Raw genomic sequence first — 57,243 nt, forward strand, 5'->3', positions numbered from 1 at the left:
AGATCGTCGCCGGAGCGGCCGGGCACGGCGGCGCGGCGGTCGGCTACATCGACAACAACGACTGGATCTCGTTCCGCCCGTACAACCTGACCGGCGTCCAGTCGTTCAGCGCCCGCGTCGGCGCACCGGCCGGCGGGGGAGGCACCGTCGAACTGCGCGTCGACTCACCCACCGGGCCGCTCGTCGGCTCGGCCACCGTCGTGCCCACCGGCGGGTACGCCAGTTTCGCCACGGTCACCGGCGGGGTCACCGCACCCACCGGCACCCGGACCCTGTTCCTGGTCTTCAAGGGCGCCGGCCCGTGGTTCGACATCGACGAGTTCACCCTCTCCGGCAGCCCCGGCGGACCCGGCCCGGACCCGGACCCGGACCCGGGTGCCAACCTGGCGCGCGGCAAGCCGGCCCGCGCGTCAAGTTTCGAGGGGGCCTACACCCCGGCGAACGCGTTCGACGGCGCGAGCGGCACCCGCTGGGGCAGCGCGTTCAGCGATCCGCAGTGGATCGACGTGGACCTGGGTGCGTCGTACGCCATCAACCGGGTCAAGCTGACCTGGGAGGCGGCGTACGGCAGCGGCTACCAGATCCAGACCTCACCGGACGGTGTCACCTTCACCACGATCCGGACGGTGACCGGCGGCGACGGCGGCGTGGACGACCTGACCGGGCTGACCGGCACCGGCCGCTACATCCGGCTGCTCGGCACCACCCGGGGCACCGCCTGGGGCTACTCGCTGTTCGAGTTCGAGGTGTACGGCGGCACCGGGAGCCCGACCGGCGGCAACCTGCTGTTGAACAAGCCCACCTCGACGTCGAGCGCCGAGGGCGCGGACGTGTCCGGTGCCCAGGCGGTCGACGGCAGCCTCACCACCCGCTGGTCGAGCACGTTCGCCGACCCGCAGTGGATCCGGGTGGACCTCGGCAACGCCACCGCCATCGGCCGGGTCAAGCTGAGCTGGGAGGCGGCGTACAGCAGCGCGTACCAGATCCAGACCTCGAACGACGGCACCACCTGGACCACCGCCAAGACGGTGACCGGGGCCGACGGCGGCGTGGACGAGCACACCGGGCTCGCCGCCAACGGTCGCTACCTGCGGATCTACGGCACCGCCCGGGGCACCGGATACGGCCATTCGCTCTGGGAGGTGGAGGCGTACACCAGCTGAACCACCACCTGAGTCCGCCCCCACCCTCGATCGGGCGGTGGGGGCGGACTCCCCTCGATCACGTGCTGCCCAGTAGTTCAGATGGCCTCCTGACAACTACTTCTCCACACCGTTGCGTTAGGGCTGTAGCCGGCGGGTCAACCCGGGACAGGAAGTGCCCGATCGGGGAGCGGGTGGGGCCCGGCTTGGCGATCATGGAGTTGTGGTGCCGACTTTGGGGTTTTACGGGCGTTCTGTCACCCACCACAACTCCATGATCGGCGAGGCAGTGCTTGTCGACGAACAGCCGTTCCATCTATCGCAACGGCGTTGAACTACTTCTCATCACCTGATCATGGTGCGGCCCCGCGCGTGGTCGGCCCCGGTAGGCGGCTGGTCTTCAACCGGTCACCGGCCCACCGCAGCTCCGTGCAACCGTCCGGCCGGCCGCGCCGGCACGATCCGTGCGCCTGGTGCTGCGCGACGGTCTGCCGGGCCAGCATCGGTACCCACACTGACCGGGGCAGCTCCCGTTCGATCACCCGCGGTGCGCCTTGAGTGTGTCCCGCGCCCAAGTCGACATCTCGCACCCGTCGTCCCGGCACTGCGCGCGGCGGCTCGGTGACTCGTGATGCTGGGTGATCACCCGTTGCGCAGTCCAGATGACCAGCGCTGACGTTACGGGTCCGTCGTCCATGGCCACGGCTCCACCTCAAGGAACAGGCAGGTCCGGCCACCGATCCATGAAGTGAGACTCGTGGCGCTCTCCGACATCGCGGACATGCTCGGCGGCGTGTCGCGCACCCGTGCCACCGAGATCACGAACCGTGCCACCTTCCCTGCACCCATCGACACGGTGGCCAGCGGCAAGGTGCGGGTCTGGGACCGTGCCGACGTAGAACAATGGATCAAGAAGCACCGGCCACACCAGGCGCGCGACGAAAGCTGAAACGGCCCGCACCCTGGCAGGGGTCCGGCCTTCCGTTGTGCCGCTGACCCCTTCTCCACCATGTCCGTGGGCCGGTCGCAGATGTAGGACAGGCTCAGTGAAGGTGATGCCGTACCGTCGCCGAGGTGGGTCTGCTGTTGGTGCTGCGCCCTCCGCAGCCGCGTCCGAAGAGCCTGCGTCGTGCTACCCGGACGCAGCGGCGTGAACGCCACCGTGCTGACGCCGAAGAGTGGGCCAATGCGGAGGAATGCGGCTTGCTGCTCGACGTGCCCGTGGAGGAGCTACTGCCGTTGATGAACGCGGCCGGGGGGAACCGACTGCCGATTTTGGGCCAGCTGGACCCATGGTCAGATGGCGTACTCAGTCGTGAGGATCTGCCGCAGCTCGACGTCGAAGTCGACCGTCTCGAGGCGACGGCAGATGACGACATGGAACGTGGGCTGGTGGCGGCGCTACGGGCACTGCTGGCGCGGTGGCGCGACGAGCCGGGCCTGATGCTCCACTGGTACGGCGACTGATTCCGTTCGACGGCCCGCCAGCGGTCAACACAAGGGGCGTCGTCGCGCACGCCGGTCCCGATGGCGATGAGGTCTGTCGTGCATCGGGCTGTCCGCACCTGGGTTAAGAGGGCGGCACCGTGCCCGGACCTAGGTCCGGGCCTGCCTTCGGGACTTGCCTCCGGCAGCCCGAAAGGCGTCGAGCAGGGGAGCAGTCCCGGGACAGGTACCTCCAGGGCGGACAACCGGACGCAATCACGGCCTACGCCTCGGTGGTAGGCGTAGAAACCCCTCACGTCGTACACCTGGCTTAGTCGTCGGCGACGGCCACCGGCTCCGAGCCGATGCAGCGCACCTTCAACTCGTACTGGCGGGTCGGCCCCGCGAACGTGACCTCGACGTCGTCGTCCGGGCCCCGGTCCACGTCCCGGACCCGGTAGCCCTGCGCGGGCGCCCAGGAGACGAGGCGTACACCGTCGGGGCCGCACTCGGCCACGGCCGTGCCGCCGTCGGTGGCGAACCCCCGACGGACGCCGGGGCTGGCGCTCGGTACGGTGCCGGTCGTGCCCGGATCGGCCGAGCCGGTGCCCGTCGCGGCGGTCGGCACCGGCTCCGGCGAGGCGAGCGCCCGTTCGATCTCCGCCGCGCTGCGCACCCCGCCCGGAGTGCCGGTGATGCTCTCCCCGACGAGTTGGATCGCGCCCAACCCGATCAGGGTGGCCACGGCGACAGTGGCCACCCACCCGGCGGCGACGAGAATCGAACGACGGCCCATGCGCTGACTATCCCCGATCCGTCCTTGTCGTTGGCACATCCGGACGCTAAGGCATGGTTAACGTGCGCCTGGCCGCCGGCGGTAGCGGTTAACCTGCCAGCTGTGGCCCGCCTTCTGCTCATCGAGGACGACCTGACGATCCGTACGCCGCTGATCCGGGCGTTGCGGGAACGCGGGCACGCGGTGGCTGCCGCCTCGACCGCGATGGCCGGTCTCCGCGACGCCCTGGAGGACCGGCCCGACCTCGTCGTGCTCGACCTGGGCCTGCCCGACCTGGACGGCCGCGAGCTGCTGCGGATGCTGCGCGCGGTCAGCTCGGTGCCGGTCATCGTGGCTACCGCCCGCGACGACGAGGCGGAGATCGTCCGGGTGCTCGACGCGGGCGCCGACGACTACCTGGTCAAGCCGTTCACCGCCGCGCAGCTCGACGCCCGCGCCCGGGCGGTGCTGCGCCGGGGCCCGGCCGGCGCGGACGGGCAGGACCCGTCGCTCGTCGTGGGCGGGCTGCGCGTCGACCCCCGGTCCCGGCAGGTCACCCTGGACGGAACGGTTGTCGAGTTGACGCCGCGCGAGTTCGACCTGCTGCACCACCTGGCCGGCCGTCCCGGCCAGGTGGTGACCAAACGGGAACTGCTCACCGAGGTCTGGCAGATCCCGTACGGCGGCGCCGACAAGACCGTCGACGTGCACCTGTCCTGGCTGCGCCGCAAGCTGGGGGAGAACGCCCAACAGCCGCGCTACCTGCACACGGTGCGCGGGGTCGGTGTGCGTCTCGAGGCACCGGCGGCGCAGCCGTGAGGGTCCGGCTCGCGCTGCTCGTCGCCGCGGTCAGCGTGCTCACCCTCATCGCCTTCCTGGTGCCGCTGGCGTTGCTGGTCCGCACCGTCGCGGAGGACCGGGCCACCGTCGCGGCCACCGCCGACGCGCAGAGCCTGGTGCCGGTGGTCGGCACCGCCGACGGGGCGACGATCCGGCTCACCGTCGAGCAACTCGCGGCGGAATCCGGGCGACCGGTGAGTGTCTTCCTGCCGGACGGGTCGGTGCTCGGCGCGCAGACCCCCCGTACGCCGGCGGTGGCCCTGGCCGCGCGCGGGCAGAGCCTCACCGGGGAGTCGGCGGCCGGCCGGGAGGTGGTGATCGCCGTGCAGGGCCGGGCGGACGGGACCGGGGTGATCCGGATCGTGGTGCCGCGCGACGAGCTGACCGCCGGGGTCACCCGGGCCTGGTTGGTGCTGGCCCTGCTCGGTGTGCTGCTGGTGCTGATCGGGCTTTTGGTGGCCGACCGGCTGGCCCGCACCCTGGTCCGGCCGATCAGCGACCTCTCCGCTGTGTCGCACCGGCTGGCCAACGCGGAGCTGGACGCCCGGGTCACCCCGGCCGGCCCGGCCGAGTTGCGCGAGGTGGCCGGTGCGCTCAACCACCTCGCCACCCGCATCCAGGTGCTCCTGGTGCAGGAACGCGAACAGGTCGCCGACCTGTCGCACCGGTTGCGTACCCCGTTGACGGCGTTGCGGCTGGAGGCGGAGTCGCTGCGCGACCCGGAGGACGCCGCCCGGATCACCGCCGCTGCCGACGGTCTCGAACGCGCGGTCACCGGGCTGATCCGGCAGGCCCGGTGGCGTCACTCACCGACAACGCGCCCGGCCGCCTCGGACGCGGCGGCGATCGTGGCCGACCGGGTCGCGTTCTGGTCGGTGCTGGCCGAGGACACCGGCCGGGCCGTCACCCTCGACCTGGTTCCCGGCCCGCTGCCGGTGGGTGTGCCCGCCGACGACCTGGCGGCGGCCGTGGACGCCCTGCTCGGTAACGTCTTCGCGCACACCCCGGACGGGACTCCGTTCGCCGTCCACCTCGGCCGCGACGCGGGAGAGGTCGTCCTCACCGTCGCCGACGAGGGGCCGGGGATGCCGGTCGGGGCGGTCCGGCGGGGCGCCAGCGCGGCCGGGTCGACGGGCCTCGGCCTGGACATCGCCCGACGCGCCGCGCAGGCCGGCGGCGGTCGCCTGGAGCTGGGCGCCGGGCCGACGGGCGGGGCGCGGGTGCTGCTGCGACTCGGCCCTGCGGCGTCGCGGCGGGAGGCATAGGCGCTGCGGCGTCGCGGCGGGAGGCATAGGCGCTGCGGCGTCGCGGCGGGAGGCATAGGCGCTGCGGCGTCGGGTAGCTGCCAGCTATGGCGCGGTATACGAAACCCGAGCTCAGAGAGCAGATCAAGGAAGAGATCAAGGCCTCCGACAAGGGCGGCCGGCCGGGGCAGTGGTCGGCGCGCAAGTCGCAGCTTGTCACTCAGGAGTACAAGAAGCGCGGCGGGGGATTCCTGGGCGAAAAGGACGAGCGGCAGAAGTCGCTCCAGCGCTGGGGCAACGAGAAGTGGCAGACGAAGGAGGGCGACACCCGCGCCCGCAAGGGCGACACGACGAGTCGTTACCTGCCCAAGAAGGCGTGGGACGAGATGTCGGACAGTCAGAAGCGCGCGACCGACACCAAGAAGCGCGAAGCGTCCCGGTCCGGCAGGCAGTACGTCGCCAACACCGGGCCGGCGAAACGGGCGCGGCGAGACGCCACCACCGCCGGGCGGATGTCGGAGATGTCGGTAGCCGAGGCCGCCAAGCTGGTCCGTGGGCTCGACACGCGGCAACTCCGCACCGCGTTGCGCAACGAGCACGCCGGCAAGGACCGCAAGACGCTCGTCCAGCGGCTCGAAGCCGAACTCAACCGGCGCGGGTGACAGTGCCCGATCGTGGTGGCGATGCCCCGCAGCCACGTCGGCCCGGACTGGCCCGCCGGACACCGTCCACCCCGGCGGTCAGCTGATCCCCAGGTCGGCGTAGACCGCCTCGACGAGGGCGTGCCGGCGGGTGACAGTCGGCACGTCCGCCAGCCGGCCGTTCCAGTACATCGCCATGACGACCTCGGCGGCGGGGTCCACCACCAGACTGGAGGTGTTGCCGCCCGCGTGGCCGTACGCACGGAACGAGCAGGCCCGACCCAGCAGGTGGGGCAGGGTCATGAAACCCAGCCCGTACGCGAAGTCGCTGTCCGACAGGACGCTGCGTACCGTGCCGGGCCAGTGTGTGGCCGTCAACGCCTCGATTGTCGACCGCCGGGCGATCTCGGTGCCGTCGGCGGCGCGACCGGTGAGCAGCGCCTCGCCGACGGACCGCAGGTCGCGCATGGCGCCCCAGATCCCGGTGCCCGGCAGGGGCAGCCGGGCCGCCATGTGCATCTTTTCCAGCCCGACGGTCTCCTCGGGCGGTGCGACCGGCGCGACCGGTGGGGCCGCGTCGCCGTCGAGCCCGAGGGTCGGTGCGATGCCGAGCAGCGAGAACATGGACCGGTAGCTGTCTCCCGCCTCGGTCCCGGCGATGGTGGTGAGCAGTCGGTCCAGGACGAACCAGTTCGTGATCGGGTTGTAGCTCATCGACGTGCCCGGTCGCTGCTGGGGCTCGGCCGCGCAGACGACCATCCAGATCAGTGCCTGCACCTGGTCCCACTCCGGCATCTCCTGGCCGTCAGTGTCCAGGGTGAGCATGGGGTCCGGCACGCCGGTGGTGTGGGTCAGCAGGTCCCGCACGCGCACGGTCTCCTTGCCGCCCTCGCCGTACTCGGGCAGGTGGTCGGCCACCCGGTCGTCGAGGCCGAGGTGGCCGCTCTCCCACGCGCGGGCGAAGGCCAGCGCGCCGATCGGCTTCGACGAACAGGTCCACGGCACCGGGGTCTCGGGAGTGATCGGTGCGCCCAGCCCGTTGTCACCGACGGCGATCTCGTGACGGACGCCGGCATGGGAGATCGACAACTGGACGCCGGTCTCGATGCCGTCGGCGATCTCCTTGTCGACCAGGGTGCGAAGGCGAGGAAACGAATCGAGCGCGTCGTCGGACACGACAATCCCTTCGAGCGGAGGTGACGGTCGACGTGATGACATCCACGTCGCCGGATGTCTCAGTCTAGGCGCAATCACCCGTCCGGCGTTGTCCACAATGAACCGGCAATCGACGGCAATCCGTCTCTCGGCCGTGGGTGTGGCGCGCGCCCACAAGCCGCCGGAGCCGGCTCGTCGTCGTGCCGGTTCACTCCGGCTCGTAGGCGAGGTTCGGCCGCAGCCACTGTTCGACCTCGGCGCGGTCCACGCCCCGCCGGGCTGCGTAGTCGTCGACCTGGTCCCGGTCGATGCGGCCGACGGTGAAGTACCGGGACGAGGGATGGGCGAAGATCAGCCCACTGACGCTGGCGGCCGGCATCATCGCGCAGGATTCGGTCAGTTCGATACCGAGTTCGCCCGCCCCGAGGAGCCGGAAGAGATCCCGCTTCTCGCTGTGGTCCGGGCTGGCCGGGTAACCCAGGGCGGGCCGGATGCCGCGGAACCGCTCGGCGTGCAGGTCCTCGAGAAGCGGCTCCGCGTCCGGTTCGAACCAGTCCCGCCGGGCCGTCAGGTGGATGTGCTCGGCGAACGCCTCGGCGAGCCGGTCGGCGATCGCCTTGACCATGATGGCGCGGTAGTCGTCGTTCTCCTGCTCGTAGCGGGCGGCGAGCTTCTCGGCGCCGTGGATGGCGACGGCGAAGCCACCGAGATGGTCGCCGGCGGGTGCGACGTAGTCGGCGAGGCACCGGTTGGCACGACCGGTCGGCTTCACGGTCTGCTGGCGCAGCATCGGCAGCCGTGCGGCCGGGTCCTCGATGACGATGTCGTCGCCCTCGGCGTGGGCCGGCCAGAGGCCGTACACGCCCCGAGCCCGCAGCAGTCCCTCGGCGATGATCTGGTCGAGCAGGGTGTTGGCGTCGTCGTAGAGCTCCCGCGCCACCGGCTGCTCCAGGATCGCCGGGAACTTGCCCTTGAGCTCCCAGGCGAGGAAGAGGAACTGCCAGTCGATCATCGCCCGCAGCGTGGTCAGATCCGGCTCGACGGTGCGGACGCCGGTGAACGCGGGTACGGGCAGGTCGTCGAAGGACACCCGCTCCCGGTTCTCCCGGGCCCGCGGCAGGGTCAGCAGCGGCTGGCGGCGCGTGGCGTGCTGCTCACGAAGCCGCTCCTGTTCGGATTCGTTGCTCGACGCGAGCTGCCCGGCGCGGACCGGGTCGAGCAGGTCCGACACGACCCCGATGACCCGCGACGCGTCGAGCACGTGCACCGCCGTCGCGTCGTAGGCCGGTGCGATCCGGACGGCGGTGTGCTGCCGGGACGTGGTGGCTCCGCCGATCAGCAGCGGAAGCTTCAAGCCCCGACGCTGCATCTCGCCGGCGACGTTGACCATTTCGTCAAGCGACGGGGTGATCAACCCGGACAGGCCCACCACGTCGGCGCCCTCCGCCTCGGCGGTGTCCAGGATCTTCGCGGCGGGCACCATCACCCCGAGGTCGATCACGTCGTAGTTGTTGCAGCCCAGCACGACGCCCACGATGTTCTTGCCGATGTCGTGCACGTCGCCCTTCACCGTGGCCAGCACGACCCGGCCCCGACTCCGACCGGCCGAGATGCGCCCCTCGCGCTCGGCCTCCTCGCGTTCCCGCTGTAGGTGCGGCTCCAGGAACGCGACGGCCCGCTTCATCACGCGGGCACTCTTGACCACCTGGGGCAGGAACATCCGGCCCGAACCGAACAGGTCGCCGACCGTCCGCATCCCGTCCATCAGTGGACCCTCGATGACGTCGAGCGGGCGGCCCAGCGCCTGTAGCGCCTCCTCGGTGTCGGCCTCGACGAAGTCGACGATGCCGTGCACCAGCGCGTGCTCCAGCCGGGCCGCCACCGGCGCGTCCCGCCAGCCCAGGTCGACCTCGCGCCGGGCGCCGGAACCGCTGACCGTGGCCGCGAAGGAGACCAGCCGGTCGGTGGCGTCCGGACGGCGGTCGAACAGCACGTCCTCGACCAGGGTGAGCAGGTCGCTCGGGATGTTCTCGTAGACCGCGAGTTGACCGGCGTTGACAATGCCCATGTCCAGCCCGGCGCGGACGGCGTGGACGAGGAACGCCGAGTGCATCGCCTCGCGGACCACGTCGTTGCCCCGGAACGCGAACGACAGGTTCGAGATGCCGCCGCTGATCCGCGCGCCCGGACAGCGTTGCTTGATGAGCGGAAGCGCGCCGATGAAGGCCTTCGCGTACCCGTTGTGCTCGGGGATGCCGGTGGCCACCGCCAGGACGTTCGGGTCGAAGATGATGTCCTCCGGCACGAACCCCGCCTCGTTCACCAGCAGGTCGTACGCCCGTCCGCAGATCTCGACCTTCCGCTCGGTGGTTTCGGCCTGCCCCTGCTCGTCGAAGGCCATCACCACCACACCGGCGCCGTGCTCGCGGATGAACCGGGCCTGTTCGAGGAAGACCTCCGGCCCCTCCTTGAGGCTGATGGAGTTGACCACCCCCTTGCCCTGCACGCAGGTCAGGCCGGCCGCCAGCACACTCCACCGGGAGCTGTCGATCATCACCGGGATCCGGGCCACCTCGGGCTCGGTGGCGATCAGGTTGAGGAAGGTGGTCATCGCCCGCTCGCTGTCGAGCAGATCGGCGTCCATGTTGACGTCGAGCAGGTTCGCCCCACCGCGTACCTGCTCCAGCGCCACGTCCACCGCGCCCTGGTAGTCGTCCGCCTCGATCAGCCGGCGGAATCGCGCCGACCCGGTGACGTTGGTCCGCTCGCCGATCATCACGAACCCGGTGTCCGGGCCGATCGCGAACGGCTCCAGGCCGCTGAACCGGGTGGCCGGCGTGCTCGTCGGCGGCTTGCGCGGGTCGAGCCCGTCGACGACCTCGGCGACCGCCGCGATGTGCGCCGGCGAGGTGCCGCAGCAGCCGCCGATGATGTTGACCATGCCGGAGCGGGCGAACTCGCCGAGCAGGTCGGCGGTCTGCTCCGGGGTCTGGTCGTAGCCGCCGAAGGCGTTCGGCAGGCCGGCATTGGGGTGGCAGGCGACGAACGTGTCGGCGAGCCGGGCCAACTCCGCGACGTGCGGCCGCATCTCGGCCGCGCCGAGCGAACAGTTGACGCCGACCACCAGCGGCTGCGCACGTTCGATCGACCGCCAGAACGCCTCCACGGTCTGGCCCGACAGCGTCCGGCCGCTCAGGTCGACGATGGTGACCGAGATCCACAGCGGCAGGTGCGGCGCCGCCTCACGGGCCGCGGCGAGGGCTGCCTTGGCGTTCAGCGTGTCGAAGATGGTCTCGATCAACAACAGGTCCACGCCGCCCTCGGCGAGCGCGGCGATCTGTTCCGCGTACGCGTCCTTGACCTGCTCGAAGGTGACCGCCCGGTAGGCGGGGTCGTCGACCCGCGGCGACAGCGACAGGGTCACGTTCATCGGCCCCACCGAGCCGGCCACGAACCGCCCGCCGACCTCGTCCGCCGCCTGCCGGGCCAACTGCGCGGCGCGCAGGTTCATGTCCCGGACGTAGTTCTCCAGGCCGTAGTCGGCCTGACTGATCCGGGTCGCGGTGAAGGTGTTCGTGCTGGTGATGTCGGCGCCCGCCGCAAGATACCGGCGGTGCCCGTCCAGCACCACGTCCGGACGGGTGAGGCTGAGCAGGTCGGGGTCCCCCGTCACGTCCCGCGGGTGGTCGGCGAGCAGGTCGCCCCGGTAGTCGGCGGGGGTGAGGCCGGCATCCTGGAGCATCGTGCCCCAGGCGCCGTCCAGCACCAGGACCCGCTGCGCCATCAGGTCGCGAAGGGCCGGGGCAACGCTCTCACGGACGGACGACTGACTCATGAGACACCTCAGCTAGTCGGATGACTCCCGCGTACGGAGTCGGGTCTACCGGCGGGTGGCATGGTTGCCGACCCGGCATCGGATGGCCGCAGCCCCGGATGTCGCTTCGTCGCGACCACAGGCGATCTACGGATTTTATCCGGACCGTCGCCTCGTCGGCGGCGAAGGCGCTCCGCGTCCACGGACCGGTAGGTCTCGGGCGCCCGAGGGGTCAGCCTCTGGCGCAGTCTACGCCGCGCACCCGCACCGGAACGCCTCCACGGGGCCACATGGTGGCCACGCCGGTGGGTTGGACCGGCGGCCCGACGAGCGACAAATCGGTGCGACGGGCGAGTTCGGCGATCAGCGCCCGCAACTCCAGCTCGGCGAACGCCCAGCCGATGCACTTGCGGTAGCCGCCCCCGAAGGGGACGAAGCTGAACGGGGTCGGCTCGCGGTGGTCCGGCGCGTCACGATCCCACCTTTCGGGACGGAAGGTCAGTGGGTCCGTCCAGTGCCGGGCGAGCCGGTGGGTCACGTACTGGGAGTAGAGGACCTTGCTGCCGGCCGGGATCAGTTCCCCGGCGAACTCGAAGTCCTCGATGGTGCTGCGTCCGGTCAGCACGCCGGGGGTGTAGAGACGCAGGATCTCCGACACCGTCCAGCCCACGTAGGTCATCTGACCCAGCAGGTCGGCGGTGAGCGGCTCGTCGCCGGCGACCCGGGCCACCTCGGCGCGGACCCGGTCGTACGCCTCCTGGTGGCTGAGGAGGGCGTAGACCGCCCAGCCCGCGGCGGAACTGCTGGAGTCGTACCCGGAGGCGATCAGGCTGATCACCTGGTCGCGGATCTCCAGGTCGGCGAGCTGGTCCCCGTCGGCGGACGCGGCGAGCAGCGCGTCGAGGACATCGCCCCGGTCGTCCGGCTCGGCACGCCGCTTGGCGATCTCCGCCCGGACGAGTTCGTCGACCCGCCCCCGGGCGGCCATTGCCCGGCGGTACGCGGTGCCGGGCAGGTCGTGGTCGAAGCGGAGGAACGGTGAGCGGTTGATGTAGCGCAGCGCTGTCTCGAGCTCCCGGCCGATCTGGTCGGTGTGGGCCTGGAGGCGGTCACCGAAGAGCGACCGGATCGCGATCCGCCGGATGCACGACCGTACGGCGTCGAAGGCGTTCACAGTGCCGCCCACCGGCCAGCTTTCGATCATGCGATGGATCTCGTCGACCATGACCGGGACGTAACCCTCGATCCGTCGGCGGACGAAGGCCGGCCGCACCAGGGCACGCCGCCGCCGGTGATCCTCGCCGTCGCTGACCACCATGGCCCGGGCGCCGACCACCGGGATCAGCAGGCTGAGCACGTCCCGGGAGAGGAAGCGTGGACGGGCCGGATTGTCGGTCAGCAGTAGTTGGTTGGCCTCGGCGCCGAACAGCATCACGTAACGCTGCGACCCGAACCCGAACGCGCACACCGGCCCGTAGCGCTCGTGCAGGTCCAGCAGTGCGTCGTAGGGGCGCCCCAGGAGACCGCGGGTGTAGCGCAGATGACCCGCTCCGGTCGGCCCCGGCAGGCGCCGACGGCGACGATCGGTAGAGACGGACACGTCTCCCTTTCCTCTCCCCGTGCCCGCGCAGGTCGCTACGCGGGCCGGACCATCGAGCTGACGACCGATTCGAGGGCAGCGAAAGTGGCAAATGTCTCACGAACGAGGAGGTCGGCGGGGAATTCCGCGCCGAATGTCTCCTCGATATCGATCACCAAGTCGATCGCCGACAGCGAATCGAGCCCCAGGTCGGGCAGGGGGACCGTGGTCCAGTCCACGTCGTCGGGAGCCTTGCGTAAATGGTTGGAGACCACCGCGCGCAGTCGGTCGTGGATTGCCGCCCCCGTAGCCTGCACGTCGCTCATGAGCTCCCGCATTTTGTCTCGGTCACCGGCCGGAAGAATTGCCGCGCGGCCCGAACTCCGTCGTTCCGGCTTACCAACTCGCGGTTACAGTAACGCACGTGAGCGAGCCTCTGGAAGACCCGCGGCCGTCGATCGACCAATCGTCGGATTCACTTCTGCGACGCCTCGCGGCGGAGCTGTCGACCCCGCTCCTCGTGCACGACCGCGCCGTGCTGCGTCAGCGCGCCGGTGCCCTGCGCCGGGTGCTGCCGCCCGACGCCGTCCTGCTCTACTCGCTCAAGGCCAACCCGCTCCCACCGGTCGTCGCGGCGCTCCAGGCCGCGGGCTGCGGCAGCGAGGTCTCCTCGCCCGGTGAACTCGCCGTGGCGCTGGGCACCGGTGTGCCGCCCGGCCCGGTCCTCTACACCGGCCCCGGCAAGTCCGTCACCGAGCTGCGGGCCGCGGTGGACACCGGGGCCATCCTGTCCTGCGAGTCGGCGGCGGAGGTGGTCCGGCTCCGCGAGGCAGTGCGCCCGCACCGGGCCGATCCGCTGCGGGTCGTGGTCCGCGTGCAGCCGCCGAGCCGTCCCACCGCCGGTCTGTCCATGGCGGACGGCCGACAGTTCGGATTCCTGCTGGACGAGGCCGTCGAGTTCTGCCGGCGGCCCGGAACGGGAGTCGAGGTGCTCGGCTTCCACTGCTACCTCGGCTCCCAGCTCCCCACTCCCGACGACCTGCTCACCGCGTTCGCGCACGTGGTCGACGTGGTCGGCACGATCTCCGCGGCGTCCGGCGTGCGACCCCGCGTCGTCGACGTCGGAGGCGGCTTCCCCTGGCCGTACGCGGCGCCCGGCGCGGGACCCGACCTGAGTCCCCTCGCCACGGGCCTGCCCGCGGTGCTGGCCCCGTTGACCTCCGCCGGCGCCGAGGTCTGGTTCGAGTCCGGCCGCGCTCTGGTCGCGGCGGCCGGTCGGCTGCTCACCACGGTGCGCGACGTCAAGCAGCGATCGGGGACCACGGTCGTGGTGGTGGACGCGGGGGTCAACGTGCTGGGCGGCATGTCCGGACTGGGCCGGGTGCTGCGGCCCAGCACCCGGCTGCGCAACCTGTCCCATCCGGACGGCGAGACGGTCACCGTGGACGTCGTGGGGCCACTGTGCACCCCGCTCGACCGGCTCGCCGTGAACTCGACTGTCGCCACCCCACGGATCGGCGACCTGCTCTGCGTCGACAACGCCGGAGCGTACGCGACGACCGCCGCGCTGCCGGCCTTCCTCTCCCGGCCGGCCGCGGTCGAGGTGGTCGTCGACGGCGATGACGTGGTCGAGGCGTGGAAACTGGCGAGCGGCCACCTGCCGGTCGGGCTCCCCGCGAGGCTCAGCGCGGAGCCGGCCCGGGGGAGCTGACCACCCGGAAGCCGATGTACGGCACCACGCTCAGCTCGTCAGCGGTGAAGATGGTGGCGTTGTCGAAGCTCTCCGGGTTGCGCACGGTGAAGGCGCCGCCCTTGATGACGCGCGAGCCGAGGGTCTCCGGCTCCGGGCCGCCCGGGGTGGCCAGCCGGTCCTGGCACCACTCGAAGACGTTGCCGGTCATGTCGTGCAGGCCGAAACCGTTGGCGGGCGTACGGCCGACCGGCCGTGGGCCCGTCACCGGCGGCGCGTACACCGGCCTGTCGAACTCGTTGCCGAGTGCCCAGCGCAAGCCGTCGGGCCCACCGGCGGCGTGCCGCCACTCGGCCTCCTCGGGCAGCCGGCACGGTACGCCGAGGCGGGTGGTGAGCCACCGGCAGTAGGTGGTCGCCCCGTGCCAGGTGACCCAGGTGACCGGCAGGTCACCGAGGTCCGGATCGAACTCGACGGTGCCGGCCGGGGTCGTCCGCAGACCCGTGCCGGCCGTCGCGGGCAGGCCGTGCAGCAGCGGCGCGGGAGACCTGTCCAGCCCCAGGTCGACGAGGTGGTGCCAGTACTGGCGGACGGTCGTGGGCGTGACGGCCAGCCGGAAGCCGGCCACGGGGGCGGCGCCGTCGGGTCGTACCCCGGTCGGGGGCACGTCGACGAAGGTCGGCGTGACGGCGGCGGCGATGGTGTCGGACTCGTCGACCGTCATCGCGACCGGGCCACCCGGAATCCGTAGACCTCGCACTTCGTGTCCTCGTACGCCGCCATCCGGGTCGCCGGACCGACCTCCGCCGCCTCGTCGACGAACGAGCCACCCCGCACCACGCGGAACGACCCCTTCGCCACGCCCGTCGGATTGTGCCGGGGCTCGGAGGAGTACGGGCCGTAGCGGTCGTGGCACCACTCCCGGACGTTGCCGAGCATCCCGTACAGACCCGCGGCGTCGGCGGGCAGGCCGGCCACCGGCACCGGCGCCGGATGTCCCGGCAGGAAGTTGCCGGCGTACGTCTGCCCCGCCCGCAGCTTCCGGCAGGCCGGGCCGGCGTCGGCGGTGTTGGCGGCGTCGCCCGGTGCGACGACCTCCTCGGGATGCCCGTCCCGGCAGGCGGCCTCCCACTCCGCCTCGGTGGGCAGCCGGTAGCCGTCGGCATCGAGGTCGGCCGCCCGCGCGGACAGGTCGTACACCGCCCGACGGCCCTCGATCCCGGACAGCCAGTTGCAGTAGGCCGCCGCACCCCAGTAGCTGATCTGGATCATGGGAAAGTCGGCGCAGCCCGGTCGAAGCTCGAAGCCACCGGCACGGTGCACGACAAAGCACGGGTCGATGCAGTCGATGTCCAGGTGGCCGACGTCGCCGGGACGGTCGCGCAGGAACGCGTGGAAGTCTCCCGCGCTGACGCACCTGTCGCCCAGCTCGTACGCCTCGAGATGGACCTCGTGCTGTGGCTGCTCCCGCGAGGTCAGGGCGGCCGAGCCCACCACCAGACTCCGGGCGGGAAAGGCCGTCATCGTGAAGTTCCGCAGGTCGGTAAGCATGCTGGCACCTCGGTCGGTGAGCCGCCCGGGTGGACGGTCCGGACGGGATCACGGCGCTACCGGATGGACGGTAGCGCCGATCGGCATCGGTCGGCAACGCGTCGGAGGGTCGTGGGTCGCCACGGACATCCCCCCGGACGCAGGTCGTCCCTGCTCATGCCCGTCGATGCCGGTCCGGCCCGCCGCCGGGCACCGGGAGTGTTTGCCAGATGGCGGACAGAGGCCTTGTCGTGGCTCGCCGGGTCGGGCAAACTCGGCAACGTGGCGCAGAGTGTCGGCGTCATTGCGTCTGGTGGATCGTGGCCCCTTGCCGTTGCTCGTCCGGCGGCGGCCAGCTGCCGTCTCCGCGCCAGGCGGGTGTGTTCCGTGTCCGTCCGCGATGGACGGTCCTCAGCACGGGAAAGGTTGCCGAGTGGCTGACTGGCCGACGTCGCTGAGCTTCATCGTCCCGCCTCACTCCGAGAGCTTCGGCATCGGGCGGAAGCTGACGACCCAGTCCTACCTGGACCGTCTTGTCGCGTACGCGCGCGCCGCCGAACAGGCCGGCGTGGTCGGCGCCTTCGTCTACGACTTCCCGGCGGCGATGGATCCCTGGCTCGTCGCCTTCGACCTCCTGGCCTGCTCACCGACGCTCCAGCCGGTCGTGGCGGTCCGGCCCCACCAGGAGAGCGCGGAGTCGGTGGCACGGCGGGTGGCCGACCTGGAGTACCGCTTCGAGCGGCCGACGCACGTCAACATCGTGGCCGGGGCGACCCGCACGTCGCGGGCCGCCGACACCGACAAGGTCGCGGCCCGGCGCCGGCTCGCGGAGTTCGCCGGCGAGCTCCGCGCCTGCCTGGATCGCGGGCGGTACGCCGTCGGGGAGTGCGCCCCGCTGTTGGTGACGCCCTCGTCGTCGACCCCCGGGGTGGTGCCGGCCGACTGTGTGCTGATGATGGCCCGGCCGCGGGCCACCCTGGCCGAGGACATCGCCCGGGTCCGCGCGGAGCAGGGCGTCGACCGGGTCGCCATGCTCGTCGGTCTCGTGGTGCGCAAGACCGACGAACAGGCCTGGGCGGCCGCCGCGCGGTTGTACGCGCCGGATCGGCGCCAGGAGGTGGCCGGCAAAATGTTCATGTCGCAGGTGGTCTCCAGCGAGCACACCGCGAGCTACGCGCTCGCCGAGGCGCGGGAGATCCACGACGAGCGGCTGTGGTATGGCGCGCCGATGCGCGGGATCGACGCGCCGAAGCTGGTCGGGTCGGTGGCCGGGGTATCCGACTGGTTGCGGTCGTGTCGCGACATCGGCGTCACCGACATCATTATCGACCTACCTCCGGATCCCGCGGAATTCGGGCATGTCGGCGATGTCTTCATCGCGGGATCGTGAGCTGGCGGCGCCCGGGTTGTCGATTCCGTTTCGTCCGACGGGATCCCGACAGGAAATTGCCCGATCCGAACCGATGGGAGTTTGTTTCTGACCGGTGGAGTGGGGGACGACATCGTCCCGCACGTTGCGACCGGGACCGCACCGATGCGCAACTGTCCGTCCCGGCGGCGACTCGCCGCCGTGGATATCTCGCTGCAGGGGAGCGAAAATGACCTTCAAATCTCTGGAAATGAGTCGCGTCGGCAGTGGTGCCCTGCGCGCTATCGAGATCGGTGTGACATCGCGGTGCAACTTCCGCTGCGACTACTGCGGCGCCTACGACCTGCTGGAGCGGAAGATCCTCTCCGTCGAGGACGTGGCGAACGTCATCGACACGCTGCCCGACCTCCAGCGCGTCAAGCTCTCCGGTGGTGAGGTGCTGCTGGAGTTCGACATCTGCGAGGGCATCGTCCAGTACTGCACCAGCAAGGGCATCGAGACGCAGATCAACTCCAACGGCACGGTGCTCAACGAGGAGAAGTTCCAGCGCCTCGAGGCGGCCGGTCTGAGCGTGCTGCACTTCTCGCTCAACCACACCGACGCGGCCAGCCACTCCGCCTTCTACGGCGTCACGGAGAAGATGTTCGGCAAGATCGTCACGGCGATTGGCAGGTCCGTCGCCTCGTCCTCGATCGACACCGTCGTCGAGACCATCCTGTTCGACGAGACCGAGCGCCGGATGTCCGAGGTGCACCGCTTCGCGGCGGAGTTGGGCGTCCGGAAGCACGAGGTCCAGATGGAGATTCCGAGCGTCCACCAGGGGTACGCGAACACCCTCGACGCCGACCGCATCTGCACCGCGATCGCCGACCTCGTCGAGCACCGTGACCCCCGCACCACCCTCTTCTTCAGCTGTCTGTCCGCCTACCTGCGGCCGGGCAGTGACGGGTGGAAGCGGCTGCAACCGCTGCTCCGCGACCCCGGGGTGATCTACGCCAGCTGCATCGAGGGCAAGGCACAGCTCCACCTGCACTCCAACGGCGACGTCATGATCTGCGAGCTGGGCAACCCCGACGTGATCGGCAACGTCTTCCAGACCGACATGCTGACCATGTACGACGAGAGCCCGAAGCTCAAGGCGTTCGTGCAGAAGAAGCACGAGGACGAGACCTTCTCCTGCTTCCGGCACTTCGACAAGCCGGGGCAGAAGGCCGCCAACCCGGGTGGGGTCGCGCTGCTCGGGATGCCGACGCTCGCCGTCAAGCCCGCGTCGGAGTAGTGGACACGTCACCGGGGTCGGCTGCCGGTCCGGACGTCCTGCACGACGCGTCCGGGCCGGGCGTCGTGCTCGGCGTCGTCGGCCACGACATCCACGTCGTGGCCAACCGCATCCTGGCCATCGGGCTGGCCGAGGAGGGCTTCCGCCCGTACAACCTCGGCACCAGCAACGACATCGTCGACTTCTCCGACGCGGCGTGGGAGACCGGGGCCCGCGCCGTGCTGGTCGCCTCGGTCAACGGTGAGGGCGAGGCCGCCTGCGCGGGAATCGGCGCCCACTTCACCGCCGTCGGGCTCGGTGACGTCCTCCTGTACGCCGGCGGCAACCTCGTGGTGGGTGACCGCTCCTCCGCGGAGGTGGAACGGCTCTTCACCGGCTTCGGGTTCCACCGGGTGTTCCACCGGCCGCCGAGCTTCCGTCCGGTGTTCGACGCGTTGAAACGGGATCTGGTCGATGCGCGGAGCTGACCGCACCTGCGACGATGGTGGGATGTCCGGCGCGGACGACTCCTGCCTGGGTGACCTCGACGACGAGCGGGCGCAGGTCATTCGGGCCGCCGGCTCGACCGACCTCGACCTCTCGACCGCCGGTCTGTATCTGGACTCCCTGCCCCGCAGCCGCTTCGCGTCGGTGGCCTACCAGCGGGACCATGGCCGACCGTACATCCAACCCCGGGGTGGCTTTCCGGGCTGGGCCCAGCAGCGCGCGTTGACAGTGGCGCTGCACCGCGCCGGCGCGGACTTCATCCCCCTGACCATCGACAGCCACACCCGTCACAACGACTACGCCACCGCCGGCAAGTTGCTTGAGGCCGGCAACGCCGAGCGCCGCGACCTGTTGAACGGGTACCCGCTGGTCAGTCACGGCTTCGCCCGCACCCGGGAGCTGTACGAGGGCGTCGACGTCCCGGTGAGCCTGCGGCACGGCACCCCCGACGCCCGCCTGCTCACCGAGGTCGCCCTGGCCTCCGGCATCACCGAGATCGAAGGCGGTGGGCTGTGCTACACGCTGCCGTACGCCAAGAGTTATCCGATCGACAGGGCCCTGATGCACTGGCAGTACGTGGACCGTCTCTGCGCCCTGGTCGGGCCGGCGGACGCGCCGATCCACAGGGAGTCCTTCGGCCCACTGACGGCGACCCTGGTGCCGCCGGTGACGACCGTCGTCATCCAGCTCTGTGAGTTGCTCCTCGCCGCCGAACAGGGCGTCCGCTCGTTCGCGGTCAGCTTCGGCCAGACCGGCAGCTTCGAACAGGACGTCGCCATCGCCCGGGTGCTGCGTCGGCAGGCCGCCCGGCTGCTGGCCCACTTCGGTCACCGGGACGTGCGGATCGGCCTCGTGTACCACCAGTGGATGGGTGCCTTTCCCACCGAGCCAACCCTGGCCTGGCAGCTCATCGCCGTCTCGGCCGCGTTGAGTCGGCTCGTCGGGGCCGACAAGGTGGTGGTCAAGACGCCGGAGGAGGCGATCGGCGTCCCCCGGATCGAGAGCAACGCCGATGCGGTCCGCGCCGTCCGCTATGTGCTCGACATGTTCCCGGACGCCGCTCCGCTGTCCAGTGAGGTCATCGACGAGGAGGACGACCTGATCGACGGGGAGGTCACCGAGGTGATGGAGCACGTGCTCCACCAGGCGACCGGTTCCCTGCTCGCGGCGGTTCACCGGTGCGTCGTCTCCGGGGTCGTCGACGTGCCCTTCGCGCCGCACGAGCAGAACGCCGGGCGCCTGCTCACCGACCGCGGCCCGGGGCGGAGGATCCGCATCCTGTCACCCGGCGCCGTGCCACTGTCCCCGGCCCACCTCCGGCGGGAGCGCGAGCTGCTGGGCGCACGCCCCGACGAGCGGAGCATGCTCTGGGAACGCCTGCTCCGCGACGTACGGATCCTGGCGTGACGCCGGCCGGCACCCTGCTCGTCGACGTGGGCAGCACAGTGCTGAAGGTGTGCACCCGGTGGGGGGCCGACCGGTTCTCAGCTGTGGAGCGGGTCCCTCGACTTGCGGGCATCAGCCCGGGCGACCAGGTCTGCGAGCTGGTGGCCCGGCGGCGGTCGAGCGGGGTGACCGCCGTGCGGGTGTGCAGCTCGGCCAAGGGGGGAGTCCCCGTCGGCGTACTCGGACTTTCCGGCCGGCACAGCGTGGCGGCGGCGGCCCGGGCCACTGTGGCGGCGGGCGGCAACGTCCGTTACGAACGCGTGCTGACCGACCCGTCCGGCCCGCCCGCCCCGGCGGTGGACGTCCTTGTCCTGACCGGTGGGGTCGACGGGGCGGATCACCACCGGCTGCGCGGGGCGCTGGCCGGTGCGCGACTCGCTGACCACCCGCACGAGATCCTCGTCTGGGCCGGAGCGGACGCCCCCGAGGTGACCGCCCTGCTTCCACCGCACCGCACGGCCACCAATATCCTCGACCGCCATCTCCGACCGCGCCCGGCCGGCCTCACCGAGCTGATCCGGGACATCTACACGAGTGACCTCGTCGGTCGCAAGGGCCTGGCCGCGCCGGCCGCCATCACCGAGGCCCCGATCTGGCCGACCCCGGCGGTCGTCGGGTTGGCGGCGGAGCGGATGAGCCGACGGCGTCTCCTCCTCCCCGGCACGGCCACACCGTTCGTCCTGCTCGATGTGGGGGGCGCGACCACCGACGCGTTCGTCTGCGCGGAACTGCGGCGCGGGCACCCGGTGCGGGTCACCGGGCCGGACAGCTCCGTCGTCCGGCACGTCTTCACCGACCTGGGTGTCGTCGCCTCCGCGCCCGCCCTACTGGGCCGACTCGCCGCCGACCCTGGCCTGTTCGACCTGGTCCGGGCGGTGGCACCGGAGCGGTCCCGCGGCCTCCACCACGACCTGTGCAGCGGTGACGTCGCCGCGCTCACGCCGCCGGTGGGCTTTCTGTGCTGTGTGTTCCTGGCCCTGCGTCGGCTCGCCGCCGCCGACGGCCCGCACCTCGTCGACCTCGGTCGGGCGGCCAGCGTCGTCGTCACCGGCGGGGCCCGGTCCGGTGCCTCGACGGCCCAGATCCGCCGGGTCGTCGACGCCGTCGCCGGCCGGTCGGACGCCCCGCGAACCGTGGCCGTCGACAACGACTACCTGCTGTGGGCGTACGGCATCCAGGACGTGCCGGCCTGGCACCCGGTGCGGTAGGCGCCCTCAGGCGTCGGCGGCCTCGTCCGCCACCTCGAAGATCTGCGCGGCCAACTGGTCGGCGATGTCCAGGTGGGCGCGGGGTGGCACCGAGTCGGCGGTCGCCTCCGGCCAGAAGCACTCGACGTAGCCCTCTCGGGTCAGGTAGTTCGCCGAGACAGGGGCGGAGATGTGCCCGGGCGTGGCGAAGACCTCGTAACTCGACACCGCCGGATGCACCGTCGTTGGCGCGGCGACCCGGGTCACCCGCCCCGGGGACGCCTTCAGGGTGGCGATGGCCGCGACCCCGGCGGCCGACCCGGGCAGCACCGGCTCGTCGAGCTGGTCCAGATAGGAGCGCACGTGCAGCTCGTAGGGTGAGATCCCGAGCGCGCGTTCGACGAGGTCGAGGATGCCGTCACCGGCGGTGCGGGCGCCCACCTCGATGATCTGCGGATCCCGGCCGTCCTCCAACCGGATCTCGACGTGAGCGAGGCCGCGGTCGAGGCCGATCGCCGCACACGAGGCGAGCGCCAGCTCGCGTACGTCGGCGCGGTCCGAGTGGCGGCTCGGCACCCGATGCCCGATCTCGGCGAAGTAGGGCTCGGCCCCGAGCGACTTGTCGACGACGGCGAGCACCGCTCGGCGGTCGCGGTGATTGAGCACCTCGACCGAGACCTCGTCGGTGAGGGAGCAGAACTCCTCCACCTGGATCGACCGGTTCTTGACGGTGAACGTCGCGGCCGTCTGGTCGATGATCGTCCGGACGTACTCGTACGCCTCGGCCGCGTCGGTGACCGCCCGGATCAGCCGGACCCCGAGGCTGCCGCCGAACGCGGAGGGCTTGATGACGCAGGGGAGGCCGAACCGGGCGATCGCCTCGTGGACGTCTGCCACGTCGTCCACCTGCTGGTAGCGCGGAGTCGGGAGGCCCGCGGCCAGGAGCCGGTCCTTCATCAGGTTCTTGTTGATGGAGGAGGTGACGACCGCGTCCCGGCTGAGGTACGGCACGCCGTAGTGCTCGGCGACCGTGAGGCCGGCGACGAGCACGCCGTCGATGAACGGCACCACGGCGGCCGGGACGGCGCCGGTCTCCTTCTCGAGGCCGCGTACCGCCTCCAGCGCTCCCGCCGGATCGCTGCTGACACCGCGGATCACGTGGTCGAAGAACTTGCCGGCCCGGGTGGCCGCGGTCGGCGCCATCGTGACGAGCGGCCCCGGGAAGCTGCGGACGGCCGCCACGATCGCGCGCTCCCGCAACGCCATTGTGGCGCCGAGCACCAGGAGATAACGAGAATTGGCGCGCAGTGCCGAAGCGTTGCTCACCAGTGCAGGCTAACAGCGGCGTTGGTCGATCGGCGACCCCGACACGCCCGGTACGGGTGCGGTCGCGTCCGGTGCCGCGGCGGGACCGTCTCGGGGCCAACTGTGATAGAAACATTGCCGAAGGCCTATCCGCCCGACTCCTGGGGGAGGATCCTGCGCATGGCCGACGACGGGTCGCCAGAGGCCCCTGGTCCCGACCCGTCCCACGGCACGACCGGTTCGGTGGCGACCGAGACCGCCCCGCCGGCAGGCGACAGGTCGGCGGCCTCCGCCGGGGTACGCGGCGCGTTCGTCCGCCTCGCCCTCGGTTGGCTGCCGGAGGGGACACCGGTGCGGCGCATGCTCGTCGTGTCCTTCATCGACTCCCTGGGCACCGGCATGTTCCTCACCGGGTCGGCGCTCTTCTTCACCCGGGAGATCGGGCTCACCGCCGCACAGGTCGGCCTGGGCCTCTCCCTGGCCGCCGTCACCGGTTTCCTCTGCTCGGTCCCCGTCGGCCGGCTGTCGGACCGGTTCGGCGCCCTGCCGGTCCTGGTGGCCCTCCAGTTCTGGCGGGCCACCTGGTTCTTCGCGTACCCGTTCGTGGACGGCCTGCCCTGGTTCCTCGTGGTGTGCTGCCTCGCCGGCGCCGGCGAGTGGGCGGCCGGGCCGGTCGTGCAGAGCCTGCTGGGCTCACTCGTCGCCCCGGCCGAGCGGGTGCGGACCATGTCGGCCGTGATGCTGGTCCGCAACATCGGCTTCGTGCTCGGCGCGGCCTCCGCCACGCTCGCCATCGCGCTGGGCGGCGGCGACGTCTACCGGGCGCTGGTCCTCCTCGACGCCGTGTCCTTCCTCGTCTCCGGCGTCCTGCTGCTGCGGCTGCGGGGCCTGTCGGCCGCCGGCCGGTCGCGGACGGCCGAGCAGGACCAGGAGCAGACCGAGCTGCGCAGCCGGCCGAGCCTCCGATATCTCCTGCTGGCTCTCCTCAACGGCGTGCTCTACCTTCACGCAGTCGTTCTCAGCGTCGGCCTGCCGCTCTGGATCACGCTGCGGACGGACGCACCTGTGGAGCTGGTGGGCGCTGTCGTCGTGCTCAACACCGTCCTGGCGATCTCGCTACAGATGCGGCTGAGCCGGGGCGTGGACGGCCTGCGTCCCGCCGCGGCCCGTCAGGTGCGCGCCGGGCTCGTCCTGGCGGTGTGCTGCGGGCTGGTGTCGCTGAGCGGGTCGACGGTGCCCGCCGTGGCGGCGGCCCTCATCCTGACGGCGACGGTGGCCCTGACCGTGGGCGAGATCTACCAGTCCGTCGGCGCCTGGGGCGTCTCCTACGAGTACGCGCCCGACGCCAGCCGCGGCTACCACCTCTCCCTCTACAGCCTCGGCTCCACCGGGGCGATGATCGTGGGTCCGGCACTGCTGACCTCGGTCGTCCTGCCCGCCGGGGTGCTCGGCTGGCTGGGCCTCGGGGCGGTGCTCGCGGTTGCGGGGGCACTCGTACCGGTCGTCGTACGGTTTCCTCGCCCACCGGCGCCGCAGGGGTGACCGGGCGGGCCGAAGGGCGTTTCCGACAGGAACTGGGCGCAGGAGGACAGGTGGGGGAACTACTGCTGGTCGGTGTCGGCCTGATGGGCCGGCCCTACCTGGCCGCAGCGCGCCGGCTCGGGCTGCGCGTGCACGTCGTCGAGACGGCCGCCGGCGCGGCCGCGCTGCCGGACCAACCCGATCACCACACGCTGACCAGCGGCGGCAGCGACGAGGCCTGGGCCGAGGCGGCCACCGCCGCGGCCGTTGCGCGCAGGCCCGACGGAGTCGTCGCCTTCACCGAGCCGCAGGTGCTCGCGGCCGCCCTCGTCGCCGACACCTTCTCGCTGCCCGGCCCGTCACTGGGCGCGGCGGTGCTGTCGCGCAACAAGGCGCTGCAACGGGGCCGGTTCGCCGCCGCCGGCATCCGGCAGCCCGAGTACCTGATCGCGACCGACCTCGACGCCGCGGCGGAGTGGGCGGGCGCGCGCTTCCCCGTGGTGGTGAAGGCGTTGTCGTCGGCGGGCAGCGTCGGCGTCGAACTGGTGGCGGACGAGCAGGAATGGGCCGCCGTGGTCCGTCGCCGCGCCGGTGAGACACCGCTGCTCGTGGAACGGGCGGTCGAGGGGCCGGAGTACAGCTGGGAGGCGCTTGTCGACGAGGGCGCCGTCTGGTTCTCCAGCGTCACGGCCAAGGAGACGACCGGCCCTCCGTACTTCGTCGAGACCGGCCACCGTACGGCCGCGCCGGTCGACGGCGCGACGCGCGCTGCCATCGACGACTTCGGCCGGTCCGTCCTGGCCGCGCTCGGCATGGTCAGCGGCATCGCGCATCTGGAGTTCCGGCTGGCCGATGCCGGAGCCACACTGATGGAGGTCGCCGTCCGGATGCCGGGCGACTATCTGATGGACCTGCTCGGCCTGACGTACGGCATCGACTGGTATGAAATGGTCGTCCGGTTGGCGATGTCGATGCCGCTGCCGAAGCAGCCGCCGCAGTGGGTGGCCCACGCCGCAGCGCTCTTCCCCCTGGCGGAGCCCGGTGTCATCACCGCTGTGGAAGGGCTGGACGGGGTGCGGGCCCACCCGGCGGTCGAGCGGGCCGGCGTGTTGGCGCAGGTGGGTGACGTCCTCGACCCGGTGGTGTCGTCACAGCAGCGGCGTGCCTACGTCCTCCTCTCGGCCGCCGACCCGACGGTGTTGGACGACGGGCTCGACCTGGCCCGCCGAAGTTTCGTCATTCGGACGCGCTCGGCCTGACCGGCGCGTCGGAGTTCCGACGTCCGGACCGTCGAGCAGCGAGTCGCGTACCCGCTGCCTGTCGATCTTGCCCTGGTTGCCGGTGGCCGGCAGAGACGGGCGCGGCACCAGCCGGTGCGGCACCATGTGGCTGGGTAGCTGGTCGCCCAGGAAGCGTCGGAACTCCGCCGGGTCGACCGGAGCACTGACGGTGTAGACCAGGGCGATGTCCTCGCCGATCTCGACGTTCGGCACGCCGACCGCCACGCACGCGTCGATGCCGGGAAACCGGGCGGCGATCTCCTCGACCTCGGTCGGGCTGACCCGGAACCCCGAGGTCTTGATCATCGCGTCCCGCCGGCCCTGGAAGTAGAGGTAGCCCTCCTCGTCCCGGGTGACAATGTCGCCGCTGAACACCACAGTCTCGCCCGGGTACTCCGGAAGCGTCCGGAACCGCTTCGCGGTCTCCTCCGGCGCCCCCCAGTAGCCCTTGGCGATGCAGCCGCCCCGGTGGACAAGCTCGCCGGCCTCGTTCGGGCCGACCTCGCGGCCCCGCTCGTCGAGGACGAGGATCTCCACGTCCGGAATCGCCCGACCGATCGACGTGGGTCGGCGGGCCAGTTGCTCCGGCTCCAGGTAGGTCGAGCGGAACGCCTCGGTCAGCCCGTACATGAGGAAGATCTCCGCCGCCGGGAACGCCCGGGTGAGGTTCTCGACCATGCGGCGGGAGACCGCCCCGCCGGACGACGAGACGTAGCGGACGGCGGACAGGTCACCGGTCGGCCATTGGCGGAGCAGCCGTGGGTCGAACATCCGGGTGACGATGACCGGCATGACCGGCAGGACGGTGATGCGTTCGGCGGCCAGGAGACGGAACAGGTTGGCGGGGAACACCAGCTCGTGCAGGTGGAGCTGGGCGCCGGTGTACAGGGCCTGCCAGAGCTGGTTCAGCCCGTAGTCGAAGTTCAGGGACAGCACGCTGCCGATCCGGTCGTCGCGGCGGGTGCCGAGGTACCGGGCGGTGATCCGGGCACCGTCGCAGAGGTTGCGATGGGTCACCATGATGCCCTTGGGTCGGCCGGTCGAGCCGGACGAGTAGATGACCCCGGCCAGGTCGCCGCCGATGGCGCGTTGCGGCACCGCATCACCAGCCGGGGTCGTCGGGTCACCGGGACCGGCGCAGATGTCGCGGGCGAGCAGCAGCGGCAGCGCGGGGACGGAGGTGCGCAGCTCGTCGGCGCGTACGGTGTCGGTTATGGCAGTCCGCATACCGGAGTCGCGGACGATGTGCCGGATGTTGTCGCCCCTGAGGGTGGGGAGGATGGGAACGATCACCGCGTCGGCCGTCAGCACGGCGAGGATCGCCACCGCCTGGTCGACCGACTTCGCCATGCAGACACCCACCCGGTCGCCCCGCCGGACGCCGTGACCCACCAGGACGGCGGCGGTGGCGAGCGCGGCGTCCCGCAACTCGACGAAGGACAGCGACCGCGTGCCGTCACTCACCGCGAGGTCGTCGCCGAACGTCTCGGCCGCGTCGTGCAACAGGGCGTGGATCGTGAACAGGTGCCGGACGGTCATCGCGTTCGATCACACCTTCCTCGTCGTTCGTCACTGTCTCGCGAAATCGGCCGAGGAACCGGCCGTCGGATCAGCAGAAGCGCTCCCACTCCGCGCTGCCGACGGCCGCCGCGACCGCCGGTGACCGCTCGGCCAGGTCGGCCCGCAGGGCCGCGTTGTGGGCTCGGATCTCGTCGCGGTGATCGTCGAGCACGCTGGTCGAGGAGAGGTCCAGCAGCCACAGCGGACGCAGTTCCGCGCCCCGCAACGCCTTTCCGTCGGGGGTCGCGATGCCGGCGTGCAGCCAGCGCACCCCGGGGAGCTGGGCGGGAAGGTGGTAGGCCAGGTTGAAGTACTCGGCTGCCCCGCGCAGCCGCTCGTAGTCGAAGCCCACCGCCCGCAGATAGATCGTGTCGCCGTCGCGGTAGTAGAGGCAGCAGCCGACCGGGGGACCGTCGTCGTAGGCGCAGAGCAGGACCTCGGCCCGGGACCCGGCCAACTCGCCCTGGCTACGGAATCCGTCGTAGTAGATGGATGGGTCGCCGGCCCGGCCGTAGCGCCGCTCGGTGTGGATGGCCAGCCGCGCCACGTCCGCCCAGGCCTCCGCGAGGGTACGCCGGGTCACCCGGTACCCCGCCTGTTCGAACTTTCGGACCTCGCTGCGGACACGGCGGATCCGGTGCCGGGAGCCCAGCGACTCCAGCCACTCGTCCCACCCGCCCGGCGGGATGCCGATCCAGGCGTCGGCGGCCAGCAGGACCGGTTCCGCCGTCACTCCCGCCTCCCGGAAGGCGATCACGTCCGGCGTGGTCAGGTGCACGGCGACCTGCGCGGACTCCGTGGCGGGCGGCACCGGTGGCAGTGCCGAGCGGACCGCCTCCAGGATCCGCCCGGCGGCCGACCCCGCGTCGGTGCCCGGCGAGGTCAACAGGTTGGCCAGGTAGCCGCGGCGCTGTCCGACGTAGATGCCGTGCTCTGGCGGACTCGGCAGGCCGTGAGCCGCGAGGATCGTCGCCCAGCGGCAGTTGGGGTGCGGATCCGCGCCCACCGCGATCACCGGTACGGCCGCGCGCCCGCCGTCGGGCAACGTGACGTGCACGCCGCCGGAGGCGCCGCCGCCCTCCAGCGCGCAGAGCCGCAGCCAGAACGCCGACGAGTAGAAGCGGTTGCCGGCCATCTCGTCCCACTGCTTGTCGGTCAGGCCGCCGAGCGGGTCGCTGAAGTAGTCGGTGCCGTCGTCGTGCTGGCCCATGCTCCGCCTTCCGTCGGGTCCGTGAGAACCGTGCTCCGCCCTGGAGAACGGCCGTCGCGCCATCGATCCCGGTGCGTCCCGACGACCAATCCTATGCATGGATGCCGCTCCGTCTCGACCTGTGGTGGCCGCGCTCGTCAGCGTCGGCGGCTCGTCACCGCGGCTCCCGCGCTGCTGGCCCGGCACGACCGGAGGCCGAACCGCCGCCGGGAGCCGGCCCGCCGCGCTGATCCGACCAGCCCGGGTCGAGGGCTCGGCCGCACCGTCGACACCACCGCCGGCTTAACCCGGCCTTAGCATTCGGACAGCGCGCTGCTATCCCCGTTCAGCGGATCCTCAGAGTCGACACAGGCCCTAGTTGACATCCGAGGAAAGGTGGACACCACGATGAAGCGCACCAACCTGCTTCTGGCGACGGTCGGCGGGTCGGCGGTGCTGGCGGTGGCCGGGGTCGCGCTCGGCGTCGACGCGGCGAACGACAGGCGCATGAGCGGCACGGCACTCGCCGCGGCCACCGTCGCGCCGACGGCCACGGCCGCGCCGGAGGGCAGCGCCGCTCCGGCGACAAGCAGCGGTACGCCGTCGGCCGGCACCGGATCGGGTACGCCGTCGGGCGGTACGCCGTCCACCGGCACCGCTCCGGCGGGCAGCGCTGTCGACGAGAAGCGGGCTGGCGAGATCGCGCTCGCCAAGGCCGGAAGCGGCCAGATCGTCGAGGTCGAGGCCGAGCAGGAGAACGGCCGGCCGGTGTGGAGCGTCGAGATCGTCGCGGGTGACACCGAGCACGAGGTGGACGTCGACCGGGACAACGGCTCGGTGGTCAAGGCCGAACAGGAGCCGGTCGACGGCGACGACAACGACGCCGATGACAACGACGCCGCCGACGACGACGACAAGGACGACAACGACAGCGACTGACCGTCCGCTGCCGCCGCCCGCCCTCGGGGATCCCCCAGGGCGGGCGGCGGTCCGCGTCGTGGATCGGGCGCCCGGCGAGGCGGCCTCAGCTGGCGACGCGTTGCTCCTGGACCGTCGGCTGGTCCTGGGCGAACTGGGTGCGGTACAACTCCTGATACCGGCCACCGGCGGCGAGCAGGTCGCCGTGTCGCCCACGCTCGACGATCCGGCCGTCTTCGACGACGAGGATCTGGTCAGCCGCACGGATGGTGGAGAGCCGGTGCGCGATGACCACACTCGTCCGGCCGGTCAGGGCCTCGGCGAGGGCCTCCTGAACCGCGGCCTCGGAGGTGGAGTCGAGATGCGCGGTGGCCTCGTCGAGGATGACCACGCGCGGACGGGCCAGCAGCAGCCGCGCGATGGTGAGCCGTTGCCGTTCCCCGCCCGACAGCCGGTAGCCGCGTTCACCGACGACCGTGTCGAGCCCATCGGGAAGTGAGCGGATCAGGTCGTCCAGGCGGGCCCGCCGGAGCACCTCCCACATCTGGTCCTCTGTGGCGTCCGGCTGAGCGAACGCCAGGTTGGCGCGGATGCTCTCGTGGAAGAGATGCCCGTCCTGGGTGACCACGCCCAGCGCCGTCCGGATCGACTCGGCCGACAGGTCGCGTACGTCGACGTCGGCGAGCGTCACCGCGCCGTCCTCGACGTCGTACAGGCGGGGGACGAGTTGTGCGATCGTCGACTTGCCCGCCCCGGAGGAGCCGACGAGGGCGACCATCTGCCCCGCCTCGGCGCGGAACGACACCCCGTGCAGCACCTCCTCGCCGCCGCGGGCATCGAGTTTCACCACGTCCTCCAAGGAGGCGAGTGACACCTTGTCCGCCGAGGGATAGCCGAAGCGCACCCTGTCGAACTCCACAGCGACCGGCCCGTCAGGAAGCGAACGCGCGTCGGGCCGGTCACGGATCAGCGGCTTGAGGTCGAGGACCTCGAACACCCGCTCGAAGCTCACCAGCGCGCTCATCACCTCCACCCGGGCGCTGGCCAGCGAGGTCAACGGCGCGTAGAGGCGCGACAGCAGCAGAGCGAGGGCGACCACCGTCCCGGCGTCGAGGCTGCCCCGCAGGGCGTAGAGACCACCCAGCCCGTAGACCAGGGCCAGCGCCAGCGAGCCGACGACGGTGAGCGCGGTGATGAAGACCCACTGGAGCATTGCGGCACGGATGCCGATGTCCCGCACTCGACGCGCCCGTGCCGCGAACTCGGCCGACTCCTCGGCCGGCCGCCCGTACAGCTTGACCAGGGTCGCGCCGGGCGCGGAGAAACGTTCGGTCATCCGGGTGCTCATTGCCGCGTTGTGCTCGGCCGCCTCACGCTGCAACTGGGCGAGTTTCGAACCCATCCGACGCGCCGGGAGGACGAAGATGGGTAGCAGCACGAGCACCAGCACCGTGATCTGCCACGAGAAGCTGAGCATCACCGCCAGCGTCAGCGCCAGGGTGACAGTGTTGCCGACAACCCCGGACAGGGTGTCGCTGAAGGCCCGCTGCGCGCCGATCACGTCGTTGTTCAGGCGGCTGACCAGCGCACCGGTACGCGTCCGGGTGAAGAACGCCACAGGCATGCGTTGGACGTGGTCGAAGACGGCCGTCCGTAGTTGGACGATGAGCCCCTCACCGATGCTGGCGGACAGGAACCGCGTCACCAGCCCCAGGCCGGCTTCGGCCAGGGCGATCACGGCGATCAGCACCGCCAACCGGATCACGAGGCCGCTGTCGGCGCCGTCGACGATCGCCTCCACCACCCGCCCGGCGAGGACCGGTGCCGCCACCGTGAGGACCCCCGTCACCACAGCCAACAGCAGGAACCTGATGATCAGGGCCCGGTGCGGCCGTGCGAACCCCACGATGCGCCTCAGGGTGACACGGGACAGCTGTCGTTTCTCCTGCGCGTTCATCGCGTGGTGCAGAGACGTCCACGCGGTAAATTCCATGCTCATGCCCTACCTCCGATATTGGAGGCTAGGACCTCACCCGAGCTTGAGGTCAAGTCACCGCGCTGGGCGTTACAGCTCGGCGCGGATCTGGCCGAACACACCATGCGGGGCATCCGTCTCGGCAGACCACCAAGGGTCCTCCGTGTACGCGCCGTCGCCGGACGGCTTGGACGACACCGAGCCTTTCTCGACCGTGGCCAAGCCGAACAGTGCGGCTCGGGAGCTGCGCTGACCTTCGGGTGTGCTTCGCACCACGACCGGAGCGGCGGCTCTCGGCTGGTCGTGCCTATGTTCGTCGGTGGTAGTGGTTGCGGCGGGGGATCTGGTTGGGGTCGAGCCAGGCGGGTGGGATGAATTCGGGGTGGCCGTCGCCTGCCAGGCGCACGGTCCAGTCGGTGTGGTGCCGGTGCCGGTGCCGGTGCCGCTGCCGATCGCCCCGCTGCCGGTGGACTGGCCGTCGCCGCATCGGGCAGCGGAATCCGCTACCGTTGGCGGGCAGTGTGTGGACAGTGTTGAGTTGGTGGAGTGGGTGGTGTCTGTGTGGGCGGCAGGTAAGATCATCAGGTTCGACGAGACGCGTGGTTACGGCTTCATCGCGCCGTCGAAGGGCGGGGAGGACATTTTCGTCCACGCCAACGACTTCGGTGAGCTGCGGCATCTCGTGCATCCCGGCATGCGTGTCGAGTACGAGGTGGAGGCCGGCGACCGTGGTCTGAAGGTGGCGTCCCTGCGGGTCGTCGATCCGGTCGGGGTCCTCCGCCCGGAACGGGTTCCGGACGCCGCGCCGACGCGCACCGGCCAGACCGGTGACGACGACGGGATGTGTGACGTCCTGTCGCCGCGCGAGTTCACCTACGAGGTGACCGAGTTGCTGATCGGGCGGGTGCCGACGCTGACCGCGGCCCAGGTCTCCTCGATCCGGCAGGCTCTGGTCGACCACGCCAGATCGCACGGCTGGGTCGAGAGCTGAGGCGCTGGTCCTGACCGTCGCTGGTGCCGTCGTCATCGGCGTTCGGGCGCGAACGGCACCCGCAGCGCCATGCCCCGACGGGTCACGCGGTCGTCGCGCGCCACGGCCCGGAGGCGGTCCGGCTGCGCAATGTGGCCGACGAGGCGGGGCTGGCGGTCGGATCGGTCCGGCACTACTTCACCGACCACGAAGAGTTGATGATCTTCGCTGTGCAGGAGTTGGGCCGCCGCGTCGGCGAGTGGGCCTGGGCGCACGCCGAGCGTCTGCTCGGTGACTGCGGGTCGCCTGGACTCGCTGGCCGCCGCGGAGCGCATCGCGGGGTGGGGATCCGCGCGCGGGGGCCACCAGAACCGGCGGCCCAAGAGCACCGTCAGCGTCGGCACCAGCAGTGACGACACCAGCAGTGCGGAGATCAGGACGCCGGCGGCGACCGCGATGCCCAGCCGGGCGAGCAGGTGGATTTGACCCATCGCACCGCCGAGGTGAGCTCGGTGCCGGGCGAGGGCACCACCTTCACCGTACGCATCCCGCAGGACGAGCAGGGGCCCTGACCCTAGGCGCTCCTGCGCAGGTATGCCTCGGCCAACTGGCGAAGGCGTGTCCGGTCGAAGCTGGGCCCGTGGCCGGGATGCACGACGGACACGTCGAGGTCGGCGAGGAACTCCATGCTTCGTCGGTAGGCGGCCACGTCGGAGTTCGGCAGGTCGTCGATCAGATAGCCTTCGTAGACGACGTCGCCGGAATACAGGGCCCCGCTGACCTCCTCCAACAGGGCGATGCTGCCCGGTGTGTGGCCGGGAAGGTGCAGCACGGTCAGTGCCCGCCCGCCCAGGTCGACACGGTCGCCGTCGTCGAGCACGCGGTGCAGGGTGACGGGTTCGACGCGGTAGGTGGCCGGGTCGTAGTCGGGGCCGGGCAACCTGTCGAGCATCAGCTTCGGGACGGCTTGTCCCGCCGCGTCGATGCCGAGTTTGTCGTAGAGCTCCGCGCCGTACAGGCTCGCCGGTACGCCCGCAGCCAGGAGTTCCGCTTCGGCGGGATGGGCGGCCCGGCCCGTGAACTCGGCGGCGCCACCGACATGGTCCAGGTGCGCGTGGGTGAGCAGGACCATCGGATCACGCTCGAACATGGCCGGGATCGCCTCCCGCAGGGCGACGACACCGAGCCCGGCGTCGACCACGATGTCCCGATCGTCGCCGCGTAACCACCAGAGGTTCGCCGACAGGAGCTCGTTGACGTGCGGTTCCGAGATCCTGCTGACGTCGGTCTCCACTTCGGTCCGTGAGAACCAGTCAGTCATGGCGGCCAGTGTGCCAGCGCGCGACGACGGTGGCGGGCCCGGACAACGATGTGTGCCGGCCACCCGCCACCGTCCCAGCCGTGCTGGCTGGTTAGCCGATGCGGAACTGTTCGCCGTAGACGGCGAACACCAGCGGCGTGTTCAGGGCGAAGTTGCCGTTGTTGAGGAACACCCGCTGGGCGGTGTCGACGCGGGACGTGTCCGAGTGGGCCTCCTCCTTCTTCATCTCGATGACCCGCTCGTCGAGGAACGCGTTGAGCCAGGTCCGCTCGTCGCCGCCCTGCGCCGGCGGCTTCGCGCGGGCGAGGGCGCGGTTGCGGATCTGGCGCATGCCCTCGTACCCGTGCATGACCGCCGCGTCGTAGTAGGCGAACTGACCGAGCGCCCGCACCTGGTCGTTCTTGCCGTCGCGTACCGATGGGTTGAAGTAGACCCGGTCCCGCTCGGCCTCCTGCGCGGCGCGGAACACCGAGTCGGTGGCCGCGGCCCGCCAGTCGCGGGGGAAGTTGGGGTCCAGACCCGCGTGCGAGGAGGTGCCGTTGACGGCGCGCAGCGCCGGCAGGTACCCGGCCAGCACGTTGCCCGGCTTGGTGCGGGTGTACGTCTCGACCAGTTCGAGCATGTCACCTGTGCCGGAGCAGAAACCGATGATGCCGGCGGTGTAGCCGCGACCGTCGCCGATGTCCTCGATGTAGGAGAACTGCGCACGCCAGTCGAGCGAGGAGTTCTCCGCGGCCGAGACGAGCTGCATGGCGACGTCCTTCTTCGCCGCGTCGTCGAGGTTGGTGCCGGCCGGGACGGTGGCGGTCGGCGTCGGGCTGGGTGTGCCCCCGCCGGGCAGCGTCCACCGTTGGTTGGTGGTGCCCCCGCAGGTCCAGATCTGCAACCGGGCGCCGTTGGCGGTGCTCCGGTCGGTCACGTCGAGGCACTTGCCCGAGGCGGTGTTGACCAGGGCGCCGTTGCTGGCCGTCCACTTCTGCGCGCCGGTGTTGTTGCAGTCGTACAGCTGGACCTTGGCGCCGTTGGCCGTCGACGCGGCGGTGACGTCCAGGCACTTGCCGAGCGCGCGGATCGAGTTGTCGGTGTTGCCGACAGTCCACGTCTGGGCCGCGCTGCCGTTGCAGTCGTAGAGCTGCACCGGTGTGCCGTTCGCCGGATCGGCCCCGGCGACGTCGACGCACCTGCCGCCGAGGCCGGTGATCGGGCCGGCGGTCGCGGCGCTGGCCGACGGCAGGCCGTAGCCGACCGCGGCGACGCCGGTCAGCAGTGTGCCCATGACGTAGGCGGCTGTTCTCTTGCGCACCATGGTGTTCCTCGGGGAAGGGGCGGCGTGCCGCCGGCCGGTCGGTGCCCGGCGTGGCGATCGGCCCCGGCGGGCACCGCGAGCATCAGGAAACATTATTAACAAATTGTGGTGCGTCGATCAACGGTCAATCGCGGAAGACGGGGGATCAACCGAGGAAGGCGGTGGTGGCGCTGCGGAGTGCGGCGACGCACGCGACGACCGCGGGGTGGCCGCCCGCGCCCCGGCGGTAGGCGACACGGGTGCGGCGGCGCATGGCCAGCGGCAGGAGCCGGACCTGCGGCGAGGGCTGCGCGACGGCGAGCTGCGGAATGAGGGCGACGCCCTGGCCGGCGGCGACAAGCGCGAGCATGGCGGCGAAGTCGTCGGCGTGGTGCCGCACCGCCGGAGCGAAGCCCGCCATCTGGCAGGCGTGCAGCGCCACCGAGTGGCAGAGCGTGCCGGGGCTGGCGACGATCCACTGCGCGTCGCGTGCCCCGCTGATCGGGTCGGACCTGGTGCGCTCGGCGGCGGTGCGCTCGGCGGCGGTGCGCTCGGCGGCGGTGCGCTCGGCCGCGGTGCGCTCGGCGGCGGTGCGCTCGGCGGCGGTGCGCTCGGCCGCGGTGTGCTCGGGGTTGCGGGGCACGGCGAGGAAGACGGTCTCCTCCAGCAGCGGGATCGAGTCCAGCGCCGGGTCGGGTGGGACCGGCGCGATGTCGTAGTCGTGCAGCAGCGCGACGTCGAGCCGTCGACTCCGCAGGGCGGTCGGCATGCCGACCGGGTCCAGCTCGGTGATCATGAGGTCGAGCGCCGGATGGTCGCGGGCCAGGCTGACCAGGGCCGCGGGGAGCAGGGTGCGTACGGCGCTGGGGAAGGCGCCGATGCGTACGCTTCCCCGCAGACCGGTCCGGGCGGCCGCCAGGCTCGCGTCGGCGGCTTCCAACGCGGCGAGGATGACCTCGGTGTGCCGTACGAGCGCCTCGGCGGTCGACGTGAGACCGACCCGCCGGCCGGTGCGCTCCAGCAACCGGGTGCCCGCCTCCCGCTGGAGGGCGGCCAGTTGCTGCGAGACGGCAGACGGCGTGTAGGAGTGCGCCTGGGCGACCGCGGCGATGGTGCCGAGGCGCGCCAGATCCCGCAGCAGGATCAGCCGACGGACGTCAAGCATCAGATCAGCTTACGGATCGGTTGAGCAATCGGAACTAGACCTTCCTGGTTGCTCGGCCGAGAGTGGGAGGCATGACTCTGACCGGCCTGTACGTTCCGCTGATCACGCCGTTCGATCTGGCGGGGCGCGTCGCCGTCGACGCGCTGACGGCCCTCGCGACAGAAGCACTGGACGCCGGCGCGGCCGGCCTGGTCGCTCTCGGCACGACGGGGGAGCCGGCCGCACTCAGCGAGGAGGAGCGCGGCGCGGTGCTCGACGTCCTGGCCGCGGTCTGCCGTGCGCGCCGCGCGCATCTGCTGGTCGGTGCCAACAGCGTCGAGGCGTTGCGTGCCCTGTCCGACCGACCGGAGGTGACGGCGGCGCTCTGCCTGGTGCCCCCGTTCCTGCGGCCCGGCGCCGCCGGAGTGCTCGCCTACTTCACCCACCTCGCCCAGGCCAGCCCGGTGCCGCTCGTCGTCTATCACGTCCCGTACCGCACCGGGCAGCACCTCCGCGCCAGCGATCTTCGGCAGCTCGCCGGCGTGCCCGGCGTCATCGGCACCAAGTACGCCACCGGAGGGATCGACGGGGACACCGTCGACTTTCTCGCCGACATCCGCCCCGGCTTCGCCGTGCTCGGTGGCGAGGACCCGCTCATCTCCCCGCTGCTCGCCCTCGGCGCGCACGGCGCCATCGCGGCCTCGGCCCAGGTCGCCGCCACGGACTTCGTCCGGTTGGTCGCGCACTGGCACGCGGACGACGTCGTCAGTGGGCGGTCGCTCGGCCATCGGCTCGCGGGACTGTCGGCGGCGCTGTTCGCCGAGCCCAACCCGACGGTGATCAAGTCGGTCCTCCACGCGCGGGGTCGCATCCCGACGGCCGCCGTACGACTGCCGTTGCTGCCCGCCGGTCCGGACGCCGCGCGGCGGGCACTCCGACACCTGGACGAGCTGACGAGCGCGCCGAGGTGACCGGACGGCACCCGCCGGGTGGCGTCCACATGGTCAGTGCTCTCGATAGGTGGCTCGGTCGAAGTCGGCGTACACCCCGTCGCCACCCAGATCCTGCACCCACAGGCCGACGAACGCCCCGGTGAAGCCCCACGCCGCCGGCTCCCCGTCGATGATCAGCGCGGCGTGCTCGTCGGACAGGATCGTCGCGTCCAGGTCGGCCGGCAGCCGCTGCCAACCCGCGCCCAGGTCGTACTCGAAGCGCACCACCGGCCCGTCGAACACCGCCCGCAGACCCACCCGCGCGACCCCGCTGGCATCGACGGTCAGCTCGGGGTACGGGGTGCGCCGCCCGTTGTCGGAACTGAGCAGCTCCAGCACCGTCCGCCCGTCGTCGGCGCGGGTCAGGTAGAGGTGGTGCCAGTTGAGGGTGTTGTAGTACGCGGTGATCCCGGCGAGCTGACGGTGGTCAACCGGGTCGAACTCCACAACGGTCTCCAGGGAGCAGTGCGTCGCCTCGACGCGTCGCGCCACCAGGCTGGGGGCCTGTCGACCGACAGGTGACTGCCCGCCGTGCACGCGTAGGTGCGACGGCCGGGACCGCAGGTCGATCCAGTCGTCGGTGGCCGGCCGGCGCAGCGTCGACCAGCAGAGACCCAGCTCGGGGGCGTCGAAGTGGTCGGTGTCCGGCTCCGCCGGCCACGGGTGCGGTGGCAGGTCCGGTGCGACGACCTCGTCGGCCGGCACCCCTCCGGGGATGCGGGGCCAGCCATTCGACGGCCACTCGACCCGCTGGATCGCGGTCTCCCGGCCCAGCACGCAACTGCCCAGCGGTGAGTAGGGGCGACCCACCAGGTGGGCCAAATACCACTCGCCGCCCTGGGTGCGGACCAGGCTGCCGTGCCCGGCCTTCTGCAACCGCAGGTCGGGCCGGCCGACGGAGCTGAGCAGCGGGCCGTCCGGCTCGACCTCGTACGGCCCGAACAGCTCCCGGGACCGCGCGACGGTGACCTGGTGCTCCCAACTGGTGCCGCCCTCGGCGGTGATCAGCCAGTACCAACCGTCGTGGCGGTACAGGTGCGGACCCTCGGTGACCCCGACCGGGGTGCCGGTGAACAGGATGCGCGGTCGGCCGACCAGACGGCGCGCGGCCCGGTCGTACTGTTGGATCTCGATGCCGCCGAAACGGTCCCGGCCGGGTCGCCAGTCCGCGCTCATGCTCAGCAGCCAGGTGGTGCCGTCGTCGTCGTGGAACAGGGCGGCGTCGAACCCGCGCCCGTGCAGCTTCACCGGATCCGACCAGGGGCCGGCGATGTCCTCGGCGGTGACCAGAAAGTTCTGTGGATCCCAGTAGCCGCTGGCGAAGCTGGCCACGTCGCTGTAGACGAGGTGGAACTGGCCGTCGTGGTACGTCAGGTCGGGCGCCCACACGCCGTTGGAGTCGCCGCAGCCACGCAGGTCGAGCAGGCGGCGGTCGGTGATGATCCCACCCAGCGTGCGCCAGTTCACGAGATCACGCGAATGGTGCACACGCACGCCCGGATACCACTCGAAGGTCGAGGTGGCCAGGTAGTAGTCGTCGTCGACGCGCAGGATCGACGGATCCGGATGGAAGCCGGCGAGGACGGGATTGCGGATCGACCGGGCAGCGGTCACCACATCAGCGATGTCGGTCGACACGAGAGCTCCTCTGGGGGACTGTCTGGAACTTCCGGAAACTTGCGGTCCAGGATCACTGGAAGTCCTGACTACGCTAGCCGGTCTTTTCGCAATAGGACAGAGGTCTTGACCGTCGCGGCAACAGCTCGTAGCGTGCCGGCCATCGACCGGTAATACCGGCGAAGCATTGAAAGTTCCGGAGATCCATGTTCCCCCTGCCGGCTCGACCGGCGTCCGAGCACCCCCGTGAGTCCCCGAAGGGATGGATCATGACAGTGCACCTTTCCCGCCGAACGCTGCTCGGCCTCGCCGGTGCCGGCGCCGGCGCATACTTGTTGAGCGCTTGTAGCGGTGACGACAAGTCCAGCGACCCGAACGCGCCCCAGACCATCAACTGGTGGCACATCCAGAACACCGAACCGATGCTCCCGGTCTGGGCGGCGCTGGCCAACGAGTACAAGACCGCGCACTCGAACGTCACCATCGACATCCAGCCGCTGGAGAACGAGGCGTTCAAGGCCAAGCTCACCACCGCCACCCAGGCCGGCGACCCGCCGGACCTCTTCCAGTCCTGGGGCGGTGGCGTGCTCAAGCAGCAGGTGGACGCCGGTCTGGTCAAGGACCTCACCGACGACGTGAAGGATCTGGTCGGCGGCATCCTGCCCGCCGCCATGCAGCCCTACACGATCGACGGCAAGATCTACGGCATCCCGTTCGACATCGGCATGGTCGGGTTCTGGTACAACAAGGACCTCTTCACTCGCGCGGGCATCACCGAGGCTCCCGCCACCTGGGCCGCCCTGCTCGACGCCGTCCGCAAGCTCAAGGCCGCCGGCATCACTCCGGTCGCCCTGGCTGGCAAGGACAAGTGGCCGGCCCACTTCTACTGGTCCTACCTCGCCATGCGCATCGGCGGCGTGAGCGCGTTGCAGAAGGCCGTCGACGACAAGAACTTCGACACCCCCGATCTCGCCGCCGCCGGCGAGCGGCTCAAGGAGCTCGTCGACCTGCAACCCTTCCAGAAGGGGTTCCTGGGCGCCGAGTTCGGCTCGCCCGACGGGCAGGCCGCCACGATGGGCAACGGCGGCGCGGGCATGGAGCTGATGGGGCAGTGGGCACCGGCCGTGGAGGCGTCCAGCTCCACGAGCAAGAAGGGCCTCGGCGACAAGCTCGGCTTCTTCCCGTTCCCGGCCGTGGACGGCGGCAAGGGTACCGCGACCGAGGTCTTCGGTGGCGGCAACGGCTTCGCCGTCGGCAAGGACGCGCCGGCCGCCACCATCGACTTCCTGAAGTTCCTGCTCAGCGTCGACAACCAGAAGCGGTCCGCGCAGACCGGAGCGGTGCTGCCCACGGTGAAGGACGCCACTTCGGCGATCAGCGACGCCAACAACAAGGTCGTCGCGGAGACCCTGGCCAAGAACACCGGCTTCCAGCTCTACCTCGACCAGGCGTACGCGCCCGCACTCGGGCAGCAGATCAACGACAGCGTCGCCGAGATCATCGCCGGCAAGAAGTCGCCGGCGGCGATCCTCAAGGACATCACGCAGGTGGCGAAGACCGTCTGATCGTGATCCAGCACCCATCCGTAGCCGGCCGTAGAACCCGAGTGGAGCAGGCATGACCAGGCCATCGACCGTGTCGGACACGAGGCGCGGCGACACGGCGACCGATCCGCCGGCACCGGGGCCGGGCACCGCGCGTCAGCGCGGCCGCCAGCCCCGGCCGGGCCGGGGTGGCGTCCTCGCCCTGTTCCTGGCGCCTGCCCTGGCGCTGTTCGTGCTACTCGTCCTCGCCCCCATCGTGGTGGCTGGCTACGCCAGCCTCTACAAGTGGAACGGCTTCGGGCTGCCGGAGAACTTCATCGGGCTGGACAACTACACCCGCGCCTTCGGCGACCCCACCTTCCGCGGCGACCTGTGGCGCGGTCTCGTGCTCGTGGTGCTGTCCCTGGTCGTGCAGTTGCCGGCCGCGCTGGCCCTGGCCATGCTCCTCAACCAGCCGCTTCGCGGCCGGGCCCTCTACCGGCTGATCTTCTTCGCCCCGTACGTGCTGTCCGAGGTCACCACGGCAGTCCTGTTCACCCTGGTCTTCTCACCCAACCGAGGGCTGGGCGAGGGGGTCTCCCGGTGGCTGGGCGCCGACGCGGGTGCGGTCTTCGCCGACCCGGACACCGTGCTGTTCGCCGTCTTCCTGGTGGTGTCCTGGAAGTACTTCGGCCTCTACATGATGCTCTTCCTGGCGGCCCGGCAGGGGATCCCCAAGGAGCTGTCCGAGGCCGCGGTCACCGACGGTGCCACCGCCTGGCAGGCGTTCCGACACGTCACCCTGCCCCTGCTCGGCCCGACGATCCGGATCAGTGTGTTCCTGTCCGTCATCGGCACCATCCAACTGTTCGACATGGTCTGGGTCCTCACCGGCGGCGGTCCGATCCACACCTCGGAGACGCTGGCGGTCACGATGTACCAGTACGGCTTCCGCCGCTTCGAGGTCGGCTACGCGAGCGCCATCAGCATCGTCATGTTCCTGTTGAGCCTCGTCTTCGCCCTGTTCTACCAGCGCGTCGTGCTGCGTCGGGACACCGCGGGCGCGATCACCAACCAGGGAGGCCAGCGATGACCGCCAGGACCAGCAGCGCCCAGCGGACCCGCAGCCTCGTGCTGCACCTGATCTGCGTGGCCGTCGGCGCGCTGATCGTCGTGCCGGTCTGGTTCGGGGTGCTCGGCGGCTTCAAGGACAACGGTCAACTGTCCACCAACCCGCTGGGCTGGCCCGACCCCTGGGTGCCGAACTACCTCGACATCCTGAGCAACGGCGTGTTCTGGCGGCAGCTCGGCAACAGTGTGCTGATCGCCGTCACCAGCACCGTCATCGTCGTCGGCGCGGCGGCGATGGCGGCGTTCGTCTTCGCGCGCTACGCGTTCCGGGGCCGCGAGTTCCTGGTGACCCTCTTCGCGATCGGTCTGATGTTCCCGTTCGCGGTGGCCATCCTGCCGCTGTTCGTCCTGCTGCGCGCCATGGGTCTGCTGGACAACCCGCTCGGCGTCATCCTGCCGCAGGCCGCCTTCGGGCTGCCGATCACCATCATCATCCTGCGCCAGTTCTTCCGTACCATCCCGGCCGAGGTGGAGGAGGCCGCCGTCCTGGACGGTTGCAGTTCCTTCGGGTTCTTCTGGCGGGTGCTGCTGCCGATGGCCCGTCCCGCCCTGGCCACCGTCTCGGTGCTGGCGATCGTGACCAGCTGGAACAACTTCATGCTGCCGCTCGTCGTCTTCAGCGACCAGAGCTGGTGGACGCTCCCCGTCGGGGTCCAGGCCTTCCAGGGCCAGTACGCCGACGACACCGCACGGGTGCTCGCCTACGTCGTGCTGTCCATGATCCCGGCTCTCGGCTTCTACGCCGTGGCCGAACGACAGCTCATCGGCGGCCTGACCGGCAGCGTCAAGGGGTGACACCGCACCACCGCGAGCAGACCTGAAGCTTCCAGGCAGACGAAGGAGCGACCGTGGGCGCGGAGACCGGCCGAAACGTCACCATCGCGATGATCGCGCGACTGGCCGGTGTCTCCGTGCCCACGGTCTCCCGGGTCATCAACGGACGCTCCGACGTAGCTCCGGACACCCGGGAACGCGTCGAGGCGCTGCTCAACCGGCACGGCTACCGCCGCCGGTCACCGGCCCGGCGCACTGACGCCGCGCTCATCGACCTGGTCTTCAACGACCTGGACAGCCCGTGGGCCGTGGAGATCATCCGAGGGGTGGAGGACGTCGGCCAGACCAGCGGCGTCGGCACCGTCGTGTCGGCCATCCACTGGCGCATCTCCTCGGCCAAGCAGTGGCTCGACAACATGCGTACCCGCTCGACCGAGGGCATCATCTTCGTGACCTCGATGGTGAACCCGCCGTTGCAGGCCGAACTGCGCCGCCTGCACCTGCCGGTGGTCATCATCGACCCCGCTGGGGTCGACCCGCAGGAGTCACCCACCATCGGCGCCACCAACTGGGCGGGCAGCCTGAGCGCCAACCAGTACCTGATCAGCCTGGGGCACCGCCGCATCGGCTTCATCGCCGGCCCACCGCACCTGATGTGCAGTCGGGCTCGGATGGACGGCTACCGGGCCGCGCTCGGCGCCGCCGACATCCCCCTCGACGACAGCCTCATCCGCCCCGGCAACTTCTACCACGAGGCCGGATTCAGCGCGGGCACCCAACTCCTGGCCCTGCCCGACCCGCCCACCGCCATCTTCGCCTCCAGCGACCAGATGGCACTTGGTGTCTACGAGGCGGTCCGCAAACGTGGCCTGCGGGTGCCCGACGACGTCAGCGTGGTCGGCTTCGACGACCTGCCGGAGGTCCGGTGGTGCTCCCCGCCGCTGACCACGGTGCGTCAGCCCCTGGCCGAGATGGGCATGCTTGCCGCACGGACCGTGTTGCGTCTCGCCGGCGGGGAGAGGACCGAGAGCCTCCGGGTCGAGCTCGCCACCGAGCTCATCGTCCGCGACAGTGCCGCACCACCACGGCGGCCGGCGACCTCGGGCTCGTGACGCCTCGCCCAGCCAGCCCGCAGAGCATCGCCGTCGGCCGTCGGCCGTCGGCCGAGGTGCGCCGGGTCCCGCATGCCGGCGTGATCGACTCGGGTTCACGGAAATCGCGGTGTCCGGGTACAGAGGACACCCCGAGATCATGAAGGCCGAGTCGATCACGCCGGTCTGCGCCGATCAGGCACCCCGAGCCGGGCCACGCGTGACCCAAGCCGAATGCCGCCGGTACGGACTCAGCTCCGGGTCCACCGCTGGCTGCTCGCGCCGTTACAGGTCGAGAGAACGACAGGAGTGCTGTTGGCGGTGCCAGCGGCGTTCGGGGCGAGGCACAGGCCGGACTGCACGCCGGTGATGGTGCCGTCGCTGTTGACGTTCCACTGCTGGTTGGTGCCGCCGGTGCAGTCCCAGATGATCGCCCGGGTGCCCGCCGTGGTGCCCTGGCGCTCGGCGTCCAGACACTTCGTGCCGTACACCTGGAGTTGTTTGGCGGCGGTCGGCGTCCACTGCTGGTTGGTGCCGCCGTTGCAGTCCCACAACGCGACCTGGGTGCCGTTGGTCTGCGACCGCGCCGGGACGTCGAGGCACCGGCCGGCGTTGGCGTTGCGCAGCGGTCCGGCCGTGCCACTCGGTGGCGGGGTGGTCGGATTCGGCGGCGGCGTGGTGGGGCTTGTGGTGTCGAAGCCGAGGAACCGGATGGCCTGCGCGGCGTCGAACGGGATGGAGTGGCCGTACCCCTGGAAGCTGATGGCCTCGACGGGCGCCGTGCCACCGGTGCCCCCGTACCGGGTACGGGTGGCGCTGGCCTGGGGGGAGTCGGTGTAGCTGGGGGTCTGGGACACGCCCAGGACGTTGGTCCACTGCTTGACCTGCTCGCCGAAGTTGACGTAGCTCAGCGTGGTGTCAGTGGTGCCGTGCCAGATCTGGACCCGGGGACGCTTGCCGGTGTAGCCGGGGTAGGCGTTGCGCACCAGATCACCCCACTGTTGCGGGGTCCGGACGATGCGCCCGCCGGAGCACTCGCTGTTCCACTCGGCGCCGTTGGTGGTGGCGAAGCAGCCGAACGGAACCCCGGACGAGCTGAACCCGGCGCTGAACAGGTCCGGGTAGAGGCCGACCATGACGTTCGTCATCATGGCCCCGGAGGAGAAACCACCCACGGCGATCCGGTTCGAATCGACCGGGTAGCGGCCCCGGACGTAGTCGACCATGGACTTGAGGCCGATCGGGTCACTGCCGCCGTCGCGCCGCAGTGCCTGGGGAGAGGAGACGTCCCAACACTTGCTGCTGCGGGTCACCGACGGGTAGATCACGATGAAGCCGTATCGGTCGGCGAGGGTGCTGAGCCCGAAACCGGAGTGCACGGCCGGGCCGCTGCCGGTGCAGTAGTGCAGGGCGAGCAGGAGGGCTGGCTGGGCCGCGACCCGGTCCGGCACGTACAGGTGCATCTGGAGGTTGGTCGGGTTGGTGCCGAAGTTGGTCACCTGGGTGAGCGTCGCGGCCGACGCCGGGGTGGCGGCCGTGACCACGGCCGTCATCGTCGCCAGGGCCGTCGCGAGCGCGGCGGCCAGCAGTGCGAACCTTGATCTCATCGGCGCTTCCTCTTGTGCGGGGTCGGGGGACTCGGCGGCGGCACGGAGCGCGGACGCGCGTCGTCCGCCGCGCGTCGTCGGCGGCCGCCTGTCGAGTCCTGATGCGACGCCCGGATGCCCGGCCGGACGCCTGTGACGCCGAGGCCGACCAGCGGGGGCCCTCCCGCGAGCCGCGAACACCGGTCGCCTCGACATCGACTGTGAGCGATAACATGCCGTTCGTCAAGTTGTAACGTATGACGTCAGTCGATTGGTCGGAGCCCTGTTTTTCGGTGGGGTGGGAGTGCCACAATGGCGGTGGTGCTCTGGCGGCTGACCGCTCGGGCCCGGGGGAGGGCCTTCCGCAGGAAGCGGACGGTGGGCACGAACCCGGAGGCCGTTCATGGATCTTGTGCCGCATGCTGACGCCATCTCCAGCCTGGTCGATCTGCTGGGCGCCGCACTCCAGCTGACCGCCGCGGTCGTCACCCTGCTGGCCGCCGGCACTGTGCGTCGACGCCGTGGTGGCCGGGGCGACGACGAGGACGCGTAGCGCGTCCGGAGATCCCCGAGCCGACAGTGACCTCCCGGTACGTCGATGACGGGCCGCGCGTGGGGTCGATGCCCGTCCCACGGCGCTTGCCGGTCGTCAGCCGCCGGCCCCGTCCGACGGTCGTACGACGGTCAGGTCGGGCTCGCCGCCGATCGGTTCGAGGGCGTGCACGATCCGTAGACTGCCCTCGGCCGCGGCGTCCTCGTCCGTGCGCACCAGACCACTGCTGCCACCGGTGCTGACCAGCCGCCACCTGTCGGGGTAGGGGCTTCCGTCGTCGACCACCGCCCGGACCCCGAACGCGCGGGCCAGGGTGACCGCCAGCTCCACCTCATCCTGCCCGGTGGCCTCGGCGAGCTCGGTGTCGCCGATCAGGACCCAGGCGAACTCCTCGTCGTGGTCGGGTGGCGTGAACATGGCGACCGGTCGAGGATCGTCGACGGAACGGTCCGCGATCCGTCCGACGTAGATCTGGCCCGGCGCGATGCCATAGCGGTCCTGGAGAAACTGCCGCAGCGCGGCGGCGGGGATCTCCTTCTCGAACTGGATCTGATAGACCACCACTCACTCCTGGTACTTGCTGTGATGGCGGAAGACCTCCAGCGCGCGGGCCCGGTGCGCCGGCGTGTTGTAGGGGTCCCTCGACAGCTCGGCATCGGCCGCGTCGAGGTCGCCGTCAAACTTGATGTAGGCCTTGAGCGACTCGTACTCCTGATGGTCCAACGCCTCCAGGCCGGGCCCAGACTCGGGAACCATCCTTCCGTCCTTGGGGATGTACGTACGTCCGTTGACCACGTAGCGCTGGCGGCCGGCATCCCAGGTTGCCCGACCACTGTTGATGTCGTCGATGTCCTTGGCGACGTCCGCGCTGGGTAGGACGACGGTGTTGGCCGCCTTTGTGCGGCTTCCCGGCTGGACCCTTTCCAGATTGTGGCGAGGGTGTGGAGGTAGCTGCGGCTTCTTGCCGGCGGGTCCGGCGATGCGTCCGGTGGTCGTGTTCGAGGACGTTCCGCTGTCTGGTGGTGACCTTCGTGCGGTGTTCAGTCGCGTCGAGGTCAGTGCGGCGGCCCGAACCGCCGTGGCGCACCGCGCCGCGGCCTCCTGGTAGAGGCCCTTCGCCTGAAGAGCGGAGGCCCGAGCCTCCTGGCGTTCCGCCTCGCACAGCCGGGCCGATCGGCCGATGAAGCTGGCCATCGAGTAAACCGGTTCACGCTCTCCTGACGCGTCGGACTCGGTGAGGCCCCGCCAGATCCCCGACCCGCGGGGACTCCGACGGGTCAACGCGCAAAACTGATCGAGCAGGCTGCGGTACTGGTTGTCGGCCGCCATCCCCCTCTGTAGCGCGGTGCGGGACTGCCGCTGGATCCGCTCCAACTCCTCCGCGAACGAGGAGAGGGCTCGGGTGCAGTCCAGGTAGGCGTCCGCCAGGGCCTTCGCCTCACCGGGAAGCCGCGTGAGCTCCTGCTCGACGGTCGCGGCGAAGTCGCCCCGTAGGGCCAACGCGCCACTGCCTGCCGCGATGGAGCGTAGTCGCGTGCCGTGCCCGTCGACCTCCCCGCCCCGGCGTCGGAAATCGGCCGCCATCGCATGGATCGAGGCCGGCTCACCGGGGGTCGGATCGCCGTCGTAGATGTCGAGGACCTGCCACTGCGTCATGTTGGCCGGTGCTCAGCCGTTGATGCCCCCGGCCAGCCTGGCATCCAGATCCTGGTGCTCGCGCACGACGCCGACCAGGAACGTGGACATCCCCTCCAGCCCGCCGATCATGTTCTGCGCCCCGGTGGTCCACTGCTGGTAGGAGTCCTGGAAGCGACCCGAGGCCAGTTGGGTGCGGAACTCGCTGTTGACCAGTTGGTCGATCATCGACTTCAGGGCGTTCAACTTCTGGGTCATCTCCTCCTGCCCGGTGGTCAAGGTGCGGGCCGCCGACTGGAGGCCCTCGTAACCGACGCTGACGTCACTCATCGCTCTTCCCCTTTGCTGGTCAATGTGTCGGTCGCTCGTTGGCCAGTGCGCTGTCCAGTTCAGCGTGGCCGGTGACCACGTCGTCGAGCCGGCCCGCGACGGCTGCCACCGCGGCCACGAGTGTGGTCTGGTGCTGGATCGCGGCCTGGGTGAAGTCGCGGAGTGCCAGGTCGACGTCGCGTGAGCCGCTCGCGGACAGTTGGCCGGCCTGCTGTCGGGCCGACTCCAGCTCGGAGCGCACACCCGTCAGCTGCTGCACGGCCTGAAGGACAGCGTCCCTGTCGAAGCCGAACCCGGTCGCCATCGCCCCGCCCCCCTGAAAGCCACGCCGTCCTCGGTCGAACCCGGCCCCATCGCCCGCGCACCAGGCACGAGACGTAGATCCACTCCTATGTGGACGGACACCGCCGCACGATCGTCCGGAGTATGGTTCGCACCGACTGTAATGCCCGATGGCAAGGAGCGCGAAGGTGCCGAAACCCCAGTCGCCGCACCAGCTCATCGCGGGGCGCTACCGGTTGGAGAGTGTCCTCGGCCGGGGTGGCATGGGGGTGGTCTGGCGGGCGACCGACGAGCTGATGGGTCGCACCGTCGCCGTCAAGGAGGTCCGCGTCCCCCTCGGGCTTCCGACCGAGGAGCGTCAGCGGTTCGGTGAGCGGGCGCTGCGCGAGGCCCGCAGCGCGGGGCGCATCAACCATCCGGCGGTCGTGGCGATCCACGACGTGGTGCCGGTCACCGGTGACGACGAGGCCGTCTACATCGTGACGGAGCTGGTGGACGCCCCGACGCTTGCCGATCTCCTCGACCGGGAGGGGGCGTTGTCACCGGAACGGGTGGCGGCCATCGCCGTACGTGTGCTGGGCGCACTGGCCGCCGCGCACGCGGTCGGCGTGGTGCACCGTGACGTCAAGCCCGGCAACATCATGGTGCTCCCGGGTGACGAGGTGAAGCTGCTCGACTTCGGCATCGCACACGTGGCGGGGGACACCCGCCTCACCCGCCAGGGGATGATGGGGTCGACAGGTTACCTCGCGCCCGAGCTGTTCCACGGCAACGACCCCACGCCGGCGGCAGACCTGTGGTCGGTGGGTGTGACTCTCGCCCAGGCCGTCACCGGCGACCTTCCGTTCGCGGGGGCCTCCACGGCGGCGACCCTGCACGCTGTCCTCTACGACGACCTTCCGGCCATCCGCTGTGGCGAGCCGCTGGCCACGGTGATCGCCGGTCTGCTCACCCGCGACGTGGCCCAACGGCTCACCGTCGAGCAGGCCCGCGACCTTCTTGACGCCCCGGTCGGCGCGAGCGCGCCCGGCCGGCGCGACAGTCCCGCCGTCGCAGCCGGGGAGCACGACCAACCGGGCCCTGCCCGCCTCGCCTCCGAGGGCGAATCCTGGGAGCGGCATGCCACCACCGTGCAGCCGGCCGGGCCCACGCCTCCCCGGCAACGCACGGTCCCGGTCGCCCCGGACACGCCATCGGCCGAGCAGCCCGCAGTCAACTTCCTCGCCGAGGTGCCGAGGAAGACCGTCATCGTCAACATCGCCACCCGGTTCGCCGTCGTGGGCCTCGTCCTGTGGGTCGCCGGCCTGCTCGCCAGCCTGCTGCTGATGGCCGGCCGACCCGACTGGACGCTGTTTCCCGCGATCCTCCTACCGCTGCTGGCAGGGGCCGGGCTGGTGGTGAGCATCGTCAGCCCGCCGCACGGCTGGGTCCAGCTCACCAACCGTGCGATGCGGATGCACTTCCGCCGGGGGCAACCGACGCACCTGCTCTGGGAGCACGTCGCCGCCATCACAGTGGGGCCAGGCGCCGGGAGGTCGGCCACGCGCGCCAGGCTCGGCATCGAGCTGTCGACGGATGCGCCGGCGGACACGATCAACCGCTGGAAAGCCCGCGGGGTGCTGCGCGAGCACAACGACAGTGGGCCGGTCTGGATCGTCGGCGACCTCGATGCCCAGCCTTCGGTCCTGGTGGACGAACTGCGTGCCACCGCTCCCGGTCAGGTCCGGATCGTCGGTCCGACCGACGAGATGCCGGGCGGGTCCACCCGAGCCTTCCTGCCGCTCGGCCGTCGGTGGCCGATTCCGGTGTTGTCCGCTGCGCTGTTGGTCATCCTCGTCGTGGCCGGCCACGTCTTCGTGCGGCAGAGTCGATCGGCGATGGTGGAGCTCGACGGCGACCGGGTCAGCACGCTGGCGTTCAGCCCGGACGGCACCACACTCGTCAGCGCCGAGGACGAGACATCGAGCATCACCTTCTGGAATGTCGCCGACCGTACGGCGATGGCCACAGTGCCCGCGCACACCAGGGGCATCGAGGTGCTCAGGTTCAGCCCGGACGGAAAGACGCTCGCCAGCGGCGGGCACGACGGCGTGGTCAAACTCTGGGACGTCGCCAGCCGGCAGCACACGGCCGACCTCAAGTTCGGCGACTTCGGCAGCGTCGACTACGTGGTCTTCTCGCCACAGGGTGACAGCATCGCCGTCCTCGGTGGGCTGCGGGTGATGATGTGGCGACTCTCGTCCACGAACGCACGCGTCGATCTTCCCATCGACCCGGAGCCCGAGCCGATCGACTTCGACGAGTTGCGCTTCGACCGGGACGGGAAACTGCTCGTCGCCTTCAACTACCGGGGCGGCCTGCGGGCCTGGGAAACCGCGGGCGGTCGCCAGACCTCCCGGGCGGACGGACCCTTCACGCCGTGGGCGCAGACCACGTCCGACTCGAAGGTGTTGCTCCGCACACCGGGCTCCAACCAGGTCGTGACCACCCTGGTCGGTGACTCGAGTGGCACGTTCGGTTCCACCGCCTTCGGCCCGGGAGACCTGTTCGTGGCTGCCTCCGTGGGCGACATCCGGATCTGGCACACCACGACCGGCCGCACCGCGCACCTGTACAAGCCACGAGTCGTCCCCAGCCAGGGGGTGCCGGAGTCGGTGGTGGCAATCAGCTCCGCCGGCACCGTCGCACTCGGCGGCTACTCCGGGCTGTGGCTGTGGACGTACGACTCGGGCCGCTGAGCCTGACGTCGGCGCCTGCCGCACCGGCTGTGACACGTCGCTCCACCGGCCCCGACCTGGCATCCGACGTGGTGGCGCTGAGCCCCGCCGGCGCTGCCGCACTGGGCGGGGACGAGGGGCTGCAACTGTGGACGTACGGCTCGGACAGGTGAGGGCACAGTCATGATCCTGCGGTTGACCGTGTGGGATCCCGGCACCGGGAGCGCGCACGACGTCGAGGTGATCGCCGCGCCCAGCAGCAGCGTGCGGTCTGTGCTCGCGGCGCTGCCCGCCCCCGTGGCTGGCCGTCGCTGCTTCGTCGGGGCCGTCGCGTTGGACCCGGCCGCGAGCCTGGGCGACAGTCCGTTGCTCCGCGGCTCGGTGATCAGCGTGGGCGGGCCCGGGCCGGTCGGTCGCCTGGCCACGGCTGGCGCGGTGGGTGTGCTGGAGGTGGTGGACGGCCCGGACGCCGGCCTGGCGGTCGCGCTGCGCGCCGGGGCCCACCCGATAGCTCGTCGTTCCGCGGCGGCGCTGCCCCTGCGGGACACGGACGTCTCCCGGGACACGCACGCGCTGCTGGACGTGGCACCGGACGGCACGGCCACGGTCACCGACGGCGGATCGAGCAACGGCACGTACGTCGACGGCGTGCGGATCGCCGAACGGACCGCCGTCTCGCCGACCACGGTGCTCCAGATCGGCGGGAACGAGCTGCGGTGGACCCCGGTGCCGGCCGGGGCGCGACGGCTCGTCCGAGCCCCGGACTGTCGACTCGACTTCGACCGCGCCTTCGGCCGAGCCCCGGTGGTCCCCACTGCCGAAGTGACCCTGCCGTTCCAGCCGAGCGTGACCAGGGGTCCCGTGGCCGCCGCCTACCTGTTGGGTGCCGCGGGCTCGGTGGGGGCCGCTCTGCTCACCCAGTCGCCCCTCCTGTTGCTCGGCGCGGCGGTCTCCATCGGGGGGTTGCTGCTGCACCAGTCCGCACAGAAGAAGCAGGATGCCGAGCGCGAGGCCGAGTTCACCGCGGCGCGCAAGGCCGTCGAGGCGACGATCGCCACCCAGGTCACCGCCGAGCAGCAGGCCCGCCGGTCGCTCGCACCGAGCCGGGCCGAGATCATCGACATCGCCCGGGGGGCCCGCACCGATCTGTGGACGCGTCGGGCGGACGCCCCGCACGCGCTGGCGCTGCGCGTCGGCGTCGCCGACGAGCCAGCATCGGTCACGGTACGCGGTGAGCCCTGGCCGGACTTCCAGCCCCCGAAGCTGTCAGCCGTGCCGGTCACCGTGGACCTGCGTACCGTCGGTGTGCTCGGTGTGACAGGTGACGACGAGCCGGTGCACGCCGTCCTGCGGTGGCTGCTGATCCAGTTGGCCACGGTGCGCGGCCCCGACGACCTGCGGATGGTGCTGCTCAGCGCCGACCCGGTGGGCCGCCTGGCCTGGGCGCGCTGGCTGCCGCACGTCGACGCGGGCGAGACGGCGTCGTTCCCCTGCCGGATCGGCAACACCACCACGACCCGGGCCGACCGGGTTCGGGAGCTGCGTACCCTCATCGCGTCGCGGCGTGCCGAACGCGGCCCGCAGCAGTTCGAGGACGTGGTCGTCGTCCTCGACGGCGCGTTGGCGCTGCGGGACCTGTCCGGCATGGACGAGGTGCTGCGCGACGGGCCGGCGGTCGGGGTGTACCTGATCTGCGCCGACCGGCACAGCATGAACGAGTGCCGGGGTCTGGTCGAGACGGCGGGCGACTCGGCACAGCTCACCCGCAGTCCGGACGGTCCGGCGTCGACGGTCTGGGTCGACCGGCTCGACGCGACGACCGCCGAGCGGCTGGCGCGGGCGCTGGCGCCGATGCGCGACCGAGCGACGCTCGGCGCGGCGCAGAACGCCATCCCGGGAGCGGTCCGCCTGCTCGACCTCCTGGACCTCGGCACGCCCGGCGGCGACGACGTACGCGCGCTCTGGGAGCGGGAGCGGGGCCCACGGACCCGCGTCGTGCTCGGCGCGGACGCCACCGGCCCGGTGTACGTCGATCTCGCCGGCCAGGGACCGCACACCATGTTGGGCGGTGCGACCGGCGCCGGTAAGAGCATCCTGCTCCAGACTCTTGTCACGTCGTTGCTGCTGGCCAATCGACCGGACGAGCTCAACCTGGTGCTCGTCGACTTCAAGGGCGGCAGCGCCTTCCTGCCCTTCGAACGCTGCCCGCACGTTGTCGCGCTCATCCGCTCCACCGGTGAGACCGCCGCAGACGTGTTCGACGACGCGGCGGCGGCCCGGGTGCTCGCCTCGATCCGGGCGGAGGTGAGCCGCCGGGAGTCCCTGCTGGCCCGTTACGACGGGGAGATCGACAGGTACTGGCAGAGACGCCTGGCGGGGGCCGACCTGCCGCCGCTGCCCCGCCTGGTGATGATCTTCGACGAGTTCGGCCGCGTGCTGGACGCCGCACCCGACTTCGTCAAGGAGCTGGTCAACGTCGCGGCGAAGGGGCGGTCGCTGGGCATGCACCTCGTGCTGGCCACGCAGTCGTTGCAGGGCAAGCTCTCGCCCGAGTTGAAGAACAACGTGTCGCTGCGGATCAGCCTTCGGCAGAACGAGCCCGCCGACAGCACCGAGGTGCTCGGGGTCCCCGACGCCGCCACCATCCCGGGTGCCCTGCGGGGCCGCGGCATGATCCTGTGTACCACCGCGGAGACCCGGATCCCGCAACCGTTCCAATCCGGTTACCTCGGCGATCCTCCGCCGGCGGGTGGAGCCGCCCCGGCCGTCGTCCGCGTCCTGGGCCCGACGGACCTCGGCACCCCCCGACCCACCGCATCGGCCCCGGTCGGAGCGGGGCCCACCGACCAGGACCGTGTCATCGCCGCGATCGAGGACGCCGCGGCCCGCTGCGGGCTGTCGGCGCCCTTCCGGCCGATTCTGCCCCCGCTGCCGGCCACCCTGACCGCGGACGAGCTGCCGGCCCGGTGGACCGCCGCCGCGCCGGAGACCGCCGTACCCTTCGGTCTGGCCGACGACCCGACCCGGCAGGCACAGCCGGCGGACTTCCTCGACCTCGCCGGAGTCGACCGACTGCTCGTCGCCGGCGGCCCGCAGTCCGGTCGGACGACGTTCGCCCGCACCCTGATCAGCGGCCTGGCCGCCCGCTTCCGACCCGACCAGGCCCACCTGTACGTGGTGGAACGGCACCCGGCCGGCCTGGCCGAGTACGCGGCGTTGCCGCACTGCGGCGGGGTCTTCTCGGCAGCGGAGCCGGACCGGATCCGCCGCCTGGTCACCTGGCTGGACCAGGAGGTCCAACGCCGCGCCACGAGGGTGCCTCCGCCGGACGGCCCCCGACCGCACATCGTGGTCGTTGTCGACGGGTGGGAGCACTTCGAGGATCACGGCGACCCCGCCTTCGTCGAGACGACACTGCTCGCCACCCTGCGCGGCGTCATCACCGCGGGCCCCCCACTCGGCGTGCACGTCGTGCCGCTCGGCGGCCAGGACATGCTCAACCACCGGTTGCCGACCCTCTACAACCGGCGACTGCTCCTGCCGTTTCCCAAGGAGGAGACCCGCCGGATGCAGTTGCAGACCGGCATGGCCAGCCCGCCCGTCCTGCCGGGGCGGGCCATCGACGCCGGCAGCGGCCGGCATGTGCAGGTGGCCCTACCGACGAGGTCTCCCGCTGCCGTCGAGCCGCCGGACGTGCCCGCCCACCGACTGCCGCGGACGTTTCCCGCCCTGCCCGCGCGCATCGACCTGGCCGCCCTCGAATCGAGCGCCGACACCGAGGCGGCGGACGGGCCGCCGTCCACCTGGATACCGCTGGGCATCGGTGGGCCCGAGCACACCACCGTCGGCATCGACCTGTTCCAGGCCGACTCGCACCTGATGCTGATCTCCGGTGCCGGCGGGACGGGCCGTACCAATGCGGCGGCCACAGTGGTGCGCGCGCTGCGGCGGCGGGGGATCGGCGTACTCGCTGTGGCCTCGCCCCAGTCCCCGTTGCCGAAGCTGCTCCCGGACGACGCCGGGCTTCGGGTGCTCGCCGGTGTCACGTTCCGGGACGGTGACCTGCGCGAGGCCGCCGCCTCGTTGGGCGACGGGCCGTACGCGGTGGTCGTCGACGACGTCGACCGGATCACCGTGCTCCCCACCGAGCAGGGCTTCGCGAGCAGCCCCACGCTGCTCGACGACATCACCAGCCCCGCGGCTCGCGGGCAGCGTGCCCTGGTCGTCACCGCCGACGCCGCGCCGCTGCTGACCGGGTTTCCCAGCCCGCTGACCCGCCTGGTCAACGCGGTCATGATGACGGGGGCACGTCTCGTGCTGGTGCCGGGCAACCGGTCGGCGGCGGTGGCCCACAACATCACCCTGGAACCCGACCAGTACCTCACCGGCCCGGCGGGGCGGGGCTATCTCTCCGCCGGCCGTGCGCTGGTGCTGATGCAGGTGGCCACGCCGTAGGACCGGCGAGGGCCACCGCAACCCAGCACCGGTGGTACCCCGTGCCGCACAGAGCCGGCAAGGTCCACTCGACTTTCGGAAAGCCGGGGTGTCCAAGGGCCGCCGACACCCCGACTTCCAGGAAGGCGAGTGGATCATGTTCGGTGAATCGACGGTGTTGACTACACGGCGTGCCGGTTCGGACGCGGACTGGCAGGATGGTGGCACGTACCTGAAGTCGTCTGGGGAGGCGGACACGTGCCTGAGATGATCACGCTCTCGGTCCATCCGGATCTGCCGTCCGCCGATGCCCGGCGCTCTCTGGCGTCCTGGCTGCGCGCCGAGGACCGGCTGCGCGACGGGGTGACCGCGACGCCGGCTGATGCGACGCCGGCTGATGCGACGCCGGCCGACGGCATGGGCCCGCTGACGGTGGCGGTCGACGACGCCGGCGCCGCGATGGTGCTGGTGCAGGCGATCGCCGGCTGGCTCATCCACCGCCGTGAGGACGTGACGGTGCGGCTCGCCCGGCCCGACGGGTGGACGGCGGATGTGGACGTCCGCCAGGCGAGGGACATGGACCAGGTGACAGCGCTCATCGAGGCGGCGGTGCGCGCGGTCACCCCCGAAACGGAGCGGCTCCGTTGATCAGGTGAGGAGAAGCAGGTCGGGACACCTGTCTCTCCTCACCTGATCGTCGGAGCCGGGTGGTGTGCGCCTACCAGGTGGTGAGGCCCAGGCCGATGGTCTTGGTCAGCGTGGCGTTGTCGTCGTCGCCGTCGAGCGACCAGATCATCGCGCCGGCCAGGCCGGCACGGCGGATGTAGAGCATCTTCTGCAACACGACCGCCGGATCGTCGTACGTCCAGAACGTCGTACCGTCGAACAGCCAGGCGTGCCCGGCGCGCAGGTCGCGGTGCACTGTGTAGCCGTTGCCGGCCAGGGTCCTGAGCAGCTTGTAGTCCTCGTAGCCGGCCTCGAACGTCGCCGGCGCGGGCCCGGCGGCCGGCTGGAAGAGGCCGTTGCCGCCGCCGGTGACGCCGGTCCAGCCGCGACCGTAGTACGGGATGCCGAGGACGAGCTTGTCCCGTGGCGCGCCACGGGCGATCCAGCCGTCGATGGCCACCTCGGCGGAGAAGTCCGGGTTGTCCGGCGAGCCCGCCGGTCCGCGCAGCGCCGACTGCTGGTTGGTCACCGCGTCCCAGCCGCCGTGGAAGTCGTACCCCTGCACCGTCGCGAAGTCCAGGTACGTGAAGATCTTGCGGCCCTCGTAGCCGGCGTCCATGGTGGCCGGGTTGGCCGGTAGGAAGGCGGTCAGCGGGTGGTGTGCCCGGGGCGTGCGTCCGTACGCGTCGAGCTGCCGACGGAACTCGGCGAGCAGCTTGGTGAAGTTCTCCCGGTCCTCCGGGCGGATGACGTTGCCGGGCTCACCCTCCCAGTTGGGCCACTCCCAGTCGAGGTCGACGCCGTCGAAGACGCCGGCGGCGGCGCCCGGGGCGCCCGGCAGGTTGCCCTTCAGGTAGAGGTCGACGCAGGACGCGACGAACGCCCTGCGGGAGGCCTCGGTGCGGGCGGCGTTGGAGAAGTACGTCGACCAGCTCCAGCCGCCCAGCGAGATCAGCACCTTGAGCTTGGGGTGCTTGGCCTTCAGCTTGGCGAGCTGCCCGAAGTTGCCGTTGAGCGCCTGGCCGGGTGCGTCCGCGACGCCGTCGACGCTCTCCTCCGCCGGGACGGGTCGCTGGTAGTCGGCCCAGGCGTCGCCCTCGCCCGGCCCGCCGTCGAGGTAGCAGCGGCCGTCCTCGCTGACGTTGCCGAAGGCGTAGTTGACGTGGGTGAGGCGGCTCGCCGCCCCGGAGGTGTCGAGCTTCTTGACCGGGAAGGCGCGGCCGTAGATGCCCCACTGGGTGAAGTACCCGACCCGGTGGTAACCGACGCGGCGCTGCTGGTGGTCGCCGGCGCTGGCGGCGGTGGGCGGGGTGGCCGTGAGCAGCAGGGTCGCCAGGGCGACGACGGCGGTGAGACGGCGGTGGCGGAACTGTCGCATCGGCACGCTCCCAGGACGGGTGGAGCACGATTAGTAAAGACACTTATCTGATTGATGAAGTTAAGCCGACCGCCGTCCTCGGTCAAGAGCCGGGCCGGGTGCCACACGTCGCCGTCGGCACCCGGACCACCGCCACCCGCACGCCCCCGGCTGGGCGTCAGCCGACCTGGTCGTTGTCCTTCATCGACCCCCAGCCGTGCCACCTGTCGATCTCGATCAGGGCGCTGACCCGGGCGCGTTCCCGCCGCGGGTACGCGTTGCCCGTGTAGTGCTGGGACAACCTGTCGATGTCCGCCAGGTCCTCGTCGGCGCGCAACTCGGCGACGTGCCCGACGATGCTGACGTGGGTGTACCAGCCGGCCTCGTCGAGCACGGTCAGGGACACCCGGGGGTCGTTGCGGATGTGGTCCAACCGGCGGCGGCTCTCGTCCAGGTTCACCAGGATCCGGCCGTCCTCCCACAGG

General features: G+C 71.1%; 49 protein-coding genes and 1 pseudogene (2 of these 50 running past the window's edge). 27 read left to right on the plus strand and 23 right to left on the minus strand.

Features of this window, described 5'->3' with window-relative positions; genetic code table 11:
• The 3 genes from AB0A95_RS20420 to AB0A95_RS20430 all read left to right on the plus strand — a co-directional run.
• Positions 1 to 1,163, plus strand: the 3' end of a protein-coding gene (locus tag AB0A95_RS20420; protein WP_357557333.1) for a ThuA domain-containing protein. 2,767 nt of this gene lie to the left of the window's left edge; only the last 1,163 of its 3,930 coding nucleotides appear in the window; its start codon lies beyond the left edge, outside the window; the stop codon is at positions 1,161 to 1,163.
• 736 nt (positions 1,164 to 1,899) lie between these two features.
• Positions 1,900 to 2,091, plus strand: a complete 192-nt coding sequence (locus AB0A95_RS20425; RefSeq protein ID WP_357557334.1) for a hypothetical protein — start codon at positions 1,900 to 1,902, stop codon at positions 2,089 to 2,091.
• Between the two features lie 125 nt (positions 2,092 to 2,216).
• Complete coding sequence (locus AB0A95_RS20430; protein WP_357557335.1) at positions 2,217 to 2,609, plus strand: hypothetical protein; 393 nt, start codon at positions 2,217 to 2,219, stop codon at positions 2,607 to 2,609.
• Between the two features lie 289 nt (positions 2,610 to 2,898).
• Here AB0A95_RS20430 and AB0A95_RS20435 read toward each other — a convergent pair whose 3' ends face one another.
• Entirely contained in the window at positions 2,899 to 3,363 is a 465-nt protein-coding gene (locus tag AB0A95_RS20435) for a septum formation initiator (protein ID WP_357557336.1), read from the minus strand.
• A 102-nt stretch (positions 3,364 to 3,465) separates the two neighbouring features.
• Between AB0A95_RS20435 and AB0A95_RS20440 the strand changes: the two genes are divergently transcribed.
• The 3 genes from AB0A95_RS20440 (at position 3,466) to AB0A95_RS20450 (ending at position 6,088) form a co-directional block, all read left to right on the plus strand.
• Positions 3,466 to 4,161, plus strand: coding sequence for a response regulator transcription factor (locus tag AB0A95_RS20440; protein ID WP_357557337.1), 696 nt, complete (start codon positions 3,466 to 3,468; stop codon positions 4,159 to 4,161).
• Positions 4,158 to 5,447, plus strand: a complete 1,290-nt coding sequence (locus AB0A95_RS20445; RefSeq protein ID WP_357557338.1) for a HAMP domain-containing sensor histidine kinase — start codon at positions 4,158 to 4,160, stop codon at positions 5,445 to 5,447. Before AB0A95_RS20440 ends, AB0A95_RS20445 begins: the two co-directional genes overlap by 4 nt.
• Positions 5,448 to 5,533: 86 nt before the next feature.
• On the plus strand, positions 5,534 to 6,088 hold the full coding sequence (locus AB0A95_RS20450) for a DUF5872 domain-containing protein (RefSeq protein WP_357557339.1): 555 nt from the start codon (positions 5,534 to 5,536) through the stop codon (positions 6,086 to 6,088).
• A gap of 78 nt (positions 6,089 to 6,166) precedes the next feature.
• Here the strand turns inward: AB0A95_RS20450 and AB0A95_RS20455 are convergent, their stop codons facing one another.
• The 4 genes from AB0A95_RS20455 to AB0A95_RS20470 all read right to left on the minus strand — a co-directional run bounded on the left by AB0A95_RS20455 (position 6,167) and on the right by AB0A95_RS20470 (position 12,941).
• On the minus strand, positions 6,167 to 7,243 hold the full coding sequence (locus tag AB0A95_RS20455) for a serine hydrolase domain-containing protein (protein ID WP_357557340.1): 1,077 nt from the start codon (positions 7,241 to 7,243) through the stop codon (positions 6,167 to 6,169).
• A 187-nt stretch (positions 7,244 to 7,430) separates the two neighbouring features.
• Positions 7,431 to 11,057, minus strand: a complete 3,627-nt coding sequence (gene metH / locus AB0A95_RS20460) for a methionine synthase (RefSeq protein WP_357557341.1) — start codon at positions 11,055 to 11,057, stop codon at positions 7,431 to 7,433.
• A 211-nt stretch (positions 11,058 to 11,268) separates the two neighbouring features.
• Positions 11,269 to 12,636 carry a cytochrome P450 gene (locus tag AB0A95_RS20465; RefSeq protein WP_357557342.1) on the minus strand — a complete coding sequence of 456 codons (1,368 nt, stop codon included), beginning with the start codon at positions 12,634 to 12,636 and terminating at the stop codon, positions 11,269 to 11,271.
• A 35-nt stretch (positions 12,637 to 12,671) separates the two neighbouring features.
• Complete coding sequence (locus AB0A95_RS20470) at positions 12,672 to 12,941, minus strand: acyl carrier protein (RefSeq protein ID WP_357557343.1); 270 nt, start codon at positions 12,939 to 12,941, stop codon at positions 12,672 to 12,674.
• 98 nt (positions 12,942 to 13,039) lie between these two features.
• Here AB0A95_RS20470 and AB0A95_RS20475 point away from each other — a divergent pair, with 98 nt between their 5' ends.
• Positions 13,040 to 14,326 carry a type III PLP-dependent enzyme gene (locus AB0A95_RS20475; RefSeq protein WP_357557344.1) on the plus strand — a complete coding sequence of 429 codons (1,287 nt, stop codon included), beginning with the start codon at positions 13,040 to 13,042 and terminating at the stop codon, positions 14,324 to 14,326.
• On the opposite strand, the gene AB0A95_RS20480 is transcribed toward AB0A95_RS20475, so the two are convergent.
• Both AB0A95_RS20480 and AB0A95_RS20485 read right to left on the minus strand, forming a co-directional pair.
• Positions 14,298 to 15,029, minus strand: a complete 732-nt coding sequence (locus AB0A95_RS20480) for an SUMF1/EgtB/PvdO family nonheme iron enzyme (protein ID WP_357557345.1) — start codon at positions 15,027 to 15,029, stop codon at positions 14,298 to 14,300. The genes AB0A95_RS20475 and AB0A95_RS20480 overlap by 29 nt on opposite strands.
• The gene (locus AB0A95_RS20485; RefSeq protein WP_357557346.1) at positions 15,026 to 15,856 is read right to left on the minus strand and encodes an SUMF1/EgtB/PvdO family nonheme iron enzyme; all 831 of its coding nucleotides are present in this window, start codon (positions 15,854 to 15,856) and stop codon (positions 15,026 to 15,028) included. The genes AB0A95_RS20480 and AB0A95_RS20485 overlap by 4 nt, the downstream gene beginning before the upstream one ends.
• Positions 15,857 to 16,268: 412 nt before the next feature.
• Here AB0A95_RS20485 and AB0A95_RS20490 point away from each other — a divergent pair, with 412 nt between their 5' ends.
• From AB0A95_RS20490 to AB0A95_RS20510, 5 genes are all read left to right on the plus strand, one after another.
• A complete protein-coding gene (locus tag AB0A95_RS20490) occupies positions 16,269 to 17,225 on the plus strand; it encodes an LLM class flavin-dependent oxidoreductase (protein WP_357557347.1) in 957 nt (318 codons plus the stop codon).
• Between the two features lie 208 nt (positions 17,226 to 17,433).
• Positions 17,434 to 18,483 (plus strand): radical SAM protein, encoded by a 1,050-nt coding sequence (locus tag AB0A95_RS20495; RefSeq protein WP_357557348.1) that lies wholly within the window; start codon positions 17,434 to 17,436, stop codon positions 18,481 to 18,483.
• Positions 18,483 to 18,950 carry a methylaspartate mutase subunit S gene (gene glmS, locus AB0A95_RS20500; RefSeq protein WP_357557349.1) on the plus strand — a complete coding sequence of 156 codons (468 nt, stop codon included), beginning with the start codon at positions 18,483 to 18,485 and terminating at the stop codon, positions 18,948 to 18,950. The genes AB0A95_RS20495 and glmS overlap by 1 nt, the downstream gene beginning before the upstream one ends.
• Entirely contained in the window at positions 18,937 to 20,376 is a 1,440-nt protein-coding gene (locus AB0A95_RS20505) for a hypothetical protein (protein WP_357557350.1), read from the plus strand. Before glmS ends, AB0A95_RS20505 begins: the two co-directional genes overlap by 14 nt.
• On the plus strand, positions 20,373 to 21,623 hold the full coding sequence (locus AB0A95_RS20510) for a glutamate mutase L (protein WP_357557351.1): 1,251 nt from the start codon (positions 20,373 to 20,375) through the stop codon (positions 21,621 to 21,623). Before AB0A95_RS20505 ends, AB0A95_RS20510 begins: the two co-directional genes overlap by 4 nt.
• A gap of 6 nt (positions 21,624 to 21,629) precedes the next feature.
• On the opposite strand, the gene AB0A95_RS20515 is transcribed toward AB0A95_RS20510, so the two are convergent.
• Positions 21,630 to 22,928 carry an ATP-grasp domain-containing protein gene (locus AB0A95_RS20515; protein ID WP_357557352.1) on the minus strand — a complete coding sequence of 433 codons (1,299 nt, stop codon included), beginning with the start codon at positions 22,926 to 22,928 and terminating at the stop codon, positions 21,630 to 21,632.
• A 222-nt stretch (positions 22,929 to 23,150) separates the two neighbouring features.
• On the opposite strand from AB0A95_RS20515, the gene AB0A95_RS20520 reads away from it, so the two are divergent.
• A complete protein-coding gene (locus tag AB0A95_RS20520) occupies positions 23,151 to 24,449 on the plus strand; it encodes an MFS transporter (protein WP_357557353.1) in 1,299 nt (432 codons plus the stop codon).
• Between the two features lie 50 nt (positions 24,450 to 24,499).
• Complete coding sequence (locus AB0A95_RS20525) at positions 24,500 to 25,687, plus strand: ATP-grasp domain-containing protein (RefSeq protein ID WP_357557354.1); 1,188 nt, start codon at positions 24,500 to 24,502, stop codon at positions 25,685 to 25,687.
• Here AB0A95_RS20525 and AB0A95_RS20530 read toward each other — a convergent pair.
• Entirely contained in the window at positions 25,577 to 27,247 is a 1,671-nt protein-coding gene (locus AB0A95_RS20530; RefSeq protein WP_357557355.1) for an AMP-binding protein, read from the minus strand. The genes AB0A95_RS20525 and AB0A95_RS20530 overlap by 111 nt on opposite strands.
• Positions 27,248 to 27,317: 70 nt before the next feature.
• Complete coding sequence (locus AB0A95_RS20535) at positions 27,318 to 28,478, minus strand: GNAT family N-acetyltransferase (protein ID WP_357557356.1); 1,161 nt, start codon at positions 28,476 to 28,478, stop codon at positions 27,318 to 27,320.
• 387 nt (positions 28,479 to 28,865) lie between these two features.
• Here AB0A95_RS20535 and AB0A95_RS20540 point away from each other — a divergent pair, with 387 nt between their 5' ends.
• Positions 28,866 to 29,396: a PepSY domain-containing protein gene (locus AB0A95_RS20540; RefSeq protein WP_357557357.1), complete on the plus strand. Its 531-nt coding sequence runs from the start codon at positions 28,866 to 28,868 to the stop codon at positions 29,394 to 29,396.
• A gap of 85 nt (positions 29,397 to 29,481) precedes the next feature.
• Here AB0A95_RS20540 and AB0A95_RS20545 read toward each other — a convergent pair whose 3' ends face one another.
• The gene (locus tag AB0A95_RS20545; protein ID WP_357557358.1) at positions 29,482 to 31,374 is read right to left on the minus strand and encodes an ABC transporter ATP-binding protein; all 1,893 of its coding nucleotides are present in this window, start codon (positions 31,372 to 31,374) and stop codon (positions 29,482 to 29,484) included.
• Between the two features lie 535 nt (positions 31,375 to 31,909).
• On the opposite strand from AB0A95_RS20545, the gene AB0A95_RS20550 reads away from it, so the two are divergent.
• Positions 31,910 to 32,341, plus strand: a complete 432-nt coding sequence (locus AB0A95_RS20550) for a cold shock domain-containing protein (protein ID WP_357557382.1) — start codon at positions 31,910 to 31,912, stop codon at positions 32,339 to 32,341.
• Between the two features lie 131 nt (positions 32,342 to 32,472).
• Positions 32,473 to 32,733, plus strand: a complete 261-nt coding sequence (locus AB0A95_RS20555; RefSeq protein WP_357557383.1) for a hypothetical protein — start codon at positions 32,473 to 32,475, stop codon at positions 32,731 to 32,733.
• Here AB0A95_RS20555 and AB0A95_RS20560 read toward each other — a convergent pair.
• From AB0A95_RS20560 to AB0A95_RS20575, 4 genes and pseudogenes are all read right to left on the minus strand, one after another.
• Positions 32,680 to 32,811, minus strand: a pseudogene (locus AB0A95_RS20560) (MMPL family transporter); the annotation flags it as partial. The gene AB0A95_RS20555 and the pseudogene AB0A95_RS20560 overlap by 54 nt on opposite strands.
• An 83-nt stretch (positions 32,812 to 32,894) precedes the next feature.
• Positions 32,895 to 33,641 (minus strand): MBL fold metallo-hydrolase, encoded by a 747-nt coding sequence (locus AB0A95_RS20565; protein WP_357557359.1) that lies wholly within the window; start codon positions 33,639 to 33,641, stop codon positions 32,895 to 32,897.
• Positions 33,642 to 33,732: 91 nt separating this feature from the next.
• Positions 33,733 to 34,947, minus strand: a complete 1,215-nt coding sequence (locus tag AB0A95_RS20570; protein WP_357557360.1) for a chitosanase — start codon at positions 34,945 to 34,947, stop codon at positions 33,733 to 33,735.
• Between the two features lie 145 nt (positions 34,948 to 35,092).
• On the minus strand, positions 35,093 to 36,091 hold the full coding sequence (locus AB0A95_RS20575) for a LysR family transcriptional regulator (RefSeq protein WP_357557361.1): 999 nt from the start codon (positions 36,089 to 36,091) through the stop codon (positions 35,093 to 35,095).
• Between the two features lie 71 nt (positions 36,092 to 36,162).
• Here AB0A95_RS20575 and AB0A95_RS20580 point away from each other — a divergent pair, with 71 nt between their 5' ends.
• Positions 36,163 to 37,041 (plus strand): dihydrodipicolinate synthase family protein, encoded by an 879-nt coding sequence (locus AB0A95_RS20580; protein WP_357557362.1) that lies wholly within the window; start codon positions 36,163 to 36,165, stop codon positions 37,039 to 37,041.
• A 33-nt stretch (positions 37,042 to 37,074) separates the two neighbouring features.
• Here AB0A95_RS20580 and AB0A95_RS20585 read toward each other — a convergent pair whose 3' ends face one another.
• Positions 37,075 to 38,700 (minus strand): glycoside hydrolase family 43 protein, encoded by a 1,626-nt coding sequence (locus AB0A95_RS20585; protein ID WP_357557363.1) that lies wholly within the window; start codon positions 38,698 to 38,700, stop codon positions 37,075 to 37,077.
• A gap of 248 nt (positions 38,701 to 38,948) precedes the next feature.
• Here AB0A95_RS20585 and AB0A95_RS20590 point away from each other — a divergent pair, with 248 nt between their 5' ends.
• From AB0A95_RS20590 to AB0A95_RS20605, 4 genes are read left to right on the plus strand one after another with little or no spacing between them, the layout of a single operon-like run.
• Complete coding sequence (locus AB0A95_RS20590; RefSeq protein WP_357557364.1) at positions 38,949 to 40,244, plus strand: extracellular solute-binding protein; 1,296 nt, start codon at positions 38,949 to 38,951, stop codon at positions 40,242 to 40,244.
• Positions 40,245 to 40,296: 52 nt separating this feature from the next.
• The gene (locus tag AB0A95_RS20595; protein WP_357557365.1) at positions 40,297 to 41,295 is read left to right on the plus strand and encodes a sugar ABC transporter permease; all 999 of its coding nucleotides are present in this window, start codon (positions 40,297 to 40,299) and stop codon (positions 41,293 to 41,295) included.
• Positions 41,292 to 42,128: a carbohydrate ABC transporter permease gene (locus AB0A95_RS20600; protein WP_357557366.1), complete on the plus strand. Its 837-nt coding sequence runs from the start codon at positions 41,292 to 41,294 to the stop codon at positions 42,126 to 42,128. Before AB0A95_RS20595 ends, AB0A95_RS20600 begins: the two co-directional genes overlap by 4 nt.
• Positions 42,129 to 42,181: 53 nt before the next feature.
• Positions 42,182 to 43,219, plus strand: a complete 1,038-nt coding sequence (locus AB0A95_RS20605; RefSeq protein WP_357557367.1) for a LacI family DNA-binding transcriptional regulator — start codon at positions 42,182 to 42,184, stop codon at positions 43,217 to 43,219.
• Between the two features lie 230 nt (positions 43,220 to 43,449).
• Here AB0A95_RS20605 and AB0A95_RS20610 read toward each other — a convergent pair whose 3' ends face one another.
• Positions 43,450 to 44,751 (minus strand): PHB depolymerase family esterase, encoded by a 1,302-nt coding sequence (locus AB0A95_RS20610; RefSeq protein WP_357557384.1) that lies wholly within the window; start codon positions 44,749 to 44,751, stop codon positions 43,450 to 43,452.
• Positions 44,752 to 45,187: 436 nt separating this feature from the next.
• Here AB0A95_RS20610 and AB0A95_RS20615 point away from each other — a divergent pair, with 436 nt between their 5' ends.
• A complete protein-coding gene (locus tag AB0A95_RS20615) occupies positions 45,188 to 45,337 on the plus strand; it encodes a hypothetical protein (RefSeq protein ID WP_357557368.1) in 150 nt (49 codons plus the stop codon).
• A gap of 96 nt (positions 45,338 to 45,433) precedes the next feature.
• On the opposite strand, the gene AB0A95_RS20620 is transcribed toward AB0A95_RS20615, so the two are convergent.
• Genes AB0A95_RS20620 through AB0A95_RS20635 form a run of 4 tightly spaced genes read right to left on the minus strand, consistent with a single transcriptional unit; the run spans position 45,434 to position 47,606 of the window.
• Positions 45,434 to 45,898, minus strand: a complete 465-nt coding sequence (locus AB0A95_RS20620) for a hypothetical protein (protein ID WP_357557369.1) — start codon at positions 45,896 to 45,898, stop codon at positions 45,434 to 45,436.
• A 3-nt stretch (positions 45,899 to 45,901) separates the two neighbouring features.
• Entirely contained in the window at positions 45,902 to 46,993 is a 1,092-nt protein-coding gene (locus tag AB0A95_RS20625) for a hypothetical protein (RefSeq protein ID WP_357557370.1), read from the minus strand.
• A 12-nt stretch (positions 46,994 to 47,005) separates the two neighbouring features.
• Positions 47,006 to 47,302 carry a WXG100 family type VII secretion target gene (locus tag AB0A95_RS20630; RefSeq protein WP_357250008.1) on the minus strand — a complete coding sequence of 99 codons (297 nt, stop codon included), beginning with the start codon at positions 47,300 to 47,302 and terminating at the stop codon, positions 47,006 to 47,008.
• Between the two features lie 19 nt (positions 47,303 to 47,321).
• Positions 47,322 to 47,606 carry a hypothetical protein gene (locus AB0A95_RS20635; protein WP_357557371.1) on the minus strand — a complete coding sequence of 95 codons (285 nt, stop codon included), beginning with the start codon at positions 47,604 to 47,606 and terminating at the stop codon, positions 47,322 to 47,324.
• A 166-nt stretch (positions 47,607 to 47,772) separates the two neighbouring features.
• On the opposite strand from AB0A95_RS20635, the gene AB0A95_RS20640 reads away from it, so the two are divergent.
• From AB0A95_RS20640 to AB0A95_RS20655, 4 genes are all read left to right on the plus strand, one after another.
• Positions 47,773 to 50,322 (plus strand): serine/threonine-protein kinase, encoded by a 2,550-nt coding sequence (locus AB0A95_RS20640; RefSeq protein WP_357557372.1) that lies wholly within the window; start codon positions 47,773 to 47,775, stop codon positions 50,320 to 50,322.
• A gap of 29 nt (positions 50,323 to 50,351) precedes the next feature.
• Positions 50,352 to 50,474, plus strand: a complete 123-nt coding sequence (locus AB0A95_RS20645; protein WP_357557373.1) for a hypothetical protein — start codon at positions 50,352 to 50,354, stop codon at positions 50,472 to 50,474.
• A 10-nt stretch (positions 50,475 to 50,484) separates the two neighbouring features.
• Positions 50,485 to 54,756 (plus strand): FtsK/SpoIIIE domain-containing protein, encoded by a 4,272-nt coding sequence (locus AB0A95_RS20650; protein WP_357557374.1) that lies wholly within the window; start codon positions 50,485 to 50,487, stop codon positions 54,754 to 54,756.
• Between the two features lie 246 nt (positions 54,757 to 55,002).
• The gene (locus AB0A95_RS20655) at positions 55,003 to 55,383 is read left to right on the plus strand and encodes a hypothetical protein (protein WP_357557385.1); all 381 of its coding nucleotides are present in this window, start codon (positions 55,003 to 55,005) and stop codon (positions 55,381 to 55,383) included.
• A gap of 70 nt (positions 55,384 to 55,453) precedes the next feature.
• On the opposite strand, the gene AB0A95_RS20660 is transcribed toward AB0A95_RS20655, so the two are convergent.
• Positions 55,454 to 56,779, minus strand: coding sequence for a glycoside hydrolase family 18 protein (locus tag AB0A95_RS20660; RefSeq protein WP_357557375.1), 1,326 nt, complete (start codon positions 56,777 to 56,779; stop codon positions 55,454 to 55,456).
• Between the two features lie 157 nt (positions 56,780 to 56,936).
• Positions 56,937 to 57,243 carry the 3' portion of a PPOX class F420-dependent oxidoreductase gene (locus tag AB0A95_RS20665; protein WP_357557376.1) on the minus strand. Its footprint extends 113 nt past the window's final position, so only the last 307 of its 420 coding nucleotides appear in the window; the start codon falls outside the window, past its right edge; its stop codon occupies positions 56,937 to 56,939.

Source organism: Micromonospora sp. NPDC049230 (assembly GCF_040647875.1).
Lineage (GTDB): Bacteria > Actinomycetota > Actinomycetes > Mycobacteriales > Micromonosporaceae > Micromonospora.

Bases quoted from the DNA above. Each gene is read 5' to 3' on its own strand.
- AB0A95_RS20435 (WP_357557336.1), bottom strand. From the start codon at position 3,363: ATGGGCCGTCGTTCGATTCTCGTCGCCGCCGGGTGGGTGGCCACTGTC.
- AB0A95_RS20450 (WP_357557339.1), top strand. From the start codon at position 5,534: ATGGCGCGGTATACGAAACCCGAGCTCAGAGAGCAGATCAAGGAAGAG.
- metH (WP_357557341.1), bottom strand. From the start codon at position 11,057: ATGAGTCAGTCGTCCGTCCGTGAGAGCGTTGCCCCGGCCCTTCGCGAC.
- AB0A95_RS20470 (WP_357557343.1), bottom strand. From the start codon at position 12,941: ATGAGCGACGTGCAGGCTACGGGGGCGGCAATCCACGACCGACTGCGC.
- AB0A95_RS20480 (WP_357557345.1), bottom strand. From the start codon at position 15,029: ATGACGGTCGACGAGTCCGACACCATCGCCGCCGCCGTCACGCCGACC.
- AB0A95_RS20485 (WP_357557346.1), bottom strand. From the start codon at position 15,856: ATGCTTACCGACCTGCGGAACTTCACGATGACGGCCTTTCCCGCCCGG.
- AB0A95_RS20495 (WP_357557348.1), top strand. From the start codon at position 17,434: ATGACCTTCAAATCTCTGGAAATGAGTCGCGTCGGCAGTGGTGCCCTG.
- AB0A95_RS20505 (WP_357557350.1), top strand. From the start codon at position 18,937: ATGCGCGGAGCTGACCGCACCTGCGACGATGGTGGGATGTCCGGCGCG.
- AB0A95_RS20530 (WP_357557355.1), bottom strand. From the start codon at position 27,247: ATGACCGTCCGGCACCTGTTCACGATCCACGCCCTGTTGCACGACGCG.
- AB0A95_RS20535 (WP_357557356.1), bottom strand. From the start codon at position 28,478: ATGGGCCAGCACGACGACGGCACCGACTACTTCAGCGACCCGCTCGGC.
- AB0A95_RS20540 (WP_357557357.1), top strand. From the start codon at position 28,866: ATGAAGCGCACCAACCTGCTTCTGGCGACGGTCGGCGGGTCGGCGGTG.
- AB0A95_RS20545 (WP_357557358.1), bottom strand. From the start codon at position 31,374: ATGAGCATGGAATTTACCGCGTGGACGTCTCTGCACCACGCGATGAAC.
- AB0A95_RS20565 (WP_357557359.1), bottom strand. From the start codon at position 33,641: ATGACTGACTGGTTCTCACGGACCGAAGTGGAGACCGACGTCAGCAGG.
- AB0A95_RS20570 (WP_357557360.1), bottom strand. From the start codon at position 34,947: ATGGTGCGCAAGAGAACAGCCGCCTACGTCATGGGCACACTGCTGACC.
- AB0A95_RS20575 (WP_357557361.1), bottom strand. From the start codon at position 36,091: ATGCTTGACGTCCGTCGGCTGATCCTGCTGCGGGATCTGGCGCGCCTC.
- AB0A95_RS20580 (WP_357557362.1), top strand. From the start codon at position 36,163: ATGACTCTGACCGGCCTGTACGTTCCGCTGATCACGCCGTTCGATCTG.
- AB0A95_RS20590 (WP_357557364.1), top strand. From the start codon at position 38,949: ATGACAGTGCACCTTTCCCGCCGAACGCTGCTCGGCCTCGCCGGTGCC.
- AB0A95_RS20595 (WP_357557365.1), top strand. From the start codon at position 40,297: ATGACCAGGCCATCGACCGTGTCGGACACGAGGCGCGGCGACACGGCG.
- AB0A95_RS20600 (WP_357557366.1), top strand. From the start codon at position 41,292: ATGACCGCCAGGACCAGCAGCGCCCAGCGGACCCGCAGCCTCGTGCTG.
- AB0A95_RS20610 (WP_357557384.1), bottom strand. From the start codon at position 44,751: ATGACGGCCGTGGTCACGGCCGCCACCCCGGCGTCGGCCGCGACGCTC.
- AB0A95_RS20615 (WP_357557368.1), top strand. From the start codon at position 45,188: ATGGATCTTGTGCCGCATGCTGACGCCATCTCCAGCCTGGTCGATCTG.
- AB0A95_RS20625 (WP_357557370.1), bottom strand. From the start codon at position 46,993: ATGACGCAGTGGCAGGTCCTCGACATCTACGACGGCGATCCGACCCCC.
- AB0A95_RS20630 (WP_357250008.1), bottom strand. From the start codon at position 47,302: ATGAGTGACGTCAGCGTCGGTTACGAGGGCCTCCAGTCGGCGGCCCGC.
- AB0A95_RS20635 (WP_357557371.1), bottom strand. From the start codon at position 47,606: ATGGCGACCGGGTTCGGCTTCGACAGGGACGCTGTCCTTCAGGCCGTG.
- AB0A95_RS20650 (WP_357557374.1), top strand. From the start codon at position 50,485: ATGATCCTGCGGTTGACCGTGTGGGATCCCGGCACCGGGAGCGCGCAC.
- AB0A95_RS20655 (WP_357557385.1), top strand. From the start codon at position 55,003: ATGATCACGCTCTCGGTCCATCCGGATCTGCCGTCCGCCGATGCCCGG.
- AB0A95_RS20660 (WP_357557375.1), bottom strand. From the start codon at position 56,779: ATGCGACAGTTCCGCCACCGCCGTCTCACCGCCGTCGTCGCCCTGGCG.